Genomic DNA, 57671 nt, shown 5'->3' with positions numbered 1-57671 from the left:
CGCTCGCGCCTGGCGGCCAGCTCGGCCTCGCTGAGCTTCGCGTCGCCGCGGCGCAGACGATTCATCGCGTTGGTGTGCGTGTCGTCGAGCAGCCACTTGCGGATCACGAAGTTCCACACCATCACCACCACCGTGGCGACGAGCTTGCCGATGTTCGTCCACAGGATGTACTGCGTGTGCATCGAATACATGGAGTCGTGAGGCATCCACGACGTGCTGATCCATACGATGACCTCGTTCATGATCCATCCGATGAACGAGGAGACGAAGAAGATGGTGATCTCCATCCACCGCGCCATGTCGGGACGGTGCTTGAACACGAACTTCATGCTCGCCAGATAGTTGAAGATCAACGACACGAAGAACGAGATGGACGTGGCCAGAATATTGTGCATGTGCGTCAGCAGCAGCAGGTTCATCAGACCGTAGTCGATGACGAACGCGATGCCGCCCACCATGCCGAACTTCATCAGCTGCGCAAAGAGTTTTCTCACTCGCCCCATTAAACCCCCGGCGGCGGCAAGCGGCAGCGGCGCATGCAAACCCGCCCATCATCTTTACGAAAAATCGCGGCGACGCAGACGTCGTGCCGCCGCCGCGTCACGTTTCCATGAAAATCGCCGTTTGCCGACTACGCTGGAAATCGGCAAACGAAAAACCGATCGGCGTTCCGCATCGTTCCCCATGCAAGCGGACTGCATGGGCCACGCTTCGGAACGTACAAGCAAGGAGACATCATGCCCGTCATTCACACGCATGCCAGCACGACCATCAGCAAGGCCCAGCGCGAGGAGCTCAAGTCGCTGTACGGCCAGGCCATCACCGCCGTCCCCGGCAAGTCGGAGGGCTGGCTGATGTGCCCGTTCGAGGACAACATGCCCATCTACTTCGGCGGCGACGACGCCAAGCCGGCCGCCTACGTGGAGGTGAACGTGTTCGGCGATTCCGTGCCGCGCGAGAACTGGGAGCAGCTGACCCGCAGCATCTGCGACGCGCTCGACTCGGTGCTGGGCATCCCGTCGAACCGCGTGTACATCCGCGAGACCGCCACGACGAACTGGGGTTGGAGCGGGCGAAACTTCTGAGGGAAATCCTCTCCCTGACCGAAAGCCCTTCGGCCTCGCCGCTCGAGCATCGCGGCTCGCGTCGCCTGCGGGAAGCCTCATCCCGGCTTCCCGCCAAACGGCGCCGGGGGATGGAGCGGGCGCAACTTCTAGGGAGCCCCTCGCAGACGACGAAAAAGCCCCGTGATGGCATGGCCATCGACGGGGCTTTTGGGCTTAAGCTCAGGTTGATACGCGTACCGAATTACTCGGCAGCAACCACCTTGACGGTGAAGTTGGCGGTGATCTCCGGGTGGAGCTGGACCGTGGCGGCGAAGTCGCCGGTGGTCTTGATGGTCTCCACGGAGATGGACTTGGCCTCGACGGCGTTGCCCTTCTCGCCAAGCGCCTTGGCGATGGCGTCGGCGGAGACGGCGCCGAACAGCTTGCCGGACTCGGACACCTTGGCGGCGATCTCGACGACGGTGCCGTCGATGGCGTTCTTGGCGGCCACGGCGTCCTCGCGGGTGGCGAGGGCGGCGGCGCGGCGGGCGCGCTGCATCTGGGCGATCTGCTCAGCGGCGCCACGGTTCCAAGCGAACGCGAGGCCCTGCGGGATCAGGTAGTTGCGGGCGTAGCCGGGGCGAACCTCGACGACGTCACCGGAGTGACCCAGGTTGCCAACGGTGGTGGTGAGAATAACCTTCGTTTCCTTAGCCATTGTCAAGTCCTCCTATCAGCGGCCGGAAGTGGCGTACGGCAGCAGAGCCATCTCGCGGGCGTTCTTGATGGCCTTGGCGAGCTCGCGCTGCTCCTGAACGGTGACGCCGGTGATGCGACGGGAACGGATCTTGCCGCGGTCGGAAATGAACTTGCGCAGCAGGGCGACGTCCTTGTAGTCGATCTCGGTAACCTTGGCAGCCTTCAGCGGGTTCGGCTTCTTCTTGAACGGCTTCACCGGCGGCTGCGGCCTCTTGCGTGACATATGCACTCCTTAAAAATCTAAAAACTGATGATCTCGAATCCCTGTTCCCGATCCGAGCGGGACGGACGAACGATGCGATCGGCGGTAGGCCGGATGCGATCAGAACTCCGGTTCGTCGCTGCCGCCACCGAAATCATCGGTGGAGCCGAACGAACCGAACGAGCTCGAACCGGCGTCGGTCGAACCCCACGGATCCGCGGCGGGCTGCTGGGCCGGCTGGGAAGCGGCGGGGGCGGAAGCGCCACCCGAGTATCCTCCCTGATAGCCGCCCTGGTAACCGCCGTTGCCACCCTGGTATCCACCAGCGGCGGGCGCGGCATTACGCTGGGCTCCGGCGAATCCACCACGGGAGGCGCCGCCACCCTGGTATCCGCCGTTGCCACCGTTGCTGTTGCGCGTCACCTGTGCGGTGTTGCGGCTCAACGCGGGACCGATCTCGTCGACGCGAAGCTCGACCACGGTACGGTTCGTGCCGTCCTGGGCGGTGTACGAGCGCTGCGTCAGACGACCCTGCGCAATCACGCGCATGCCCTTCGACAGCGAGGCCTGAATGTTGGAGGCCATGGGGTTGTACTGCGAATCCCATGCCGAGCAACGCAGGAACAGCGCGTCGCCGTCCTCCCACTGCCCCGACTGCCTGTTGTAGGTACGCGGGGTGGATGCGATGGTGAAGTTGACCACCGTGGCACCGCTGGGAATCTGACGCAGTTCGGGGTCAGCCGTGAGGTTGCCCACCACTGTGATGACGGTATCTCCTGCCATGATTCATGCCTTCCGTACATTCCCGGGAATCATCGGGAATCAATAAAGTTTGGTAAGACAGCGATTCGTGTGTTCGGGCTCAGGCCCGAGGAATCACTTGGCGTCCTTACGAAGAATCTTCGTACGGATGATGGACTCGTTGAGGTTCAGCAGACGATCGAGCTCGTCGCTGGTAGCAGGCTCAGCGGTGTAGTTGACGACGGCGTAGTTGCCCTCGTTCTTGCCGGCGATCTCGTAGGCCAGCTTGCGGCGGCCCCAGATGTCGATGTTCTCGACGGAACCCTTTTCATCGGTGACGACCTTGAGGAACTGGTCGACGAGCTTCTTCAGTGCTCGCTCATCCAGTTCGGGATCGGCAATGAGCATCAGTTCGTACTTGTGCGCAGACATCACCCACCTCCTTCGGACTTAAAGGCCATGGACGTTCCATGACAGGAGTGTGTAAGCGCGTGCCCAAAATGGGCAACTCTCTAAAGCTACGCACAGCCGTGGACTTTATTTGCGGGGGTTCCCGAACCAGGCGTTGTAGAGGATGGAGAAGTTGCGGTTGCCGTAGCTCGCGCACGAGTCGCCCTCGCCCAGCCCGGCCTTGAGCGAGGAGACGTTGGGCTGGTACGGCGTGTAGATGTAGAGCAGCGCGGTCGCGTCGTTCTCTATCCACACGTCGGCGCCGCCGCAGCTTTCGTTCGGATGGTACTGCACGTAGTTGAGCCGCCCGGCGTGGTACCGGTACTGGTCGGCGTGGGCCTGATAGTACCTGAACCGCCTTGCCGCGCCGTACACCTGGTTGAAGAATCCGCCGTGCTTCGGGTCGCAGGGCCCGTCGTCGGGGCATGAGAGGCCGAGCGCCGACTGGTATCGGGCCTCGCTCGGCTCCGTGGTGCTCACCAGTCCCTGCTCCTTTTCGAGCATGACGAGCAGCACCTTCTGCGCGATGCCGCAGCTGCGCGCCGCCCCGTCGATGATCTGCGCGGCGGACTGCTGCTGGCCGCCGGTGTAGCCGTCGCACAGGTCGTCCTTCGGCTCAGCGAGCGTGGTCACCGTGTAGTTCTTCAAGCAGAGGTCGCCGGAGCACTTGGCGCCGTGCCTGTCGAGGAACCGCTGCACCTCGTAGGTGCTCATGGCCTTGGAGTCGAAGAACTGCGCGTCCGAGATGATGTTGCCGGGGTCGAAATCGTAGTCCTGCGCGAATTCGGCCTGCCGGTTCTTGGCGGCCGTGATGCTCATCTGCCGGTAGACGACGAGGCACATGCCCAGCAGCATGGCCAGCGCGGCCACCGACGAGACGGACCGCACGATCACCGTCTTGACGAATCGGACGCGTTTGTCGCCGCGATGCAGCCATCGAGTGAACGCGCCCCGCGACCGGCGTGACGGCGCGGCCGATTTCGGCCGGCCGCCCTTCGGCCGTGTGGATTTCGATTTCACGGACTTCGTTTTCGTGGACTTCGCCGATTGTGACTTCGCTTTCGCGGACGTCGCCTTCGCAGACGTCGACTTGGTCGATTGCCTTGTTGATTTCGTCATCGTCTCACCCCGTCCGTGCCAAGGATACCGCTCGAATCGGCCGGTCTCATACGATGACAGTGAGTCTGGACGAGGAATCCTCGGTGATGCGCGTGACGCTGATGCGTTCGGGTATCTGGTCCTTGAGCAGCCCGACGTGCGATATGACGCCGATATCGCGATGCCTGCTCATGGACCGCAGCACGGCGAGCACGTCGTCGAGATAATCCTCCGAGAGCGAACCGAATCCCTCGTCGATGAACAGCGTGTCCATGGATATGCCGCCGTTCTCGGCCTGGATGATGTCGGCGAGCGCCAGCGACAGCGCAAGGGACACGAAGAACGTCTCGCCGCCAGACAGCGTGGAGGCTTCGGTGGCGAGGTCGCTGCGACGGTCGAACACCTCGATGGGCAGGCCCGTTTTGACGGCGCGGCCTTCGTGGGTGCCGAGGCGCAGTTCGTAGACGCCGCCGCGGATGTCCTTGAGGATGTCGTTGGCGCGGTCGAGCACGTCGCGGAAGCGTTCGGTGACGGCGTAGGTGACGAGGGAGAGCCCGTCGCCGGCGGGTGATTCCGATCGGCCCGAGGCGAGCAATGCCATGTCTCGGATGGGTGCGAACCGCGCGCATGATGCGGCCCAGACCTGCGCGGCTTTGGCAAGCGTTGCGGCGCGGCGTTCGCGGTCGGTGTCGAGGCCGACGGCCTGTTCCTCGGCGCGGATCGCCGCCTCATGCGCCTGTTCGGCGGCGGCGACCCGAGTCTGTGCGGCGGTCAGCGCATCCGGCAACTCCTCGGCGATGGCCCTGATTCCGTCATCGGCTTGTGCGGCGATGGCACGGCAGGTGGGCGTGCGCAGCAGTCCGTCGAGCTCACGACGTATGCGTGCGAGTTCGGCGGCGGCGACTTCCGTGTCGGCGGCGTAACGATCGAGCGCGGCCTGCAGCCGCGCTGCGGCGGATTCGTCGAGCGCGGCCGCGCGGGCTTCGTCCTCGGTGGCGAATCCGCCGGCGGCAAGCAGTTCGTCACGCTGCGCCATGGCTCGTGCATGCTGCTCGCCGAGGGTGGCGACGGCGGATTCGATGCGGTCGGCGCGCTGCTCAAGCTCCGCACGGCGCGCAATGAGCCGGCCGAGCTCCTCTGCCCTGGCGGCCTGGTCGTCGCATGCGGCGATGGCCTGACGGGCCTGTTCCTCCCGCTGGTGCGCGGTTTCGTCGGTGTATGGCTTGCCGGTTTCGGCGTCGAGGCACGCGGTTTCAGCGGATTCGGCCAGTTCCTGCGCACTGTCGGAGGCCACGGCGGCCACTTCGGCCTGCTGTCTGCGCTGTTTCGCGTCTTCGGTCTTGGCGCGTATTTCGGCGAGCCGGGTTTCAAGCCGCTTGCGTTGCACGGTGAGCTGCGCTGCGGCGTCGCATTCCTCCCGCAGCTTCCGCACGGCCGTTTCGGCGGCGGCCTCGCCGAGCCCTTCGGCCTGGCGGTCCTCCGAGTCGATGAGCTGCTCGCACAGGCTCACGGCATTGGCGGCATCGGCGGCCCGCTGCACTGCGGCGTTCATGCGGTCGGCGAGTTCGGCGAGATGGTCCTCGTCGGGCACGTCCTGCGGCCGCACGGCGGGCGAGGGGTGCTCGGTGCCGCCGCAGACGGGGCACGGATGGCCGGTGACGAGCCTATCGGCCAATGCCGCGGCGCTGGCGGAAAGGAACGTCTCCTGCGCCTGCTCATAGGCGTCCTTGGCGGCCGCACGGTCGGCCCCGGCTTCCTTCGCCGCCGCACGAAGCCCATCGAGACGCCACCGGTCGGCGTCGCGTTTGCGGGCGTGGTCCAGTCGCCCGTTCGCCGCGTGCAGACGGTCGTCCAGCTGTGCCTGGAGCGCTTCGCGCCGTACCAGCTCGCGGATGCGGTCTTCCACCGTCGCGGGGTCGTCAAGCCTGGCGACTGCGGAATCGGCGGCATCGGCCTCGTCGCGCAGACGTTCCGCCTGCTCACGCCTCTGTGCCGCCCGCTGCTGTGCGGCGGCGAGCTTGTCGAGCTGCTCGCGCAGCGTCAGTGCCGACTGCAACGCGGCCTCGGCCATCGGCCGGCCGGCCGCCTGCCGCAACGCCTCTTCACGCGACTTGGTCATGGCGTCGGCGGATTCGAGACCGTTCAGGTTCTGCCGCACATCGGCGAGCGCACGCTGCTGTCGCTCGATTTCGGCGGCGACGGCGGCGCAGTCATCGGCCGCCCGTACGACGGGCGCCGCCTTGCGGGAACGCTCCAATGCGGCGCGATGCCCGTCCATGTCCGGACGCCGTTCGGACAGTGCATCCCGCCTCGCCTTGGCCTCCCGTTCGTCGTTCAGAGCCTGCCGCATCTGCGTGAGCACGGTGAGATCCCGCTGTGCCCGCTGCAGCCATTCGTCCGATTCGGCCACGCCATTACGGCATCGACGCAGCACGACCCGGGCCCGGGCCGCGGCTTCGTCCATACGCTTGCCGAGCCGCGCGGCGATGTCCTGCGGCTCCATCGCAGGCTCGGCGACGTCGCCGGCGTCGTCGAGACCCCATGCGGCGGCATCGGACGCGCCGGCACCAGCCGCAGCACCGTCAAGACCGTCAGTCACTTCGCCACCGTCGGCCAGCGCATCGACCCGTTCGGCGACGTCGCGCATCTCGTGGATCGCGGTGCGCAGCTCCCGTCGCTGCCCGTCGACGACGTCGGCATGCTGCTTTCGCATGGTATCCAATGTCTTTTGAATTCGCTCATATACATCGGCGGAGAACAGGCTCTTGATGAGCTGCGTGCGCTCCTCCGGACGGCATTTGAGGAAGCTCGAGAACTGGCCCTGGGCAAGCATCGCGGTCTTCGAGAACTGGTCGCGGGTCAGGTGCAGCAGCTTCCCGACCTCGATGTTGGTGTCGCGCGCCTGCGAGGCCAGTGGCTTGGCGTGGCCGTCCGCCTCGGCGTAGTCGAAATACGCGGCCGCCGAACCGTCGGACGCGGCGTCGCCGGCCGGGGCTTCCGACGCTTCCACCACATCGGCCAGCCCGCCGTCGATCTCCCATAATTTGCCGGTGGCGTTCTCGGCTATGGTTCCTTCGCCGCGCTTCTTGCGACGCATGTAGGCCGGTTCGCGGCGCACGCGGTAGTATCGTCCGTTCACCGTGAAGATGAGGTCCACGAACGACGGCGTCTGCTGCGTATCGAGGAACCGCGAGCGCAGACGGTCCTTGCTGGCGTCGTCCACGGAGACGCCGCCGTACAGCGCAAAGCTGATGCAGTCGAGAATCGTCGACTTGCCGGAGCCGGTCTCGCCTTCGATGAGGAACATGTGGGAACGGTTCAGCGCCACGAAGTCGATGGAGAACTCGCCTTCATACGGGCCGATGCCCATGAATCGCATGCCGATGAGTCGCATCAGCCACGCCCCTTCCCCGCCGGCTTTCCCGCAGCGGTTTTCCTCGTCGAATCCTTCCTCGTCGAATCCTTCGCCGGCCCGTCGCCCGCTTCGTCAAGCGTGCGTTCGACGGCCTGCCGCAGCACCGCCGTCTCGTCGGCGGTCGGGTCGCGGTGCAGCGTGTATCGCACGAAGTCCTTGAGCACGTCGATCTCGCTGTGCGCCTCATGCAGGTTCGCCATCGCACGGCCGCCGGCCGCCTGTGGGCGCCGCCGGATGTCGAACCTCTTCTCCAATGCGTGGTCGTATACGGCGTCGATCTTCTGATACATGCCGTGCGGGTAGGCGTCGCAGACCACGGTGGCCGACACCCAGTCGCGGGCATGCCGTTCGGCGAGCGAGCCCAGCAGCTCGTCCGGCGTGCCGCGCAGCTGCACGAGCGGCGGCTGGCCGGATTCCACGTTCAGCGTACGAATCGAAGGCTCACGGGAATCCTCGGGCATGTCGACGATGACCACGCTCTTGCCGTTGCCCTCGCGCGGCGGCACGCATCCTTCCGAGAACGAATACGCCAGCAGCGAGCCGGAGTAGCGGGCGATCGGCGTGCGGCCCTCGCCGCCGGCGTTCATACCCTCATCGACCCGCAAGCCTTCGTCGGGACCCGAACCATCGACGGAGACGGAGCCATCGACGGCATCGCCATCGTCTCGGCCGTCCTGCGGAACCGTCACCCTCTGCGCGCGATGCAGATGCCCGAGCGCCAGATAGTCCAGCCCGCTGCCGGCGAACATCGCGGCCGGCACACCGTCCACGCCGCCGACGGCGATGTTGCGTTCGGAATCGCTCGGGTTCGCGCCGGATACGAACGCATGGGCCATCATCACGGCCTTCATGCGCGGGTTGCTCGCCCGCCTGCGCGCGATGTCGGCGCGGATCAATGACATCGCGGCGCCCATCACGCCTGCGTGCGAACGCGGAATCGACGCATCATCCTCCAGCATCGCGCGCAACGTCGGCCGCGCGATGTCGGGGTCGAGATACGGCACGGCGTATACGGCGAGCGTCTCGACGGCCGCCGAGCCCCGCTTCTCCCCCGCACCTTTCTTCCCCGACGCATCGTCGGCCGCCGTCGGCGAAGCCGCGCGCGGCCGCGTGACGACCACCGGCGTCGCGATGTCGCCGATGGAGCATCGCAGATGCACGTTGTCGCGCATCATATGGGCGCCGAAGCCGAGCTTGCGCGCCGAATCGTGGTTGCCGGGCGTCACGATGACGTCGACCGCCGGCTTGCCGGCGTCGTCGACGATGGACGACAGCCGCGTCAGCGCGGCGTCGAGAATATCGACCGACGCGGCCGACGGCATGGGCGAGTCGTAGACGTCGCCGGAAACGCATACCACGTCGATGTGTTCGCGCCGCACGACGTCGACGAGCCATTCCAATGCGCGACGCTGGTATTCGGCGAGGTCGACGCCTTTGAAACGCCGGCCGATGTGCCAGTCCGAAGTATGCAGAATCCTCATGCCCCCAGCATAACGAGGGCGGAAGCGGAAACTATTCGATGACGAGCGCCAATCCGACGAGCGCGATGAGGAAGATCACGTTCATGCCGGTGTAGACGCCGAGGTATCGGCCGCGATGCTCCGGGTACCTCGCCACGACGCCCTTGTACGAGATGAGCGACGCCATGGAGGCGATGAGCGTGCCCATGCCGCCGAGGTTCGTGCCGATGATGAGCTCGCGCCATGCGTCGGAGAATCCGGAGAGCAGCAGCGTGGTCGGCACGTTGCTGATGACCTGGCTGAACGCGACGCCCAGCTCGAGCGGATGGCCGCCGACCAGCGACTGCGCCAGCTCGTAGAACGCGGGCACGCGGCGCATGTTGCCGATGAAGATGAAGAACATGCAGAACGTGAGCGGCAGGCCCCAGTCCACGATCCTGAAGGCGCGGCGGTCGCAGAACAGGAACGTCGCGACGACGACGGCCACCATGAGCCACAGCGGCAGCACGCCGCCCACGCCGAGCAGGCAGATGACGAACAGCAGCGAGTAGACGACCGTGCGCCAGCCGCCGTATCCCGCGCCGTAGCCGGTGATGCGGATCTCGTCGGGCTGCGGCTGCGTGGGGTTCGGGGCGAGCACGCCCTGCTCGATGCCCTCGGCGCCGAGGTTCTCGAACTGCGAGACCTTCGCGTCGCCGAACACGAACCAGATGATGGCGATGAGCAGCACCGCGGCGAGCGCGGAATACGGCGCCATGATGAGCAGGAACTCGGGCGTTCCGATGCCCGAGACGGCCTTGAGATAGAGGTTGTGCGCATTGCCGATGGGCGTGAGCATGCTGCCGAGGTTGGCGCCGAGCGTCATGAGCGTGGCGACCAGGCAGATGCGGTCCTCCATGCCGGCCATGATGAGCACGGCGAGCGCGAACGGGATGAACGTGACGAGCGCCACGTCGTTGGTGACGAACATGCCGGAGAAGAACGGCAGCGCCACAAGCGTGATGATAAGCCCGCGCGCGGTGCGTACGCGGCCGAGCAGCTTCGCGCCGATGATGCGGAAGACGCCGATGCGCTGGAACCCGCAGACCACGAGCATGAGGCACACCAGCTGCGAGATGGTGTTGACGTGGATGTAGTCGGCGTACTGGGCGTCCGGCGGAACGATGAAGCAGGAGATGATGGCGAGGATGGCGGCCACGATCAGTACGGTCTCTCGTTTCAGCACATTGATGACCCAGCGTTGCACTCTGGTTTTCCTCCGGCGATTCCACGGTGAATGGGTGTTCTCGCATGACCGGTCGCGGTCCGTCACGGCGCCGACGGCATGGTCACGCATTCAGGGATTGAAGCAACCGTACGACGTCCAGTCGGGGAACCGACAGTGCAGCGACGCCGCACGGCGCATTCCCTATACTACGTCAGGAAACGCCGTACTACGTAGTTTTTGAGAAAAACGGAAAACTACGCCTTTCTGAGTAGAAAGGCCCCACCCCCTTCGGACCCTACGCCGGCGATGGCCCCGCGAAGGGCCTTCGCGGACTTTCATGGACCCGCACACGGGACGCCTCCACGACGCTTCTACAATGAAAACCGTAATTCGCGCAATTGCTTCAAGGAGGAATCATGACGAACGACGTTGCGAGAACGGCGGTGGTGACGGGCGCGTCCAGCGGCATCGGCGCCGCGACCGTGCGGACGCTGGCCGCCGAAGGCTGGACGGTGTTCGCGCTGGCCCGTCGCGAGGAGAAGCTGGTCAGGCTGGCCGAGGAGACCGGCTGCACGCCGGTCGTCGCCGATATCACCGACGAGGAGTCCACGTCCGCCGCGGTCGAGACGATTCTGGCGGCCGGTCCGGTCAAGGCGCTGGTGAACTGCGCCGGCGGGGCGATCGGCAAGGACCCGGTGGCCACGGCGAATCTGGACGACTGGCGCGCGATGTATGAGCTGAACGTGCTGGGCACATTGCGCATCACGCAGAAGCTGCTGCCGGCCCTCAGGGAGTCGGCCGGCACGGTGCTGGTGATCTCCTCGACGGCGGGCATCGAGCCGTATGAGGGCGGCGCCGGCTACTGCGCCTCGAAGTTCGCCGAAAGGGTCATGGCCCGCGTGCTGCGTCTGGAGCTGATCGGGGAGCCGGTGCGCGTGGTCGACATCGCGCCGGGCATGGTGCAGACCGACGAGTTCTCCATCAAGCGCTTCCACGGCGACGCCGCGAAGGCGGCCGCCGTGTACGCCGGCGTTCCCGACCCGCTGAAGGCCGAGGACATCGCCGAATGCGTGCGCTGGGCGCTTGACCAGCCCGACACCGTGGACGTCGACAACATCGTCGTGCGCCCGCGCGCCGAGGGCTCCTACACCAAGGTCCATCGCGAAGGCTGAGCCGGCCGCTACGCCGCCTGCGCCCTCCAGATGGTGTAGGCGGCGAGGGTGATGCCGTCCATGATGCTGCCGGATGCGATCATGTCGTCGATCTCGTCGACGCCCATCCATGCCAGACGCGAATCGCCGCCCTCGCCGAGCCTCGCCTGCGCCCGCTCGACCTCGGCGATCTGCTCGTCGTCCACCAACACCTCGACCACGGCCACCGATCCGCGAATCTTGCAGGTGTCGGCGTGGATGAGCTGCAGCAGGCGGCGGGAGGAGGACGCCAGTCCGGCCTCGGTCTCCAGCTCGCGCTCGGCGGTGCGGCTCGCCACCTCGCCGGGCTCGCCCATGCTGCGCGGGAACTCCCATTCGAATGAGTCCGTGGCGATGCGCCAGTGCCGCGCCAGCAGCAGACGGCCGTCCGGGCGCACGGCCACGCATACGGCACTCGGCTGTCCGCCGCGCACCTGCGCGAAGAGTATCGGATGCGTCCGCACGCCCTCCGCCACGTCGACGACACCGTCGCCGTTCACGTCCTGCGGCCGGCCCTTGACGCTCACGTCCGCCTGAATCACCGTGAACTGCGATTCATCGTCGCCCTGGAACACGACCTTCTCGTCGTGCACGATGAGCTCGGACTCCAACCCCGACCTGATGGCGGCCACGTCGTCCACTGCGCCCGCCGCGCCCTCTGCGTTCATCATGGCGCCGTCGTCATCAGTCCTCATTGCCTTCGTACCTCCGGATGCCCCTACTCGGCGTTCGGCGTTCGGGCCCATGTCGCCGGCCCCTTGCCATCGATTGATATGAGCGCCACTCTACCCCCGTACCCCCATATCGCGCAAAAACCCGCACCGAACCGCAGAGAAACGGCCATCTGCACGCAGGCGGTATGCCATACTGGGAGGGCAACGAAGGCGAGGAGAACCATGCCCAAGATCGTCGACCATACCGCACGCAGACAGGCAATCGTCGAGGCATATCTCGCATTGGTGGCGGAGAAGGGGATCGGGGCGACGTCGTCACGCTCCCTCGCAGCGCAGCTCGGCATCTCGAACAGCCTGCTGTGGCGGTACTTCAGCGACATGAACCAACTGCTCGTGCAGTCGTACCACACGATCATCCAGAACGTGGACGACCGCATCATGTTCGCCATCGCCGGCCGTCGGGGTCTTGACGCCATCCGCCGCATGGTGCACGAACTGCTGCCGCTGGACCATGTCTCGCGGGCGGAGGCGAAGGTCGTCGTCAGCTTCTGGGGACTGGAGGTGACCAAAGGCACCCGGCTCTCCCAGACCACGCACGAGCTCGAGGCATGGTCGTCGGTGCTGGAGACGCTGCTGGACCAGGCAGCGGACGGCGGCGAGATCTCATCGAGCGACCGACTCGCGCTGCATGACGCCGCATTCACCGTCATGGCGCTGACCAACAGCGCGCAGATCGAATACGCCACGCAGGACGACGACGCCAGCGCCGAGCGGACCGAACGAATCATCGACCGCATGCTCTCCACGCTATAGCGCGACAACGGCCATACCGGCCATAACACATAGCCGGCACGCAACGGCGCGGACGGCATCCCGACATCCCGATGTTTTCGGACGGCACGGCCATACATCCATATATCTCCGCCATCTTTGCCGTCGCCGTTTTTATTGAGCACTTGCTCACAATTATTTCCGCCGCGTTTCGCGCGGCCTCCTCGCATATTTCCATATCCGCCGCCGCCGGCCATGCCGAAACATGCGCGAAAACGTTCGGCAATTAAAAAGAGCGACTGCTCTTTTATCGTCGTAGACAACAAACGACATAACCGACATCACCAAGGAAACCGCCGAAACGGCACCGGCCACAAGCCGGCCGCGACGGTTCCCGCACAGCTGCCACAGCCTTCACGCCGAGCAGTTCCGCCCCGATAGAGGCCACGCCATTCACCGATCGGAAGGAACATCGATGACCACCATAATCAACCAATCCATATGCAAGCCGCCCATCGTCGCCGCAGGGCCCGCATCGGCGGCACCCGCGGCGACCGTGACGAGCACGACGAACGCGGCCCTGGCGAACGCGGCCGCAAAGCCCTCCGACTCCAAACTCGCCGGCTCTCTCGGCACGGGGGCCATCGTATTCATGGTGGTCGCCGCGGCCGCGCCGCTCACCGTGCTCGGCGGCGGCACCCCCGTGGGCATCCTGCTGGGCAACGGCGCGGGCTTCCCCTCCACCTTCATCATCGCCGGCCTGGCACTGGCGCTGTTCTCCGTCGGACTTTCGGCCATGGCACGTTACGTGCCCCGCAGCGGCGCGTTCTTCGCCTACATCTCCCAGGGAATCAACCCCACGTGGGGACTGGCCGCCGCAACGCTTGCGATGGTCACCTACACCGCCATCCAACTTTCCGTATACTGCCTCATCGGCCTGCAATTGCGGACCGGAATCTCCGCGATCAGCGGCATCGACCTGCCGTGGTGGGCGTATTCGTTCCTGATGGTCGCCACCGTGGCGTTCCTCGGATACCGCCGAATCGACATGAGCTCCAAGGTGCTTGGACCGCTGCTCGTCGCGGAAATCGGCGTGGTCGTCATCCTTTCCGTCGTGATTCTCGCGCACGGCGGCGCGCACGGCATCGACGTGGCCGCCTCCTTCTCCCCCGACGCCGTGACGTCCGGCGCCCCCGGCGTGGCATTGATGTTCTCCATCGCCGGATTCATCGGATTCGAATCGACCGCGGTCTACCGCGGCGAGGCCCGCGATCCCGACCGGACGATTCCCCGCGCCACCTACATCGCCGTCGCCTTCGTCACCGTGCTGTATACGATCTCGTCGTTCGCACTCGTCAGCGCCTGGGGCTCCGACCGCGTGCGGCAGGCCGCCGCCGACACCCTGGCCAAGGGCAACATGCTGCAGGTCACCGCACAGGCCTATATCGGCCCATGGTATGCGGCGGTCATCAGCTTCCTGCTCATCACCAGCCTGTTCGCCTGCGTGCTGTCGTTCCACAACGTGCTCGCCCGTTACATGTTCTCGCTGAGCACGCATGGGGTGCTGCCGCGCGCACTGGGAACCGTGCACTCCCGCCACGGCTCGCCCTCGCGGGCCTCGCTCGTGCAGTCGGCCACCGCGGCGGCGATCGTGCTCGTCATCGCGCTGCTCGGCGCCGACCCGTACGCTCAGGGATTCACCTGGCTCTCCGGCATGGCCACCGTCGGATTCGTGACCCTCATGGTGCTCACCTGCCTGGCCGTGGTGACGTTCTTCATCCGGCACAACATCGACGTGAGCCTGTGGAGCTCCGGCATCGCCCCCGGCCTCGGAGCCGTGGCACTGGCCACGTTCCTGTACTTCATCATCGCGAACTTCCCCACGCTGGTGGGCGACGTCGACTCCAGCGGAGCCACGGCCGCCGGCGCGCTGACCTACACGCTGCTCGGCATCATGGCGGCCTCGCTGCTCGTCGGCGCCGCGCAGGTGCTTGTTCTGAAAAGGAGGGACATCACCGCATATCGCAATCTGGTGAACGCCGGCGAATAGACGGCGACTGAGGGCGCCGCCCCTGCGGCCGTCCCGGTCCCGACATCATCGATCATCGATCGCCGACCACCCGACAATCGCCAACCCGACCATCGCATCATCAATCATCACCAATCAGAAAGGCACCATCATGACCAACGTCAAGGACGTCTACCCCAACTTCATCACGCTCGGCGAGGCGCTCGACCTCAGCGAGGAGAAGGTCCGCGAGCTCCAGCTCGCCCATATGAACAAGTTCCGCACGCAGATGGGCCTCGCCGCCGGCCTCACCTTCGACATCAAACGCGCCGAAGGCTGCCATATCTGGGATGCCGACGGCAACAAGCGCCTCGACTTCATCGGCGACGTCGGCGTGTACCTGCTGGGCCACAACAACCCGTTCATCGTCAACGGCGTCAAGCGCTTCCTCGACACCCATCCGCTGAGCATGGACCCGATGGCCCTGAAGCCCGTGACCGCGGCGTTCGCGAACAACATGGCGCAGATCACCCCGGAGCTCACCCGCACCATGACCAACGGCGGAGGCGGCGCCGAGGCCGTGGAGGCGGCGCTGAAGATGTGCCGCATCGCCGCGGGCCGCACCAAGAAGGGCAAGACCCGCGTGGTCTCCACGCTCAACGCCTTCCACGGCAAGACCCTCGGCGCGGTGAACGCCGGCGGCAAGGACACCTGGCGCCGCTGGCAGGCCCCGATGCCGGGCCACACCTACGTGCCGTACGGCGACGCCGACGCGCTCGAGGCCGAGCTGAGCAAGGGCGACGTCATCATGTTCATCGCCGAGCCGATCCAGGGCGAGGGCGGCGTGGTGGTGCCGCCGGACGACTACTTCTACAAGGTGCGCGAGCTGTGCGACAAGTACGGCACCTACATGGTGCTCGACGAGGTGCAGGCCGGCTCCTGCCGCACCGGCTACATCTGGGCGCACAAGTACTACAAGGACCTCGTGCCCGACGCCTTCACCTTCGCCAAGGCGATCTCCGACGGCGTGCTGCCCGTCTCCGGCCTGCAGGCCAAGGAGGAGCTGTACATGGCCGCCTACGGCTCCGAGGAAAGCGCCATGATGCACACCGCCACCTACCAGGACAACAACATCTCCGCCTGCGTGGCGCTGCTCTCCCTGCAGTACATGATCGAGAACGACGTGCCCGCCAAGGTGCGCGCCGGCTCCAAGGTGATCTTCGCCGGTCTGAACAAGATCCGCGACCGCTTCCCCGACGTGCTGGAAGAAGTGCGCGGCCGCGGCTACATGATCGGCCTCAAGTTCGGAGCCGACAAGGACGGCGTCGGCTACGCGCCGCGCGTCGGCACGATCCTGGCCCAGAAGCACCTGGTGCACACCATGACCTCCACCAACAACGACACCATCCTGCGCGTGTACCCCAACGTGGCCACCACCAACGAGGACTTCGAGTGGTTCCTCGACGCGCTGGAGCAGACGCTCGAAGAGGTCACCGCCACCACCGGCATCGCGACCACCAAGGCCGCCTGAGCCAGGCCCGCGCATCAGACGGAACCGCAACGCCCCACCCAACGGCCTCCCGCCGACCCCGCCGCCGCGAACCGAGCCGATCGCCCGCCCGGTTCGCGGCGGCATCGACGGGCGGCCGTCCCGCTCTCCCGCCGTCTTTTCGCACGGCGTTTGAATCATCTGAAAGTCGACGTCGCGGAAATCCCCAAAATTATCCCGATTTCGGGCTTTTCCTCGGGAAAATATGGTTATACTATTTAGTTGTTATTCGTAAGCAGTGGCGCCCTCTAACTCCATTGCCTATGAGGAACACGTGGGTCTCGGTTTGAACACCCCACGTTGAAACCGAAGATGCACACCCCTAATACATAAGGAGAGCCGTTTTGGCAACCAAGATTCGTCTGAAGCGCCTGGGCAAGAAGCACTACGCCTTCTACCGTGTCGTCGTTATGGATTCCCGCAAGGCCCGTAACGGCAAGACCATCGAGGAGATCGGTACCTACGATCCCAACAAGCAGCCCTCGCTCATCCAGATCAAGTCTGACCGCGCTCAGTACTGGCTCGGTGTCGGCGCCCAGCCGACCGAGGCCGTCTTCAAGCTGCTGAACATCACCGGTGACTGGCAGAAGTTCAAGGGCCTGCCCGGTGCCGAAGGCACCCTGAAGGTCGCCGCCGAAGGCCCGGATGCGGAAGCCCGCGTGGCCGCCGCCGCCGACGAGGCCCAGAAGCTCAAGGCCGCCAAGGCCGAAGCCGAGGCCAAGGCCAAGGCTGAGAAGGAAGCCGAAGAAGCCGCTGCGGCTGCTGAGGCCGAAGCCCCGGCCGAAGAGGCCGCCGAGGAGAAGGCTGAGTAATCATGCTTGCCGAAGCCGTCGAACACCTGATCAAGAACATCGTTGATTTCCCGGACGACGTTTCCGTGAAGTCCCACGAGAACAACCGCGGCGAACTGCTTCGCGTGCGGGTGAACCCGGAGGACATCGGTCGCGTCATCGGCCGTGGCGGACGCACCGCCAACGCCATTCGCACCGTGGTGCAGGCGCTGGCCGACCACAAGGTCCGCGTCGACATCATGGATGTGCGCTGAATCGTTCTCGGGCAATGCCCGCGAGGCTTCGGCGCGATCGGCACGTCTTGATTACCTACTAAAGTCAAGACAATGACGATGGCAGAAAAGCATAATGCAGACCCTCAGCAGCGCGAGCTGCTGAGGGTCTGTCGTATTGGCAGGGCCCAGGGCCTGAAGGGCGAGGTCAACGTTCGCGCCTTCACCGACGAGCCGGAGGAGCGTTTCGCGCCCGGCTCCGTGCTGTTGACCGAGGACGGCCGCGAATTCGAGGTCGTACGGTCGCGAAAGTTCAAGGAACGTTGGATCGTGCTGTTCAAGGGCGTGACCGACCGCAATGCGTCGGAGGCGTTGAACGGCACGATGCTCTATGTGGAGCCCACGTATTCCGATGACGAGGACGATGATGGGGACGACGGCTTCTATGCCGAGGAGCTCATCGGCCTCGAGGCACGCATCTATGAGGGCGACGGCTCTGCCGCCGCCGACTCCGACGCCGCATATGCGGTCGCCGGCAAGGTCACCGATGTGATGGAATCCCCCGCGCAGTGGCTGCTCACCGTCACCGAGCCGAGCGGCGCGGAGTCACTGGTCCCCTTCGTCGAGGAGATCGTCCCCGAGGTCGATCCCGACGAGGGGTATCTCGTCCTCACTCCCCCGAACGGACTCCTTCAGGACCGGTGATAGTTCACGAATCGGTGGATACGGACAATGCGAGCGTTGATGTACCGCGTATCTGCCGATTCGTGAACCGACTATGCCCGCCCGGTGGATTCGTCCACGAACCTGCGCACGTAATGGAGGGCGGCACCCAGCGTGCTTTGTCCGGCGACGCCGTCCGTCTGCGCCACGCTTCTGCGCAGTCGGACGGTGCTCGTCGGGAACGGGTCAAGCCCCTGCACACGCCGCGTCAGGCCCGCGAGCTCGGCATCGGTGAGGAACCGGGCGATGTCGCCGCCGAGAATCACATCCACGCTTAACACCGACCGCATGTTGGCGATCGCCTGCGCCAATGCGCCCATATAGTCGTCGAACGCCTTCACGCACGATTCGTCGCCGGCGCGCAGCCGGCGGAAGAACTCCTCGACGCTCGGGGCGCGGCCGGCTCCGCCTTCCTCCCCCAGCAGCGCCGCACGGGAGCAGTAGGCGTCCATGCATCCGCGCCGGCCACAGTAGCAGGTACGGCCGCCGGGCATAAGCGTCATATGCTCGCAGTTCCCGGTACGCAGGTCGGCGCCCTGCCGCACCCGGCCGTCCATGATCACCGCGCTGCCGACGTGCTCGTTGAGGTACAGGCAGAACGCGTCCTCGATGCTCGGGTCGAACCACACCTCCGCGGTCGCCGCCGAATAGGAGTCGTGGATGAACTGGCAGGGGAAATCCAGCCGTTCGGCGAACGGCCGGACGGAAAGCCCCGTATTGCCGAGGATTCCCCCGAACGTGATCTGGTCGCCGTCCGGAGAGACGCGTCCCTGCACCGAGAACGCGATGCCGAGGATGCCTCGCGGATCGATGCCCTCACGGTCCACCACATCGGTGACGAACCGCAGAATCGCCGTGCAGGCGTTGTCGTAGAACGTGTCGGTGTTCTCATAGGTCAGGTCGATATGCGAGGAGTCAAGACGGCGCCCATCGAGATCGACCGCGCAGACATCCATGCCGTCGGCGAATATCGAGACGCCGACGCCCATCCGGGCTCGTGGCACGAACGCGTAGTTCTGCGGCTTGCGGCCGCCGGTCGAGGTCAGGAAGCCGGTACGGCGAATCAGTCCCTCGTCCTCCAGAACGGCAAGGTTCTGCGCGATGATCGGCAGGCTGCACGGCACGGCGGCGGCGATGTCCTGCCGCGAGCCCTTCTTGTGGGTGTACATGTAGTCGAGAATCATCCGGCGCTTGGCGAGTTTCGTGGTTGTCTTCCCCGATGCCGTTCTCCCCGGCGTCGATTCGTCCAACGTCGCCGTCGCCGTTGATCGCATATTCATGCCAAACGCTCCTTCGTCGGTACTGCCACTTCATTGTACGGGACCGGAAAACGCCGGTCGCGCGGTATGACAATACGTGATACTCTTTTTAAAGCTACTTTTTAAAGTTATTTTAAAATAAATGCAACGGTCAGGCAAATCGCCGTATACAGCGATTCGCCTTCCGCACCGATCACATTCGAACGGCGGTGATGCGCGATGACGCACATGACAACGGCACACGGCAAGGAAGCCGGCAACATCATTTCAATCAGAACCGACGCCGACGGCGGTAGCGAGCATCAGATCAGCGTCGGCGTCGAAACCGGCACGCCCAAAGCCGACGAGCGCGAGCACGCCGGACACCCGGCCGCCTACATGTCGCCCTGCGACGAGCTCGTGCATCATGCGCTGGCATACATCGACCGGAACATCTGCTCGCCCATCGACGTGGCGTCGGTGGCCCGAGCGGTGAACGTCGATCGCAGCCATCTTTCCCGCACGTTCCACGCCTGCGTCGGCATGACCGCGAAGGCGTACATCGACGCCATGCGCATCGAGAGGGCCACGGCCATGCTGGCCGAATCCAACCTGAGCATCGCGCGGGTGGCCAGGCGATGCGGATACACGAGCGCCGACGTGTTCACCCGGCGCTTCCGCGCCGCACACAACACCACGCCGGCGCAGTGGCGGCGAGGACAACGCCCATGATCGCGCCGGCGGAAAAGCCGGCAAGCCATCCATCGACAACGCCAGCCGCGATTCCTCCCGATCAGCGAAGGAGACGGCGAGGAATCAACAAAAGGGCGGCCTCTCTCGATTCCGAGGGAAGCCGCCCGCACAATGCACCCGGAGGCAGGGCCACCGGGGCGCCGACCCAAGCCAGCGCCCGGCCACACCCGCTACGCCGCTTCGGTGAGCTTGCGCACGATCTCCTCGTGATACTTCACGGTGATCCTGAACTTCAGCTGGTAGATCAGCATGCTGAGCAGCACCAACGCCACCGGCACCCCGCACATCACCGCCTTGAACAGCAGCCGCCCGCCGGCGGTGATGTCGGCGAACGTGGCCGAACCGGTCATGCCGCAGGCGATGGCGACGAGACCTACGATGCCGTTGGACAGCGCGCCGGAGAACTTGTCGAGCATGGGCCGCAGCGCAAGCGTGAGGCTTTCGTGCCGCTTGCCGGTCTTCCACTGCCCGTATTCGATGGTGTCGGTGAGGGCGAGCGTGAGCGACGCCCAGATGATGGGCTGCGGGAACAGGAACAGTATCGATGCCACGATGACGACGCCCATGCTCGCCGGCGCCACGAAGAACACGACGAACGAGAGCAGCATCACGCCCATGGCGGCGAACAGGATCGGCTTGCGTTCGAAGCGTTTGAGCAGCGACGGATAGAACGCGATGGACACGATGGCGGAGAGCGTGGCCGGGCCGAAGATCATCGAATAGCTGGCGGCGTCGCCGTAGATGTACTGGAAGTAGTAGGTCATGAGCGCGGCGGTGAGCGCGAGCGCGAAGTAGTAGCACAGGCTGGAGAGCGAAAGCCAGGCGAGCTGGTCGTTGGAGAACACGATGCGGAACACGTCCTTGAACTTCGTCTTCTCGCCGGTCACGCGCAGCGGGGAGTCGACCTCCTTGATGCCGAACGTGGTGAGCAGCACCGACGAGATGACGAACAGGAACACGAGCACGGAGAAGAACAGCCAGCCGTTGTGCTCGCTGCCGAACATGCCCTCGCCGAGCAGCACGGAGGGGATGACCATGGCGGTGACGATCATCTGGCCGAGGCCGGCGCCGAGTCGGCCGACCGATGTGGCCATGCTGCGCCCTTCGGCGGTGTCGGAGAGGGCGGGGATCATCGACCACATGGAGATGTCGTACAGCGAGTACGAGCAGTCCATGACGAGGAAGAACACGGTGAACAGCACCACGTACAGCATGGGGTTGTCGATGTTCGCGCCGCCGAACGAAGTGAACAGCATGACGAAGCTGCCGGAGCCGACGACGCCGCCGAAGATGATCCACGGCTTGAACTTGCCGATGGGCGTCTTGGTGTTGTCGATGAGGGTGCCGAGGAACGGGTCGAGCACGAGTTCGACGATGCGCACCACGATGATGATGCCGGAGATGAGGGCGACCATGCGGTCGTCGTAGGCCTTGTCTCCGCTGTCGAACAGCGGGCCGGTGATGAATTTGATGAGATAGAGGGAGAAGCCGAAGTAGAAGACGTCGTGGCCGATGAGACCAAGCAGATAGAACACGAAGTTGCGGGTGTTCCGCGGTTTTGCGGACGTCGATGACACGGATTGCGATGCCGTGGGTGTTGCTGAAGTCATGATTCCTCGTTGAGTCGGACGATATTGTCGGGCCGCGCGATTTCGCCGTTGAATGCGGGCCGGGGGCCATGGGCTGCGCCGCCCATGGCCGTAAGTGTACGCCGGCGAAGGCACGGGGTCTCGCCGGAAGTCCGTTATCGGAAGGTCGCCCGTCGGACGGACGCCGTCACCACTGGGCGTCGGGGTAGACGAGGTCCTCGTTGAGATCGAGGTTCCTGCCGACGAGACCGACGTAGGCGCCTTCGGCGGCCTCAGGCGAGTCGGGGTGCGCGAGCAGCCACTTGTTGCGCGCCCACAGGATGCGGTCCTCCTCGTTGCCGGGCTGGATGTCGGGCTTTTCGGTGTTGGTACCGTTGACGAGCACGATGGCCGTGCGGAACGAGCCCTTGGTGGTGGCGGGCGCGTAGTGCATGGTCGTCTCGTAGTAAAGGACGGCGGTGCCGGCGGGCACGAGGAACGCTTCGATGGTGTCGGTGTCGAGACTGTAGTCGCCGTCGTTCATGACGATGTCCTGCTTCCTGCCGAGCATGAGCACGATGTCGTCGGCGGCGACGAGCACTTCGATGCCGCGATGGCATTCGAGGGCGTTGAGCGTGGTGTTGGTGCCGTTGCAGTATCCGGCCTGGATGGTCAGGCCGCCGAAGATGCGGTCGCGCAGGTCGGCGAAGACCGGCAGTTCCTCGAGCTTGTCGAGGCTCGGTACATAGACGACGCCGTCTTCGGGCGCATCGGTGTGGTCGTTCAGCACGTCGACGACCGCGGAGAAGTCGTAGTCGGAGGGCAGCACGCGGCCGTACGGCGCGAACGCCTCGGGCTCGGTCAATACGTTATGGAGAATCATGGTGGTCTTTCTCGATGGCGGATTCGGACTCTCCCTCAACACCGAGGGGAGCCATGATGAAGAGCGGACGGGTCATACAGGAAAAGGAGGCGAAGATCGCTCTCCGCCTCCTCATGGAAGGGACGGCTGGCAACAGCCGACAGTTACTTGAGCTCCTCGTCGAAGCAGACCGCGACCTTGCCGCACTTGCCGCTGGCCATGAGCTCGTAGGCCTTGGACGCGTCGTCGATGGAGAATCGGTCGGTGACGAGGTCCTCGGGGTGGATGCCCCAGGCGACGAGGTTCTCCACGAGGGTCTCCATGCGGGCCACGCTGGTCACCCAGCTGCCGTAGATGGTCTTCTGGCCGTGGAGCATGTCGGGGCTCGGGTTGAAGTGCACGGTGCCGCCTTCGCCGACGAAGGCGATGCGTCCCCATGCGCGGGTGGCACGCACGGCGGTGGCGCGGGCGGCGTCGGCGCCCGAGGTGTCGATGGCACGTTCGACGCCGTGGCCGCCGGTGAGGTCGAGCACTTCCTGCACGTTGTTCTCGCTGGGTTCGAGCACCACGTCGGCGAGGCCGAGCTTCTTGGCGAGCTCGATGCGGTACGGGTTGGATTCCACGCCGATGAGCTGCTTGGCGCCGAGGCTCTTGCACAGCATGAGGGTGGCGAGGCCGACCGGGCCGAGGCCGGTGACGAGCAGGGCGTGGTTGCCGGAGACGCCGATCTTCTCGATGGCCTCGTACGCGGTGCCGAAGCCGCAGGCCACCTGGGCGCCGTCGGTGTAGGTGAGTTCGTCGGGCAGGGCCACGAGGTCGCGCTCGTCGCAGACCACGTATTCCTCCATGCCGCCGTCGCGCTGCCAGCCGTAGGCGGCGCGCTGCTCGGAGGAGCAGGAGATCTGGTAGCCCATGCGGCAGTCGTGGCACAGTCCGCAGCCGTGGATGTGGTAGACGATGACGCGGGAGCCGGTCTTGAACTTCTGCACACCGGGGCCTTCCTCGACGACCTGGCCGCAGGGCTCGTGGCCGGCGACCTTGTTCTGGTAGCCTTCGGGGCCCTTGCCGGTGTGCTCGCGGTAGATGGCGCGGATGTCGCTGCCGCAGATGGTGGAGGCCTTCATCTTGACGAGCACCTGGCCATAGCCGGGCTTCGGAATCGGGATCTCCCGCAGGTCGACCGTGCTGTTGCCGGGGAGGTAGGCTCCCTTCATCATTCCTTCCATTGCAACTCCTTTGTCGGATGGTTTGTGATGGTTCATCGTTGCGCTTTCATCGGTCAGCAACATCGGTTTCGCCCGCCGAACCCCTGTGTTTTCAACGGTTTCAACTTTTGTTATTAACTTTTAAAAGCTGTTTACGGAAGTAACTATATATCGGTTCCGGCCGTTTGCAAACCCAAAAACCCGACGATTTGTGCACTGCTTCCGACGATTTGTGATTCGCCCCATGCCCTTCCTCGTACACGAATCGCACGATAGGAGGCGTTTTAGCGCTCACATCGCCGGTATCCATCGATTCGTGAACATTGGATGCGATACGCTGGAACCTATGCATATCGACATCGTTTCCGTATTCCCCGAGTATTTCGACGTACTGAAGCTCAGTCTTCTGGGCAAGGCGCAGCAGCGCGGCCTGCTCACCGTCACCGCGCGGAATCTGCGCGACTGGACGCACGACGTGCATCATTCCGTGGACGACACCCCGGTCGGCGGCGGCGCGGGCATGGTGATGAAGCCGGAGATCTGGGCCGAATGCCTCGATGACCTGATGGGTCTCAGGCCCGTTGATTTCAGCGCCGAAGGCGAGCCGATCCTATCCCGCGACTTCCATCTGGTGCCCAGGCCCGGCAATGCTCCGACCGAGGCCTCCACCCCCGCCGGCAGGCCCGTCCCCGACGCCACGACCGCCGAGGAGCGTGCCGACGCCGCAGCCTCCGAGAAGCGCGACGCCGCCCAGCATCTGCTCGGCGAGGCGAAAAATCCCGACGAACTTGTCGCCGCACTGGATTCACTGTTCGACGAGGCCCCCGGCTACAACGTGCCCATCGACCACCCGGCCGCCACCGGCTCCTCCGTCGACACGACCGGCGCCGCCGATGCCGGAAACCCCGACGATCCGGATATGCAGGCCAAGCCGATCCTCATCTTCCCGAACCCGTCGGCGCCGCTGTTCACGCAGGCCGACGCCACGGACCTCTCCCACGCCAAGCGGCTGATCTTCGGCTGCGGCCGATATGAGGGCATCGACGCGCGAGTGCCGGAGTATTACGCCAGGCAGGGCGTCGAAGTGCGCGAATACTCCATCGGCGACTACGTGCTCAATGGCGGCGAAGTGGCGGTCTCGGCCATGATCGAGGCCATCGTCCGTCTGATTCCGGGCTTCATGGGCAATCCCGAATCCATCGTGGAGGAATCCTACACGGGCGACCCGCTGCTGGAGCACCGCCAGTTCACGCGCCCGACCGCGTGGCGAGGCCTCGCCGTCTCCGACGTGCTGACGAGCGGCGACCACGGCAAGGTCGACCGTTTCCGCCGCGACGAGGCGCTGGAACGCACGTCGCGCATCCGTCCGGACCTCATCGAGCAGCTGGATTGCAAGGCCCTGAGCAAGGCCGACCGCAAGACGCTGATGCTGCTCGGCTGGGAGGTCTCCGGCCACCATCCGCGCCGTCTGCCGCCGGAGCACCTGCCGGTACGGTATTTCTAGCGTCTACTCCAGGCAGCGTTCGAAGTAGAACACGGCGGTCTCGCCGTATTTGCGCGACTGCGTGATCTCCCATCCTTCGGGGGCGGTCGGTTCGTCGGAGCGCGCCGACCGCTCCAGCATGATCACGCCGCGCGGATCGACGATATCGTCACTCACCAACGTTTGCATCAGCATATTGCAATCATCGGTCTCGAAGGCATACGGCGGGTCGATGAAAATCAAGTCGAATGATTCGCCCCGCACGCCTTCGCCCTGCATGCCGACGTATTTTTCGGCCTTCGTCCTGACGACGCGGGCGCCCATATCAGGCTCCCACGCCTTCGACTTCTTCAGACGGGCGAACGATTTGCCCAGCATCGAGGCGGCCGGCCCGGCGGCCTCCACCGCCACCAGCGACTTCGCCCCGCGGGACAGCGCCTCGATGCCGAGCGCGCCCGTGCCGGCGAACAGGTCGAGCACGCGCGCGTCAGGCAGAATGTCGATGGCCGTCAGATGGGAGAAGATGGCCTCCTTCGTACGGTCGGTCGTCGGCCGCGTGCCGCTTTTCGGCGTCGTGATCTCAAAACCCTTGAATCGTCCCGCAATAATACGCATAGCTTCCATTATGCACGGCCGGTTCCGACCCACGTGACACAACCCAACCGATCACGTGCTGGTGATGAACTGCTCGTTGCCTCGTGTGAAGTCGAGTACGGCGCCGGCCAGTTCGACCTCGCCACGCAGCTCGGGATCGGCGTCGAGCAAGGCCTGCGCCTGGCCTCGCGCCTCGGCGATCATGTCGGCGTCCTTGACCACGCGCAACAGCTTCAGCGACGACTGGCCGCCGGACTGCGCGTCGCCCAATACGTCGCCGGCGCCGCGCAGTTCGATGTCGGCCTGCGCGATGTCCGCACCGTCGGTGGATGTGCGGATGACCTCCAGACGCTGCGCGGCCAGCGAATCCGGTTCGGCGCGAGAGATCAGGAACGCCCAGCTGTTCGTACCACCTCGGCCCACACGTCCGCGCAGCTGATGCAGCTGCGAGAGTCCGAACCGGTCGGCGTCGAAGATCACGATGCAGCTGGCCTGCGGCACATCCACGCCGACCTCGATCACCGTGGTCGCCACCAACACCGGCGTCTTGCCGGAGGAGAAGTCGTCCATCACCTGGCGCTTGGTCTCATCGTCGTCGCGACCGGTCAGCGTGGCCAGTTCGATGCCTCGGAACTGCGGCAACGCGGCCAGCCGGGACACGATCTCCTCCACGGAATGCAACGGCGGCTTAGGGGCCGCGCCGCTTTCCATATCGCCTTCGTCATCGAACGGATCGTCGATAATCGGACCGTATTCCTCGCCGCGCTTCGCCGCCTTCGACGACCGCTTCGACTTCGACGCCGATCCCGACGTCGATTCCGTATCGTCATCGTCATTCTCCGGATGCTCGTCGATGCGCGGGCAGACGACGTACGCCCGCTCCCCCGCATCCACGCGCGCGCGGATATGCGCGAACATGCGCGCCATAGTATGGCCATCCGCCTCGGGAACCACGATCGTGCGAATCGGCTTGCGACCGCCCGGCAACTCCGTCAGCCACGAGATGTCGAGGTCGCCGAACCACGTCATGGCGGCAGTGCGCGGAATCGGCGTGGCCGTCATGACCAGCAGATGCGGCGCATGCTCGGATTTGCGTCGCAGCGTCTCGCGCTGCTCCACGCCGAACCGATGCTGTTCGTCGATCACCGCAAGCGCCAGATTCGGCGCCTGGAACGTCTTGGAGAACGCGGCGTGCGTGGCCACCACGATGCATGGTTCGCCGCTCGCGGCCTTGGCGAGCACGCGACGACGGACCGCCAGTTTCATGCCGCCGGTCAGCAGCAGCACGTCTATGCCCTGCTTGGACGTCATCCGCCCGATGGTTTCGTAATGCTGCTCGGCCAGCACCTGCGTGGGCGCGACGAGCACGGCCTGGTGGCCGGCGTCGATGGCCTGCAACATGGCCGCGAGCGCCACGACGGTCTTGCCGGAACCGACCTCGCCTTGCAGCAGTCGCTGCATCGGCGACGCCTTGGCCATGTCGGCGGCGATGTCATCGATCACCGTCTGCTGGCCGGCCGTCAGCGAGAACGGAAGGGACGCGATGAACCGTTCCTTGAACGAATCGTCGGCGTTCTCGGGCGAGGGGCAGGGGAACGCGTCGAAGGTGGCGGCGTGCCGCCGCGCCTCGAGCAGCGCGGTCTGCGCGATGAACGCCTCCTCGAAGCGCATGGTGCGGATGCCCTCGTGGAACTGCCTGACCGATTCGGGGCGATGGATGGCCAGAAACGCCTCGGCCCTGTGCATCAGACGGTTCTGCCGACGCACGGATTCGGGCAGGATGTCGGGGATCGCGTGGGCGAGTGACGTCGCATCAAGCGGCGTCGACTCGGCCTCGAGGCCAATGGCGCCTGCCGCGCCGGCAGCAGCGGCCGCGGGGCCTGCATCAGCATCACCGGCGGCAGCGGAAACGCCACGGCCTCCGTCCTCGGTCTTATCGCTTCCGGCACTTTCGGCGGTCATCATCCGCAGGAATCCAAGAATCGATTCATGGATGTGGTCGGTCGAGATGCGCGAGCTCGCATGATACACCGGCTGCGGACGCGACACCTTGGCAAGAGCCTCGTCCACGGAATCGATTTCCGGCAGACGTCCGCCGACGTCGCGCACGACGATCACGTCGGGATGCGTGAACTGCAGGTTGTTGTTGAACACCGTCGGCTCGCCGGCGATCACGACGACGTTGCCGGCGCGCAGCCGCATGCCCATCCAGTCCGTATAGCCTTTGTTGCGCGAGAAGAACACCAGCCGCGCCGTGCCGGGCGCCACATTCGGCAGCCCGCCGCCGAAGCCCTCGCCGCCTACGAAATCGGCGTCGTCAAGCGTCGCCTCCACGCGGAATCCACGCCGTGCGTTCATCGGCACGACGCGCATCTGCCGCACGGTGGCCACAAACGCCGCCTTCACGCCGATCGTCACGCTGCGAATCGGCTTGACCGGCACGGGGTCGGTCACGCGGAACGGATAATAGGTCAGCGCCTCGCCGACCGTGGTCATGCCCAGGGATTTCAATGCTCCGATACGTCGTTTGTTCGTCATCAGCGACGATATGGCGGTATCAAGAGCAATGGTCATACGCCCCATTGTGACCGCCCGCGTGGACCGTCGGACTTCCGGAACCAGCAGACCCATGCAATACAAAAAATCCCGCGAGCGAACACTCACGGGATTCTACGTTTACGCGGCTCTACCGCTGCACTTGCGCGAACCAATCAGGCGACGCGCTGGACCTTGCCGGCCTTGATGCAGGAGGTGCACACGCGCAGGCGAACGTTTTCGCCGTCGACGCGGGTGTGAACCGACTGCAGGTTCGGCAGGAAGCGACGCTTGTTACGGATATGCGAGTGAGAAACGGTGTAGCCGACCTGCGGGCCCTTGCCGCAGACTGCACAACGAGCTGCCATGATGACTCCTCTAACTTACTGTTTGTTCAAGTCTTTCCCGTGTCCCCGTCGGGAAGGCCCCGGCCTGAACACACAACTTCACGATATTAGCGTGAAATGCGCAATATTGCAAATAAAGCGGGTATTATATCGAGTTTTTTACGCTACCGTCACGAGAACGCGGCGATAATGGGCGCGCCGAACGTAGCCAGAGTGGTCAACGTCACGAACACGATCATGCCGGGATTGCCAAGCATCACACGCACGCGGTTGCGTGGCGCAAGCTCCAGTTCCGACTGCTTGACGAAGAACTCCTTGCGCTTGCTGATGAGCAGCACCAGACCCGTGATGGCCAGTCCGATCATGGCGAGGAAATACACGCCGATGACCGCGAGCGCCGGCCCCGAACGGGCGAGCGCCTCGACTGCGGCCTGCGAGTCGTTCCAATCCACGTTGTCAAGCGCCGATGTGTCCAGATTCATCATGATGAGCGGTCCGATGACGCCGCCGACGAGATTCGCGGAGGAGTGCAGGGCGATGTCGTATCGCAGCCGGCCGGTCCGCGTGTAGATGTAGGCCCAGATCAGGCCCCATCCGAACGTGTAGAACGTCTGATACGTGTTCGTATGCATGAGGCAGAACAGCAGGGCCGACGTGAATATCGCGATTTTCTCGCCGTATATGCGCAGCCGGTCGATGAGCATCTTGCGGAATACCAGTTCCTCGAAGCAAGGCGCGAAGATGACGACCACGATGGATTGCACGGTGAAATCGACCATGCCCGTCGTGCCGCCGGCGTCGCCGGAAAGGTCGTCGAGCACGTTGGAGTATTTGCCCATCGACAGCAGGTTCGAGACCAGCTGGCCGATGATGCTGCCGCCGTACATGATGGGGAATCCCATGAGGAACAACGTCAGCCATCGCTTGATGCCGGGACGGGCGTCGGGCTCGTCGGGTCTGGGCTGCGGAGGGTATTGCGGTGCGAGGCGGAAGAACAGCAGGCAGAGCGGCACGCCGACGCCGTATTGGGCGAGGGAGGCGAGTATCAGGCTGACGGCCGAGCCGGAGTTGCCGGTGATGCCGGGACTGATCTGCCGGGCGATGATGCCGATGATTCTGGCGGCGACGCCGGTGGCGACGAGGAATACGAACAACGCCCATCCCACGCGGTTGAACGCCTTGCGGGCGTCGCGGAGGTTGACCGCCGGAAAGAATCGCACAGGCCTCGCCGGCGCAACGGCCACCGGGTATGGGCCGGCAGGATATGCGGCGACAACAGGGTATGGGGCCGCTGGATACGAAGCCGGATACGGAACGGCCGGATACGCCGCGACGGGATAGGTCGCGACGGAGTACGGGGATGCCGGATATGCCGCGGCAGAAACCGGGTAGGCGGGAGACGGATGGGCGGAATGCTGATGCGCACCGGTAGGAGAGCCCGCCGCAGGGCCGCCGGCCGGCGCGGTCGCCGGATGGACGGGGTACGCGGGGTGCGGATTCGTCTCGGAGCGCCGCGGATATGCACCTGATTGCGTATATGCCGCCGTCGGTTGGACGTACGGCGTCGGTTGGGCGTACGACGTCGCATGCGATGCCGGCTGCGGAGGCACCGGCTGCGAAACCGCAGGCTGGGACGGGGGAACGGGAACGACCGCGGGGGCCGCATGCCGTCCCACACCGGTCCGACCATCATGGGCTCTGGCGCCAACGGAAAACCCGGTTCCGGCGGAAGACGCGCCACCGATCGCCCCATGACGAGGCCGCTTCTCGGAATACGAGCCCTCCTGTCCCTCGGCAGGCCTTTCATCACCGGTATGCTCGCTCATCGCCGCCCCTTTCCGGGTGAACCGCATCGTCTGCTGCCACTCTAGCAGCCGAGCTCCGTCTGACGCCGCTTTGCCTCGCCACGCCCCGGCCCCCAATACGCAGAAAACCATAAGAGCGCCCGGCAATTCATTCTGTGTTCATATTCAGGGGTGCCATCGCACGGAATCCGCCGTTACCATGAAAGCTGAATTCGATGCGAGGAGTATTATGACCGACCACTTCGGAGCCGATGCCACGAACGACGCCTCTGCCGACGTCACCATCGCCGGCACCGCAGACACCGACACCGCCACTGCCGCCTCCGCCGACACCGCGAACCATGCCGGCGCCATCAAGGGGCAGGACGCTCCGGAAGCCTTGGCACGCGGCGAGTTCCCGACTCCCCCGCGCGGCCGTCTTTCGTCCCGCGAGAAGAAGTGGATCGTCTACGACGTCGGCAACTCCGCGTTCGTGCTGCTCTCCACCGCGGTCATACCCATCTACGCGAAGTCGCTGATGCCGGCCGATGGCAACATCGTCTCCGCATGGGGCTATGCGCAGACCATCGCCTCGCTGGTCATCGCCCTGCTCATGCCGTTGCTCGGCTCCATCGCCGACGTGCAGGGCATGAAGGTGAAGTTCTTCCTCGGCTTCTTCGGCACCGGCGCGGTCATGTGCGCGGCGCTCGCCCTGCCGCTCGCCTGGCTGCCGTTCCTCATCGTCTATGTGCTTGCCACCATCGGCCTCAACGGTTCGCTCACCTTCTACGATTCCATGCTCATCGACACCACGTCGAACGAGCGCATGGACAAGGTCTCCTCGCACGGCTACGGCTGGGGCTACGTCGGCTCCACGATTCCGTTCATCGCCTGCATCGCCCTGATCTTCGGCGGCCCGTCGCTGGCCGGCTGGTCCACGGTGGCGTGCACGCGCGCGAGCTTCGTCATCACGGCCGTCTGGTGGGCGGCGTTCACGATTCCGCTGCTCACGAGCTACCGTCAAGTGCATTACCGCGCCACCCGCGAGCACACGCGCGAGGCGGTGCGCGGCACGTTCACCGAGCTCGCCGGCACCCTGCGCAAGCTGGTGCGCAACAAGCCGCTGTGGATGTTCATGGTCGCGTTCTTCTTCTACATCGACGCCGTGAACACAGTGATCTCGATGAGCACGTCGTACGGCACGCAGCTCGGCATCGACTCCACGCAGCTGGTGGTGGCGCTGCTGGTCACGCAGTTCGTGGCGTTCCCCTGCGCGATTCTTTACGGCCGTCTCGCCGGCCGCTTCGGCTGCAAGCCGATGATCATGGCCGCCGTCGTGGCGTACATGGGCATCGTGTTCTTCGCCACGTTCTTCCTCAAGACCGCCACGGAGTTCTGGATCCTCGCGATCCTCGTCGGCATGTTCCAGGGCGGCATCCAGGCGCTCTCCCGCTCCTACTACGGCAAGATCATCCCCAAGGACCACGCCAACGAGTACTACGGCCTCTACGACATCTTCGGCAAGACCGCATCCATCCTCGGCACGTTCCTCGTCGCCACGACGACCACGCTCACCGGAAACGCCAGCCTCGGCGTCCTGTCGATCGCCATCCTGCTGGTCGTCGCCCTCGTCTTCCTCACCCTCCAGAAGGACCCGACGAGGGCGGCGTAGGCCTTCGTCTAGCGGTCGAAACGGTCCTTGAACAGTTCGATGACGATGCCGGCGACCGCGCACAGCAGTCCGCCGACCGGCCACGGAATCCAGAAGTCGTCAACGCCGAAGAACAGCAGACCCAGGCCGACGATCGTGGCGACGAGCATGATGATGCCGGACACGGCTCCGGAAAGCCTTGCCGAGAACGGCAGGGTGCCGGCGCGTTTGCGACGTTCGGTCTCGACGTCCCGGTTATAGCCGACGATGTTCAGCATGGACCGACGAATTCCGCAGTAGACGAAGCCGAACACGGCTGCGGCGTCGAGCAGTAGCATGACCATGTTCGGCCATCCGGCGTCGACGCCCATCACGTCGCCCGCATACACGGCGACCGCGATGCCGACGAGAATCGCCGCGACGCCGGCCACCACGCCGAAGACCAGCAGACGCGACTCCCGGCCGTAGTCGTCCTCGGTGTAGAAGTCCTCGACGTACGGATGACGCCGTTTGAAGGCGGCGTGCGATGCGACGGCCGGAATCAGCAGCGCCAGCCCGACGACCACGCCCATGCAGATGCATGCGAACGTGAGGAAGTCGTTGAGCGGGGATGCACCGAGCATGGAATGCTCGGAGTCGAACAGGTTCGCGACGCCGACGCCCGCGATGATCGCGGCGACGCCGGAGGCGATCAGCAATGCGAAACGACGGCGATGGTCGTCGTAGCCGGTCAGATCCTTCGGCAGTGCGGCGGCAGTGGGATGCGCACCGGACTCGCCGGGCGCACCGGGCGACGACGGCGCCGTCGAAACCGGCCGCGCCGCGGTTCGCGCACCTCGCGCCGCCACGGCCTCTTCGGCGGCTCCCGTCTCACCGTCCGTCGCCGGTCGGCCGGCCCCGTCCCGGCCTTCCGCCGAGCTCCCGGCCGCGCCATCGGCAATGCCATCGTCGGCACCACCGGCGGAACCAGCGGCACCATCACCAGCACCACCGCCGACGCCGCCATCGAAACCGCCACCGGCCGCAACACCCGGACGACTCACATCCCCGAGCACGAGGTCGTCGAGCGTACAGCCGAACAGGTCGCAGATGGCGAGCAGCTTGTCCATTTCGGGATACGCCTTCTCGGATTCCCATTTCGAGATCGCCTGCCGCGAGACGCCGAGCAGCATGGCCAGCTGCTCCTGCGTCATGTTGCGTCGCGAGCGCAGGTATTGCAGATTGGTGCGGAAAGTCATCGTCGTGCCCCTTCTGTAGCGGTTCCATCATGTCATGTCCGGACGATGACCTCACTATCGCATCACGGTGCCGCAGCCCGCCACCATCTTGCGGTTGCATGGGCGAATCGCAACCGAAAATCCTCCGCAACGCGCGCGCAACCACTGGTTGCATCGTTGCGATTCCAACGTTTTGGCACGTAAACCCCTCCTGCCAATTCATGGTGCGTTTCGGTCGTTTTCGCGGCGAAAGACGACCGAAACGCACCGTAAATTCAGACGTCAAGCGTCTCGCTGGCGATCATGGTGACGTTGTCGTCGGTCAGGATGCCGTCGACGGACCGGTCGTCGAAGATGGCGTCGACCTGCGCGCGGAACGCCGGATATATCGGGTCCGTCGGCAGCGGACTGTGCGAATGTGAGTCCATGTAGGCGCGCCATGCGTCACGCGTGTAATGGATCGGATTGGGGAAGCGACGAATCGTCGGCTGATGGAAGAATTCGTCGGCCGTCTCGCGGAAATGCCGTCCGCTGACGCCGGCGACCTCGTGCATCTCCTCCGGCGTCAGTCCTTGGGAATCATGGGACTCGTTGCCGGGCGAGGCCGCATCGGCCGCCGCGGCCGCGCCTCCGATTCCGGCCGTCACCGCGGCATTCGTCACGGCGTCCCCGACCCCGGCCGCGTCACCGATGGTCATCGCCGAATCGAACGACGTGACGTTGTATATCGAGACCAGCAGAAGCCGCCGACCACGGCTGATGCGCCGGCATTCGGCGAGGAACGTGTCGTGGTCGAACCAATGCAGCGCCTGCGCGCAGACGACGGCGTCGACGCTTGCGTCCGGCAGGGTCGTATGTTCGGCGGAACCGTCCACGACCGTGACGTTCGCGTACGGCCGGGTCGCCTCGATCAGCGCGGTGCGCATGTCGGCGTCCGGCTCGACGGCGCGGATCTCATAACGTCGACGCGCCTTGGCCGGACCGTCGGCACGACCGTCGACCCCATTACCGCCGGCGTCACCGCGCCCGTCCCCAACGCCGCCGCCGTATCGCGCGATCGGCACGGTGAACTTGCCGGTCCCCGCGCCGACCTCGGCCACGACGGAACCTTCCGCGATCATCGAACCGATGTAGTCGACCGCCGCGGCCGGATAGTCGGGCCGCGCGTCGGCGTACGCCCGCGCCTTGCCATGGAACAACGTCTGCTCGCTCATGCCTCCCACAGTAGGACCCATTCCCGGCAAATTACGGTGCGTTACGGTCGTTTTCCCCGCGAAAAACGACCATTTGGCACCATGAATCGCGGATTTCGGGGATTTGGACCGCAATCAGGCGGAAACGACGGCGGCGACCGGCTTGCGGGCGGCGCGACCGAGCAGCCAGCTGGAGACGAACGCGGACGTGGCGACGGCCATGCCGACCGGCACGAAGAACGTGATCGGCGCTTCGGTGAGCTCCATGACGAGGCACATGGCCATGAGCGGGGCCTGCTGCGAGGCGGAGAGCAGCGCGGCGGCGCCGATGAGCGCGCACGCCGTGATCGAGTCGGCGGGGAACGCGAGCGTCCATACGAGGCCGAGCATCGCGCCGAGCGTGGCGCCGAGGGCGATGCCCGGCTGCAGCACGCCGCCGGACGCACCCGAACGGATGGTCAGCAGCGTCACGATGGCCTTCGCAGCGAACGTGACGGCCAGGATGGCGAGCATAAGGCCGAGATAACGCACATCAAGGCTAGGCACGGTGCGCGCGGCACCCGAGCCGACTGAACCTGACGCGCCGCCGAGACCAAGGCCGCGCAGCCAGCCGCCGACCACATCGTCGCCGTTGGCCAGCAGCGTCCACGGCGAGGCGGCCGCCGACGCAGCCGACTGCACGGCCCCCGACGACGATTCCACGCCGGCGGCACCTACGAACGTGCTGAATCCCAATTGCGCGGCGGCACGCCCGTTGCCCATCACCTGCGGCACTGCGATGGCGACCACACCGGTCAGCACGCCGGCCAACGGCATCTGCCACAGCAGCCCAAGCGATCGGCCGCCGGCCGGCTTATGCGATTCCGCCCACGACGAGCCGCGCCGGAACAGCGCACCCGCCACTCCGCACGCCGCCCCGCACAGCAGCGCGAAAAGCATCAGGCTCGGAGTCTCCCCCGGCTGCATGGCCGTGATGTCGTAGAACGCATGATGGCCTTTGATAAGCGAGGCCACGTAGGCCGCCACGGCGGACATGCCAAGTCCGAACGCGATGGTCTCGGTGGAGATACTGGCGAGCAGGATTTCGGCGGCGAAGAACATGCCGGCCAACGGCGCGTCGTAGACGCCGCCGAGTCCGGCACCCGCCGCGACGGCGACGATCATGCGCCGGTCCGCGCGTTCGAGATGGAAGACGTCGCAGAACCGCTGCGCGAGCATGGCGCCGAGTTCGCGCGGCGCGACCTCGCGGCCGATGGACGCGCCCGATCCGACGATGAAGATCTGCAACACCACGTGCACGATGGTCTGCCACCATGGCATCCGTTCGCCGGAGACGGCCTTCTTCACCGACGGCACCTTCGTGGTCCTGGTGCGTAGGAAATACCAGATCACGGCGGCGATGAACAGGCCGGCCGTCACCGACATGGCCCGCCGAACCCACGGCACGGCGAACGGTCCGGGGACCGACGGCCCCTCGATATAGCCGAGCATCACATGCTCCACGCCGTAAAGCAGCAGCGTCAGCAGGCCCGCGCCGACGCCGATGATCGCGCCGAGAATGAGCGTCGCCGCCACAAGCCATCCGATGCGCCGCCAGTCGGTCGTCACACTCCCGGATGCCGTGGTCTTGTTCGGCGTTGCCTTGTCAGACGGTTCTCCTTCCGCCGACCCCTTTTCCGCGTTCGCCTCCGTCATGCCGCTCTCCTATCGTCACGCTCCTTTTCGCCGTGGACATCCTAGTCCGCGCCATTGCCAACGCCACGGCCATGACTACATCACGCGCTAATCACGGCAATCGCAAAACAATACGGGCGCGAACCCCGTTATCGGCGATGTATGGTGCCGAATGGTCGTTTTCCATCGGGAAAACGACCATAACGCACCGCACATCGTCGATTTCGGCGGTTTGCGCCCGTATATCGGAATGCCGGTCTGACGTCACTCGTTCTTGGTCGAGATCAGCAGCAGGATGCCGCCGATCAGGCTGCAGAACAGCAGCGTGCAGATGCCGAACGCCATCGTGTTCGGCTTCGTGCCCTTGTAGATGCCCCAGCTGCGAACGGTCATCGGGATCATCCACGCCAACGGGATGATGAGCCAGAACGTCGCCGCGATGCTGATGATGTTCAGGATGAACGCGACCATACGCAGCGTACGGTCGGAATCGGTCATCGGATAGATCGCGCCGTCCGCAGCGGCACCGCCGTACGGCTGCTGCTGGTAGGTCTGCTGCGGGTAGCCCGACTGATACGGCTGCTGATAGGCGTTCTGCTGAGTCTGCGGATATCCCTGCTGCGGATATCCGGGCTGCTGGTAGCCGCCCTGCTGATAGCCCGCGGCACCGCCATACGTCGGCTGCTGACCGGATGCCTGCTCCGCCTGCTGATAGCCCTGATAACCGGACTGGTAATCGGGCGACTGGTAGCCGCCATTCGCAACCTGGCCGTTCGTACCCGGAACATTCGCGGCCTGGTATTCAGGCGTCTGGTAGCCCTGGTATCCGGACTGGTAATCGGCGGGCTGGCCGGCCGCTCCCATGGCCGCGGCGGCCTCCGGCGCCGAGGAAGATTCCGGCTGCGAGGTCGACACGGCGTCATACGTCGGCAGCGGCACCGCAGGCGTCTCCGACTGGCCGGCCGCGTCGGTCTGCGACAACGGCTCGACGACCGGCTGCTCGGCGACCGACTGCTCGGCAACCTCGGACGAAACGACCGTCGCCGACTCGGATGCCGACTGCGCGGCCGGAGCGGCCGCCTGCTGCGCCGGCATCACGTTCTGCGTCCACTGCGTGCCGTCCCACCAACGAATCTGCGTCGGATCACCCGACGGATCGGGATACCATCCTGCCTGCGGAGAAGTCATCATATGCTCCATTTCTCGCGTTTCTCTAAACTCTGCTTCTCGATAATCGATGCGAATACCGAACCGATTCCACTCTAGCCGCATACATGCGTTAAGTCAGCACTGCCACGCATGCTCGTAGGCTTGGAAACGTATACTGTTCGGGGCTGTCTTACCGGCAGCCGAACGAATGGAAAACGGAACTTTACAGCATTGAAGAGAGCATCATGAGCCAGCCCGATACCGAAACGGCAGCGCGTACCGGCTCCCTGACCGACGAGAACGGCGGGGAGCAGACGGGCACGCACCAAAAGCACGCATTGCATACGAACCTCAAACGCGGCATGGAGGCGCGGCATCTGCAGATGATCTCGCTTGGCGGCGTCATCGGCACCGGCCTGTTTCTGAGCTCCGGCTATACGATTCAGCAGGCCGGCCCGATCGGCACGATCCTCGCCTACGCGATCGGCGCGGTCATCGTGTATCTGGTCATGCTCACGCTGGGCGAGCTTTCCGTGGCCATGCCGGTGACGGGCTCGTTCCATGTGTATGCGGAGAAGTTCATCGGACCGGGCACCGGATTCGTCATCGCCATCCAATACTGGCTTACGTGGACGGTGGCGCTCGGATCAGAGTTCACGGCCGCGGGACTGCTGATGCAGCGATGGTTCCCGCATACGCCCACCTGGGTGTGGTCGGCGGCGTGCATCGTGCTGATCTTCACATTGAACGCCCTTTCCGTGCGGTTCTTCGCCGAGGCGGAGTTCTGGTTCGCCTCCATCAAGGTGTTCGCGATCTGCGCGTTCATCCTGATCGGCGCGCTCACCATCTTCGGCGTCATCCCGATGAAGGAGTACACGCACGCGCCGATGTTCGACAACCTGTTCAAGGACGGCATCTTCCCCAACGGCTTCATGCCCGTGTTCGCCACGATCCTGACCGTGAACTTCGCGTTCTCCGGCACCGAGCTCATCGGCGTGACGGCGGGCGAAACGCGCAATCCGGAGGTGGCGGTGCCGAAGGCCATCCACACCACGCTGTGGCGTCTGGTCCTGTTCTTCATCAGCTCGATCGTGGTGATGAGCGCGCTGATCCCGTGGCGTCAGGCCGGCGTCGGCGAAAGCCCGTTCGTGCTCGTGCTCAATTCGGTGGGCATCCCCTACGCGGCCGACATCATGAACTTCGTGGTGCTCACGGCCGTGCTCTCCGCCTCGAACTCCGGCCTGTACGCATCCACGCGCATGGTGTGGTCGATGGGCAACGAAGGCATGATCCCCCGTTGGTTCGCCAAGACGAACCGCCGTGGCGTGCCGATGCTGGCCCTGTGCGCGGCCATGGCCGGCGGTCTGCTGGCGCTGCTGTCGTCGGTGGTGGCGGCCTCGACCGTGTATCTGGTGCTCGTGGCGCTTTCCGGCCTTTCCGCCGTGGTGGTGTGGATCGCCATCGCGTACTGCCAGATCGTGTTCCGCAAGCGCTGGATCGCCTCAGGGCACACGGTCGGCGAGCTCAAGTATGCGACTCCCGGTCATCCGTGGACCTCGTGGGGTGCGTTCATTCTGTGCACCGCCTCGTTCCTGCTGGTCTTCTTCGACAAGGAGCAGCGGTTCGCGCTCGGGGCCGAGCTGGTGTTCATCGTGTTCTGCTACGGCGCCTATTTCGTGCAGCAGTGGTGGCGCAAGGCCCATCCCAAGCAGCCGGTGCAGCTGCCGTAGCGGCAGCGCGGCGGGCATGGCGGTTCGGACGGTCGCCGTGTTGTGCCACGCGACCATGAGGCTCGTCTCGTGGCACAACACGAAACGGCTCCACGCCTTTCTGGGCTACAGGACACCCGAGGACGGGGGACGAGTATTATCAACACTAGATGGCACAAACCGTCTCACAGTTCTCACAGTAGGGGTGGAACAAAAAAACCAGGCCACATCAGGGAGGATGGGCTCATGTATCGCTTATATAAGAAGAGCGAATTGAATTTTGCTCTGGTGTGGATTATCGCCTATGTTGTTGCAATGAGTTTGGCGGACCATTTTTCGGCCTCCCTCGGCACGCCGAAAATAATAACCGCCCCCGCAGGCATTGTCGTTGTTTTGCTTATCCTAGGTTTCATAAAACGGCATGACCTGTGGCAACAATACGGGTTATGTTCATTCAAAGGGGATTTGAAAACATACCTGTACTTCATTCCGCTGGTCCTGATTGCAAGCGTATCGCTGTGGAACGGCGTTACCATGAATGCCTCGATTGAGGAAACCGTTCTATACATCGTAAGTATGATCTGCGTCGGGTTTATTGAGGAAATCATCTTTCGCGGGTTTCTTTTCACAGCCATGTACAGGGATAACATAAAACTCGCGGTTTTCATTTCCAGCATCACATTCGGCATAGGGCATATCGTGAACCTGCTGAACGGCCAAGACCCGATACCCACGCTCCTGCAGATTTGCTATGCGACAGCGATAGGCTTCCTGTTCACGATTATTTTCTACAAAGGCAAAAGCCTGCTGCCCTGCATCGTCACCCATGAGGTGATCAATTCCCTAAGCATTTTTTCCGTCAACGGTTCGTTGATGACTGCTGTGATAACCTCCATCATATTGTGCGTCGTCTGCATCGCCTATGCGTTATGGATATTGAGAAAAACCAATAGGCTTGATACAGCCGAAAATATATAACGGTTTGTGGGTCTATTGCATACACAAGGAGACCGAAAACCATATCCTCACGAACGATTAGACCCACTTTTCGTTTTTACCGAACGTTTAGGCCCACAAACCTAGAAACATGCATAACAAAAATCCTCCGAAGCCGAAGCTTCGGAGGATTGTATCCGTGGAGCTAGGGGGATTCGAACCCCCGACCCCCTCCATGCCATGGAGATGCGCTACCAGCTGCGCCATAGCCCCGTATTCTGTTATCTGCGGCAGATGCAAGACCTGCACACATCGTGGGTGATGCAGGAATCGAACCTGCGACCCCTTCCGTGTGAAGGAAGTGCGCTAGCCGCTGCGCCAATCACCCGACGCTCCCGATATCGCTATCGGTTTCACCGAACGAATCGGCTCAGTGGGCGATACAAGATTCGAACTTGTGACCCCTTCCGTGTCAGGGAAGTGCGCTACCTCTGCGCCAACCGCCCGGGTCTGCGAGCGGACAACGGGACTCGAACCCGCGGTCTCGACCTTGGCAAGGTCGCGCTTTACCAACTAAGCTATGTCCGCATGTCGCTTGAAGCAACGAGTAATTACTATACTCAGATATTTTGATTTGTCCAACCGAAATATCATAAAACCTCGAAAAGCCTTGAAATCATTAGGGTTTGTCATAAAAATCCGGGCGTGTCGCAAATACGCCACGAACACACTGCGGACGCATCATGAACGCCCCGAGGCGCCTCCCAAACGGACAACCATGGTTCCGACCCAAACAAGCGGTCAATGCACGCAAACACGTCACGGACATCTCGTGGAAACCGCAACGCACCGGCAATACACTGGAACCGGTCATCCACCAATCTATGGAAGGGAACGAATCCATGTCCACCGGAATCCTGCTGTTTCATCCGAACTACGCCGCCTCGAAGGTCAATCGCCGTCTGATCGACGAGCTGGAAAGCCGCCATCTCGGCAACGTCACCGTGCGCGACGAATACGCCCTCTACCCCGATTTCAAGGTGGACAGGGCCGCCGAGCAGGCGTTCGTGGAGTCGGTCGACCATCTGGTGCTTGAGTTCCCGTTCTACTGGTACAGCGCACCGGGCCTGCTGCAGCAGTGGAAGGACACCGTGCTGACGCCGGGCTGGGCATACGCCGGCGGCACCGCGCTCGATGGCAAGACCCTGCAGCTCGTGGTGACGACCGGCTCGCCGGCGTCGCGCTACCAGACCGACGGCGAATACAAGCACACGATGAAGGAACTGCTCAGCCCGTTCGAGCTGACCGCATTCCGCGTGGACCTTACGTGGCGCGAGCCGATTCTCGTGCAGAACACGTCGGCCATCACCGAAGATGAGCTGGACGCCGCCGCCAAGTCCTACGCCGAGGCGTTTACCGACTGAATACCAGCCGCGAGCCTGTGGGATGATTCCGCGAGCTGAAAGCCATATTGGCGGGCATTGGCGGGCATTGGCAGGGAATGCTCTTATCCGCCGACAGTGCGTTCTCTGCCACGTTTTTGTGGCAGAGAACGCAAGTTTTCCGCAATGGATATTCCCCTGCCAGATCTATCGTCATTCATACGGCAGGGCGCGATTACATACGTTGAAATTTCAACGATTATGGGGAGCGACGTCCCGCCATCCGCCGAAGATGCCGTCACGGAATGGCATAAAGACGGATTTTCGCGTTCCGTGGCACGGATTCGTGGCACGGAACACACAGCATGACCTTTCTGGCGCTCCATGACATAGTCGTGTGGCACGGAACGCCAGAAATGATATCCATCGCGTTCCATGCCACAAAGACCGTCGTCCAATCGACCGCATTTTTCATCGACGTCCGCCGATTCGACGAACACGCCGCCGGTCAGTCCAGAACCGCGTCATCGATCAGGCGGCAATCGAACCGCCGTCGGCCGCATTATCGGAGAGATCGTAGGACGAGCTGCCGCTGGTCGAGCCGGAATCGCCGTTCGAAGAGCTGGATCCATTCGTACCGCCGGAGTTACCCGACGAACCGGAGCCGCTGCCATTGGAACCGTTCGAGTCGGAGCCGGAGGAACCGCTGCCGTTCGAGGAATCGCCCTGTCCGCCGGGACCGCCCTGGCCGCCGCTCGGCGGCTGGCCCATACCGCCGCCGTTCTGGCTGCTGCCATTCTGACCGCCCGGCCCCTGCTGCACCTGTTGATTGCCGGATACACCGACAATCTTCGTCATCGCGAACGCGCCACCGGCACCGCCCGCAAGACCGCACACCAATGCCACGGCTACGACCAGTGCCCACGTCCTGCCGCCAAGACCCTTACGAGCGCCGACTGTGCCCCTGCCGCCGGCGGGACTGTTCACGCCATTGCCGCTGCCACCATTGGAGCCGCCGCCGAAGCCGCCGTTCCCGCCAGTCGAGCCGAAACCACCGGAACCCGAACCGCCGGCACCGTAGCCGCCGCCAGAGCCGGAACCGCCGCCACCGGAGAAACCGTAACCCTCCTGCAGCATGATTCCCGCGGACCGTCCGCCTCCGACGCCGCCGGAATCCGACGAACTACTGATACTTCGCACAGACCGGACGTTGGCCGACCGAGCGCCCGACGTCCGAGCACTCGACGTCGCGGCACCGGTTTCGGCCGCGTGTCGATCGCCGCCAATCGTCCCGAATCCGTGCGATACCGACGCCATGATGTGCTTCAGAGAAAGCGTCTTGCCCTTGGTCGCCACGGTGCCGTAGTTGGTGGGCACGAACTTGGTGCGCCCGGTCGCCGCAGTGCCGAAGAGGCTGGAGTTGAGTGTCTGCGTAGTCATGATGATTGTCCTTTCAAAAATGTCAATGATTGTCAGAATGTCGCCGCATCAAACAATTCGTGAACGTGACCACGGCGACGTCCCAGCCGCATGCACGGCCGGTGTATCGCGGGATTCGTGAACGCGACCACGGCGACGGCCATGGGCAGGTACGCGGCCGGCGTATCGCGGGATTCATGCACCGGCCCGTATCGCCGATTCGCGGCGAATCGAATCGCCGCCGCCGAACCGCCCGCCGCCGAACCGCAGCGCCAGCGGACTGCGCCACCGCCGAGCCACGCCACCCACCGCCGAGGCCAGCACCTCATGTCACCCCATGCTCCATGTGGTCGAGGTGCCGAACTGTTTGTCGAATGCGCTGCGGTCGATGATGCCGTCATCGCCCGCGAGTTTGGTGTCGGAGCCGGCTTTCACGGTGGTGGAGTAGCTGCCGGTCACCGTCACGGTCACGTTGCCGCTGCCCTGCACCACGGTCTTGCCGCCGGCCACGATGGTCGCGGTGTTGCCGTCGGAGTCGACCACGCGGCCGCCGGAGGCCACGTGGAGCGCGGATATCGTGGTGTTCCTGGTCACCGTCCAGGTGGAGGTGCCGTCCACGTTCACCGTTATCGGTGCATCACCGGTGCTGGAATCGGAGGCGGCCGAGTTCTTCGCTATCGTCGCCGACCCGCTCCATGAGGAGCCTTCCAGCAGGTACAGGTTCACGGTGGAGATGGTGTCGGCCTTGATGTCGCCGGCAAGCTGCTGCCCGCGCCCGGTGAAGTTCACCGTGGCCCCGTTGGAGCCGGACTGCCCCCAGTTGTTCGAGTCGTTGCCGGCGGCGGTGATGAGCGCCGCCTTGGATGAGTCGAAGTCGAGCGTGGTGTTGCTGAGCACCACGTCGGCCGTGGTGTTGGTGAAGTAGAACATCGAGCCGGATTCGATGGCCGATTTCAGCGTGGAGTCCTTGGCTTGGAACGTGGCGTGTTCGCCGGTGCTGGCTTCGGCGTCGCCCGATGTGCTCTGGTAGATGATCACGCCGTTCGCCACGGGGTCGGAGGCGGTTTTCGACGTGATGGTGCTTTCGAGCGTGGAATCGTTGATGAGGATGGTGTTGAGACCTTCCATGCCGGCGATCTGGCTGCCGGTCGCCACGCCTTTCACGCCGTTCGCCTGTACGTCGCCGGTGGAGTAGAGCAGTGGCGAGCCGGAGCCGGAGGTTTTCAGGGTCGAGTCGGTGATGGACACGGATCCGCCGCCGCGGTCGGTGGCCACGGTCGCGCTGTGGTCGCCCGAGGTGGTCGCCGTGACGGCATTCGCCATGATCGTGCCGCCGTAGGTGGCGTCGAGGCCGCGGGAGTTGTCGGCCGATGTGGTGATGGTGGTGTCGTTGACGAGTGCCGTTCCCGAGTCCGTGGCGAAGACGCCGTTCGAGCCGGAGCCTGTGGCGGTCAGGTTGCTGCCGCTGATGATGGACTTGGATTTCTCGCCGACGGTGAGCACGATGGAGTTCGTGCCGTAGAAGTTGTCGTTGTCGTCGCTCGTGCCGTCGCCGGATTTGTTCAGCGTGGCATCGGCAAGGGTGAGCGTGCCGCCGTTCTGCGCCAATGCCACGTTCCGGTCGGTTGCGGTGGCGGTCAGGGTCTTGCCGTTCGCTGTGGCGGCCTTGCCGTCGGCGGTGAGCGTGGCGGAGTATGACCCGGTGTAGTCGTAGCTCATGGTGTTCGCGCCGCCCGCGCCCGGCGGCGTGCCCATGGCGGAGGAGCCGGCGCCGTATCCGAAGTGTCGCGCCGCGAGTACGCCGCCGGTTCCGGCCGCGAATCCTCCGGCGAGCGATACGGCGGCGACGATGGCCACGAGTTTGTTGGTCGCGACGATGCGCCGCGGGTGCGTCCCGGAGCCCATGGTCTCCGGCGCACGGAGATGTGCCGGTCTTTGCGATTTCATGATCATCCTTTCGTTCGGATGATTCCATGAAACCGCCCCCGCCATAAGGGGGCCTTCAGCATAGCGAAAGACCGGCTTTCAACCTCGGTGGAGATTCTTGGAAGCTTGCTGAATGCAAGCTGGATGTCATGCGGCCAGCGCGCCGCGGTTCACATTCGTCGCCGGCAAGGCCGCGAACGGATTGTCTCCCAATACGGCGGCGTCGTCATGATTGGACGACAAACCCGTGGTTTTCGCTAGTATTGAATGCGTAATAGGGGGGGGGGGTAGCGGTTTTGTGAAGGTCGGAGGAGACCGGCTCCCCATCCGCTGCGACGGCCGCTTTCGCCACGCCGTTTTCCGCCATGCCGTCGTTCGAGACGGACGAGGCGTCCGACACGGACGCACCGCCGTCATGACCGGCACCGCCATCGTCAGCGGCCTCGCCGGCGCCCTGCGGGGCGGCGCCACCATCGGAAGCATCATCGCCGTTCTTCCCAAAACCCGTCCTGGTCCGGCCCTCGTCAAGCAACGCGGCCTTCAAGGAGACCACTTCGTGCTCAAGCTCGTCGATGCGACGCACCTGCTGCGCGATCAGCAGGTCACGCAGATCGCGGCGACCGGAACGCACATGCAGCTTGGGCTCGAACTCGTACGGAGCGTCATCGTCCGCCGTTCCTTCATGTCGAACGCCAGCGTCACCTCGGTGCGCAGAGGAATCACCTGCCGCAAAACCATACGAGCCCGCCGCAGTCGCGGTATCAGGCGCCTCGGCACCGGCGCCCGCGGCGGAGCCGTCCACGTTCCGCCCCGCCGCCTGCGCATCAGCCCCCGAGGCCTGCGTCATCAGGGACTTGTCGGTCAGCAGGCCGCGCCAGCGTGCGATGCAGCGTTCGATGCGCTTGTATCCGATGAGCGAGGAGTCGAGTCCGGCGTCGCGGAAGATCTTCGCAGGGGATTCTCCGGCGGCGTAGCGCCGCATACAGTCGCGTTTGAATGCCTCGGTGTATCGAATCCGACCGTTCGCCACGCGCGCCACGGCACGCAGCGAGCGCAGGTATGTAATCTCGTCGTTCGTGAATTCACTCACCGACATATTTGCCCCCTTCGCGACTATTAGGGTTGCCGCATGAAGCCTCAGCCGCAGCCTCAGCGTTATGGTTCGCAATGCACGTGGTCGACAATTGGGGTCGATTCGACGCCGCAGCCATGAAACCGGTATTTGCAATCGATTGCGTTACCGTTAACACCATGTCTGCGGTCATTTGTCGATATTTTGCCCTCGTCGTTGACCATCACACATTGCGATTGTTGGCTGGCATACCAGCGAATACGGGACGTGGCATGATTGCACGCGCAATCTGTCGCCCCCATGGTCTACCGGATGCACAAAGAATATTTATTTATAGGCACCGCTCAAATATGGAAAACAATGTAGCACAACGTTTTGGGCGATGACACATGTTTGTTGTCTTTTGTTCCGTTATGGCGGGAATCGAATGGCATATGACGCGCATTCGTTTGAAAACACTGGGATTCCGCGATGTCCACATAGCACAATGTTGTCCACCGGCGATATGCCGGCAGACAACATCATGATTGCAAGCAAAGCGACGGTTTCTCCGCCGCATGCGTATCGGACGACCGGGAGACAGGGTGCACGGCCGGTCATTCGATACGCGGGAAAGCCAACCGGGCGTGAGGCCCGGCTGACTTTATATGATTGCGGTTTCAGACGTCCGAACGATCAGACGCTCGGACGTCTGCCCCCACGCAATCAGGCGCGCAGGGCGGAGCCCATGCGACGGGACTTGCCGTACACCGCGGCGGCGGCACCGGCGAGCACGACGCCGAGGGCCACGAACATCGCGATGCCGGCGGCACCGGTCTTCGGCAGCTCGGCGACGGACTTCACGTTGACGACAGTCTTCTTGGCCGGATCGACGAGGCCGAACGGATCGAGGGCGGCGGAGTCGGAGAGCTTGCCGTCGGCGTTGGCGATGGTCACGGTGAACTTGCCGGTGAAGTTCTGGTAGCCTTCGGCCACGGCGGTCTCCTCGACGGTGTAGGTGCCGTTGCCCAGACCACCGAACACGAGCTGGCCGTTGGCCGGGGTCGTGAGGGTGCCGAAGACGGTCTTGTTGTCGGCGGCGACCGTCTGGTCGGCGGCGAGGTAGTAGACGCCGTCCTTGGCGAAGAACTTGAGCACGGTGTCGCCGTTCTTCACCTGGAACTTGGCTCCTGGGACGGCCTGGCCGGCGGCGTTCTTCTTGGTGAAGTCGAAGCCGTAGGACTTGGTGGTGATCTTCTGGTAGGTCTTACCGTCGTTCTTGAGCAGCTCGTTGGTCACGCCGTCCTTGAGGCCGGCGGCCTGCTCGTTCACCTGGGCGGCGTACTTCACGACGATGGTCTTGCCGGCGTAGTCGGCGGGGTCGTTCAGCGTGACGGTGAAGGTCTTAACGCCATCACCCTGCAGGTCTGCATCGAGACCGGCGACGGTGTAATCGCTGTCGGGAACGTTCTTGCCATCGGCGGTCACGGTGAACTCGGTGCCGGCCTTGACGGTCAGGCCCGTGCCCGGGCGATCGGTGAAGACGAAGGACTCGGGGGCCGGGTTGGCGACCTTGCCGGTCAGCGTGTAGGTGAGGGTGTCGCCGATGGCGGCGGTGGCCGTGCTGACCTCCTTGGTCTTCTCTTCGTTCTTCGTGTTCTTGAAGTCGACGGTGGCGTCGGCGGTCGGGTCGGTGAGCTGCTTCTGGTCATTCACGGTACCGGAGGCGACGATCATCGGCACGGCCTTGGTCACGTCGGCGTTGCCCTCGGTCGTATCGAGGAACAGGTACACGCCGGCGGGCAGGGACACGGTGGCGGAGGTGCCGTTCACGGTCAGCTGCGGAGCCGGGGCAACGGCCTGCAGACCCTGGGCGGCGGCAAGGGCGTTGGCGAAGGCACGGGTCGTGCTGGCGGCGCCAGCAGCGGTGGCCGTCCACGGACGGGCGGCGGAAACGTCGAGCTGGCCGGCGGCGAGCGCATCGGCGAGGTCGACGTCGGTCTGGGAGTTCAGCGCGGTCTTCAGCGCGCCGTTGACGACGACGGCGTTGGCGGCGTTGGTCTTCATACCGTAGACGGCGTTGTCGCCGGAGCCGTACTGCACGTAGTCGGCCAGCTTGTAGGCCGCGATGGTGCGGCCGGTCAGCTGGCCCGCGTTGTCGGCGTTGAACGTGAACGTGGCGTTGGCGGTGACGACGTCACCATCGGCCGCGCTCGCGGTGGCGGCGCCGAAGGCCATGCCGCCGAGCAGGGTCGCCGCTGCCGCGACGCCCGCGAAAAGCTTCTTCAACTTCATAAGAAACTCCTCTTCCTTTCATCAATGGTTGTTCTGCAACTACGGAAGCGGTAGCCATACCGGCTTCCGCAGTCCGCAAATCTTGAAATCTTGAATTATGCGGGGATGCGTCGGGCGAGCAGGCGCCCGCCCGACGGTACGGCGATCACGCCATGCGCTTGCGCCACACGAGGTACGAGCAGCCGGCGAGAGCCAGCAGCACACCGGAGGCGATGAGCCACGCGCGTCCCGTGGTGCCACCGGTCAACGGCAGCGCGGCGACGGCGGTTCGACTGTTCGACACGGTGATTCGCGGAGCATTGACGATGACACCGTCCTTGACACTCAGAGTCGTGAACGTCTCGCCAGATGCATACTTGTACGAAACCGCGTAGCCGGACTGGCTCGCAGGGTTGTCGTTGACCTTGGTCTCAACGACTCGATATGTTCCCGGCAGCAAATCGGAGAACGATCCGGCGAAGCTGCTGGACGAATCATCCGAATACTTCAGGGTCAAGGTCTTGCCGGTATCGGTCGAGGACGTGCACTTGGAATCCAAGCACTGCTGAAGCGCCACGGTCACGGTGTCGTTCTTGTGGTCGGCGGCGGAGGAGTTCGCCCATTCCTTGCTTACCGGAATGGAGCCGAGCTTCACCTGAAGAACAGGCTTGGCGTAGGAAGTGGGGTCTCCATTTTCGCAGTTGCTCGCGGAAGCGCCGCCGTTCACCGACGTGGTCACGCACTGCTGGTAGGTGAGGGTCGCGTCCTTGTTGGAGTAGAAGCCGGGCTTGTTCGAGGAGGTCTGCTTGTCGGCGGCCGTTCCCGGAACATCCGTTCCGGCGTCACCCTTGTTGCCCGCGTATCCGTCCGTGTTCTTTCCGGCATTCGAGGCGTAATCCGTATACGCCTGCTGGGTCGGGCGGACGTTGAAGCTCAACGTGTAGGTGTAACCGGACTTCAGCTCATAATTATTCAGGAACTGCAGCGTCACCGTACCGGTGGACGCTCCGTTCGCGCCTTCAGCCGTGCCGGCCTTGTACGTGGCCTTATAGTCCTTGCCGGCCACCGGCTGGGGATTCAGCGCCTCGCCGTCGGCGTTCCTGGCGGTTACCGTGGCCTTGGAAACGTCTTGGGCCGTCAGGTCCTTGACCTGCGCATACTGCGAAAGATCGTCGGTGATCGTCACGTTCCGGTACGACGTATCGGTATGCGTGATCTTGGCCACGATGCTCTTGAATGCGGTCTGCAGGTCACCGCCCTTGGCGTTCAGGTACTGAGCGATACCGGGCTTGGCATCGTTGATGCGGTCGGTGAAGACATTGAGCGAAAGCTTCCACTTGGCCGGACGGTTGTCGGAATCGTAGTTGCCGTAGGCCCAGTTGCCCTTATTCCAATCGGACGTCGTCTTGTTGCCGCTGAACGTATCGCATTTCTTCGTCGAGCAGACCTGCGTGGACGCGCTCTGCGTGCTCGGATCCATGTAGACGCTCTTGCTGGAGTCGGAATCCGCCGAGGTCACGTCGACGTTGATGAACTCATATCCCGCGTTCGCCAAGGTCTTGGCCGAGGTCAACGAACTGTTCCACAGGCTGGGCGTGAACTCCTCGACGTTTTTGTCGGTGTTCTTATCGACCTTGGGAGCGCCGTCGGTGACGAAGACGATGATCTTCTTGGCATCGGCGCGGGCGCCGAGGTCATTCGCATGCTGGTTCACATAGTCGAGTGCGGCCTTCCAGTTGGTGCCGCCGACACCGGAGGTGTCCATGGTCCAGCCGTCTTCAACGGACGAGCAGGTGCTGTCATTGCCGCAGATGGTCTTGGTCAGATCGCTGGCAGTACTGGTGAAGTTGACTTCCTTCAGGCCGTCGGCCGGCGCATCCGTCGCAAACGGAATCGCTGCGATCTTCACGCCCTTGTCGCCGAGCTTGGCGTTATCGGAAGTCAGAACACTATCGGCAAGCTGCTTGCTCGCCTGCTTGAGGTTCACGAAACGGTTATCGGTCTTCATGGAACCGGTGGTGTCGGCAAGCAGGAACACATCGACTCCGTTGCCCTCGTCGCTCGCGGTGGACTTACCGGTGACATCCAACGACAGCGTGTACGTGCCGTCGCCATTGTCCTTGATGTACTTGCGATGCTGCGGGGCGACGATTTCAACGCCCTTCACCGTGTTGATGGTGACGGAATCGTCGTCCGAGACCTGCTTTGCGCCGGAGGTGCCGGTCGCCGTGGCGGTGTTGGTGAACGAGCCGGGACGGGCCATTTCCTTTGTCAGCGTCAGCGTGCCGCGGCAGGTCATGGAGTGGCCGACGGCCAGCGTGGTCGCCGGGCATTCGATATTAGCGATGTGCTTATCAGTCACCCGAACGTTGGTGAGGTCGGTGTTTCCACCGTTGGAAACGGTGAAGACATACGGCACAGAGTCGCCTTCCTTGAACACATGCGTGTCAGCGTCCGGATACGTGTCTTTGTTCACCGCCTTGACCAGATTGATGTCAGGCAGGCTTTCCAGTGAATGCGCGGTAAGGCCGCGAATAAGCTGAGCCTGGCTTGCGGCGCCGGTGCCGGCGGAGAAACCGAACTTGATGGTCGACGGCAGTTTGTAGTCCAGCTTCTGATTCTCGACCACGGCGGTTCCATTGATGTAGACGGAAACAGTCTGGTAGCCATCGGCATCGGGAGTGGAGATGATGACGCGGACCGTCTTGCCGGCATCACCGGGAGCGCCACCCCGCTGACTTTCACCGGTGCGGAATCCGCCAGATACCGTGGTTTCGGAGACGACACAGTAACCGCCGTTCCATTTGCCGTTGACGAGCGAGCCCTGGCCGCGCAGGGTGAGATGCTCGGAACCGCCCGGCCATTCCGTCTGGCAGTCGTTGCCACCGGTAATACGATCGGTCGTGCCACGATGATAGACATGCTGCACACTGAAATTGCCGAACTGGTCGAGTCCGACGCCAAGCACGCCTTGGGCGATGCCTTCGGCACGCGGCGTGTCACCCCTCCAAGTGCCATCGCCGTCCTCATCCACCGAGGCATAGCCCATGCCGGCACCGCCGGCACCGGTTTGGCTCAACGTGGCGGCGCCATCGGTCAGGAAGAAGCTGATGCCATCGCCGTTTTGCTCGCCTAAAGCCGTGCCGCCATACATGAAGTAGTTGAAGCTGATATCAAGACCATTGCGGGCGGGAATGCCCTGGTTGTACAGCACGGCACCGCGTTTGCCTGTGCTGCCGTCGGTCAGCTGCAGGTAGCCGTTCCCCTGGTTCCCCTGAATGTTGCTGGTATCCTCTGTGTTCTTGCAATTGCCGTAGCCAGCCGTCAGGCACGCGTCATTGGTCGTGGACCACTTGTCGGGTTCACTGAACGTCGAGTTCTTGAAGGTCTCATTCACCAGCAACGAGCCGGAGACCGGCGGCTCCGCAGCGGCCCTTGCCTGGGGAGCCGGAACCGACCGCACGGCCTTGTCTGCGGAAACCGGCACACCGGTCGTGGTGGAAACATCAGGAGTCGCTTCACCCCCCGCGGTCGCGGCGACGGCCGTTCCGGTTGCGGCCATGGTTCCGAGCATCGCGAGCGCGGACACCACGGCGGCGAAACGCCTGCCGAGACCCCCTCCACGCTTCGGATCTTCGTTGTGCTTCATGTTCTCGCTCTTTTCTCACACCGTCGCGCATTCGTCGTGCACTTCGGCGACGTCTCGACCGACACTGCTCCTCACGCAGGCCGATACACCCCTATACGCAAAACCTCACGCGCATAGATAGTTCCTACAAAATCGGCATAATATCAACGAAAACCCTCCCACCCCATACCCCTTAAGGCCCCTCGGAAGTACGGCAATCACCCCCGATTTTCATCGCATGCACTGTCGTCTTTGACAGTCACACATCAGCCCCCGAATTCGGGGAATTTTCTCTCAGTTCACATTTCGGCTCCGCAACACGCCGTAGGGGTGGTGGGTACGCAGATTGCGATGCAAATCATACAAAAAAAGCCGTGGTCCATGGAAAAATCATTGTTTTCCATGGACCACGGCGAAAAATCACGATTATCGGCGAGCGCGGCCTCCGCGGGAGTTCCCGCGTTCGCGTCCGCTACGGTCGACGCGTTCGCGGCACGTCTGCCCGAGCCTGCGCGAGAGCGTGATCGGGTCGAGCAGCTCGTCGAGCGTCTTCGCGGGCAGGCTGGTCTTCTCCCCCGCCACCTCACGCACGGTCCGCCCGCTGGCTTCGGCCTCCTTCGCGATCTCCACGGCGTCGTCGTAGCCGATGGCCTCGTTGAGCGAGGCCGCGATCGACGGCGTCGTCTCGGCGTAACGGCGGCCGACCTCCACGTTCACGGTGATGCCGTTCACGCATTCCTCGCGGAACACGTCCATTACACGGGTGATGAGTTCCATGCCGCTGAGCAGCGAGTGGATGATCACCGGATCGAACGCGTTGAGCTGCAGCTGTCCTTCGGAGGCCGCCCACTGCACGGTGGTGTCCATGCCGAAGACGGAGAACACGCACTGGTTCACGCATTCGGGAATCACCGGGTTCACCTTGCCGGGCATGATGCTCGAGCCGGCCTGGCGTGCGGGGACGTTGATGTCGTTGAATCCGCTGTTCGGGCCCGAGTTGAGCAGGCGCAGGTCGTCGGCCGCCTTCTTCAGGTGAATCGCCAGGTTCTTCACCGCCGAGGAGACCGCCACATACACGCTCATGTCGGTGACGGCGGCCACCGGATCGGGTGCGGCGGTGATCGGCAGGCCGGTCATCTTCGCGAGGTGCCTGGTCGCGGACGCACGGAAGTCGACGTTCGCGCAGATGCCGGTGCCGATGGCCGTGGCGCCGAGGTTCAGCACGGCCAGACGCGGCACCAGACGTTCGAACTGCGCGATGTCGGACTTCAGGAAGCTGGCGAACGCATGGAACTGCTGGCCGTACGTCATCGGCACGGCGTCCTGCAGCTGTGTGCGGCCCACGGTAACGTCATTGGCGTGCCGGTCGGCGAGACGATGGAACGCACGGGCGAGCCTGTCGGTCGACTGGGCGAGCGGGCCGAGCGCGTCGATGAGCGCGAGCTTGCATGCGGCCGGATAGGTGTCGTTCGTCGACTGCGACTTGTTCACGTCGTCGTTGGGGTGGATGAACTCGTAGTCGCCCTTCTTATGGCCGGCCAGCTCCAGCGCGCGGTTGGCGATCACCTCGTTCATGTTCATGTTCGTGGAGGTGCCGGCGCCGCCCTGGAACACGTCGACGGGGAACTGGTTCATCCAGCGTCCTCCCTCGATCTCCATGCATGCCTGGCGGATCGCGCCGGCCTGCACGCCGGGGATGAGGCCGAGTTCCTCGTTGGCCGTGACGCACGCGCGCTTGATGGTCGCATACGCCTTGATGAGCTGCGGATGCGTGGAGTCGGGGATGTTGGAGACCTGGAAGTTCTCAAGGGCGCGTGCGGTGTGGATGCCCCAATACGCCTTCGCGGGCACCTCGAGCGAGCCGATGCAGTCATGCTCCAGTCGCGTGGCGGTATCGCGATGCGTCTTGCGGGTGACTTGTGTAGCATGCCTGGCCATGAATCCTCCATTGAAAAGTGTTTCCACACCATAATGGCGGTTCCCCGAGCGAATCGTCAAACATTAGCCAAGAGCTGACAACACGTTCACAGTAGGGACATGTCGCGAACGTATAGGAACGTTTGACCTGCATCGGACGGCGAATATCCGAATATCCCCTATTCGATGAATCGGGTGACGAAGTTCGACGTCGTCGGCTCGCGTTCCTCCGTAAGCAGCGATGTGTCGGCCGCATGGCCGAGCGTCATCGCCGAGACGGGCACGTAGCCGTCGTCCACGCCGAGTTCGGCGAACAGTTCGGGATGCGACTGCAGCGCCTTGATGACACCGAGGATGTAGCCGCTGCCAAGGCCGAGGTCAGTGGCGGCGAGCGCCATGTTCTCGATGATGCCGGCGGCGTTGCAGTAGGCGGTGCCGCGTTCGATGCCGGATTCCTCGCCGGAGAGGAGGATGAGCACGGGGGCCTTGTAGGTCGGTCCGGTGCCCATGCGACCGGCGTTCGCGCCGGCGAGCGCGTCGATCCTGTCGATCTTCGTGCGGTCGGCGATGACGGAGATCTCGATGGCCTCGTAGTCGTGCATGCCGATGGGCGCGGCGTTGGCCGCTTCGAGGATGGTCTGGATCTGCTCCTTGGTCACCGGTTCGTCCGTGAATTCACGGCATGTCTTGCGTGTTCTGATCACCTGCATCATGTTCATGGCAACCTCCTAGCTGCTTGATACCAGCTGTTGTGACGTCGGCGCCGATGCCGACCTACCGCCCATTGTAGGCGGGCAGGCCGTGACTTTGCCGAATGCGAAACCGCAATGTTGCACTGCGAAACCGCAATGTTGCACCGGCGGTCTACAGCGCGAAGTGGGTCCAGCGGCCGGCGCACATGGTGGCGGCGACGGGCATGGACCGCAGCTCGACGGCGGAGTAGGCGGCATACGGGTCCTTGTCGAGCAGGACGAGGTCGCCGGGGTCGCCGACCGCGATCTGCGAGCCATTGCCGAAGGTAGAGGATTCCAGTGCGGTGCGGATGCCGAGCCGCTGCTCCGGCTGGTACGAGTCGCGTTCGTTGTCGGTGCGGTAGACGGCCGCGGCGATCGCCACCCATGGGTCGAGCACGGCGACGGGGGCGTCGGAGCCGAATCGCAGTGGCACGCCCGCGTCGTACAGCGTACGGTACGGGAACGGGATGGCCGACGTGTTGCCCCAGTATCGGGTGACGACGTCGCGGTCGTCCACGGCATGCTGCGGCTGCACGCTGGCCACGAGGCCGAGCTGCTTGAAACGCTTGACGTCGCCGGGCTTGAGCAGCTGCGCGTGCTCGACGGAGCCGGCGGCGCCCGTGTGCTCGAACGCGTCCAGCACCACGCTGTTCGCCTCGTCGCCGATCGCGTGACAGGCCACGTCGAATCCGTTGGCGCGGGCAAGGGTCATATAGTGCTCGATCTGCTCGGGGCTGTAGCTCAATACGCCGCGTGTTTCGGGCGTTATGGACGAGTACGGTTCGGAGCAGTAGGCGGAACGGGTATTGAGCGAGCCATCGGAGATGAGCTTCATCGTGGTCACATGGCCCAAGCCGTTGCTACCTTCGATCTCCTTGCCGCCGTGCCAGCCGTCGGCGATGGCGTTCTCCATGCGTTCGGGGTAGACGCCCACGCGCACGCGCAGCTTGTCGATGCCCTTGTCGAATCGCTTCTGCCATTGGGCGATGGTGTCGGCCATCTCGTAGTCGCAGATGCCGACGACGCCCTTGCTCGCCGCATCCTGTTCGGCGGCCTTGACGAGCTTCAGCTGCTCCTTGCCGGTGGCGTCGTCGAGCTTGCTGTAGGCGTCGAACCATTCGAGTTCGCCGACCAGACCGGAGTCGTCGACGTGTACGCCGAGCCGTTTGGCGGCTGCCGTGTTCACCCAGCCGCAGTGCATGTCGGCGCTGGAGAGCGCTACGGGCTGGTCGCCGGCGACGGCGTCGATGGCGGCCAGCGACGGCTGCTGGTCGTCGGCCCACAACGAATGGCGGAATCGCATGCCCACGACGAACGTGTCGGGGTCGAGTCCGGCGAGGGATTCGCGACGGTCGTCAAGATAATCGCGCAGCATCTCCATGGCCTGATGCGCGCTCGTGGCCTCGAGCAGGTCGAGACGGCCGAACGTGGCCGACCATTGGGTGAAATGCGTGTGGCCATCCCATAGGCCGGGGATGACCCAGCGGCCGCCGGCGTTCACGGTCTCGGTGTATTTGGCGGTGTAGGCCGGTTTGGCGAACGCTTCGCCGTTGTCTCGTTCGTGGGCGTCCCCCGCCGCCGCGATCCGTGTGACGGCGCCGTCGAGCACGGTGATATCCACGATGTTATCGGTTCCCGGAATACGCGCATTGGTGATGCGCACCTCAGTGTTTCCCATGCCGCCCATCATGCCACAGTTCGTTGGCCGCCGTCGCGCGGTTCCCACCTTTGCCGCCCGCTGCCCGGCAACGTACGGATCAGTGGATGACTCCGTTCAAGATTGGGGGCTGCCGCCGTAAGCCGACTGAAGGAAGCCGACCCGACATGAAGGAGCTGCCCCGCCCAGCGTTCCTTTACGTGGCGTACAGCATCGACCCCCTACGATGGAGGAATGGATATTTCTCAATCATCGATACGCGAATTCTTCGAGAACCCGTTGCTGTGGCTGGAATCGAACGCCTCGCGCATCATATTCCTTATTATTGTGCTGGTCGTCACCGCCGTCGTCGTCAAGGTGGTGACGAAGGGCATGCGCCTCGCCCTGGATAAGACGGATATCCCCAGCGCTTCCATATTTATCAATATCGTTCGTGTACTGCTGTGGGTATTGGCCGCGAGCATCGTGCTGCAGCCGGTGTTCGGCATCAATCCGACCACGCTGATGACGGCGCTTGGAGTCGGTGGTATCGCCGTCTCCTTCGGCCTGAAGGATACGATCGCGAACATCATCGGCGGTTTCGGACTCATGCTCGGCAAGGTGGTGCAGCCCGGCGACCTGGTTTCCATCAACGGCGCGACCGGCATCGTCAAGGATGTGACGTGGCGTCATACGATCGTGGTCGAGCGTGCCGGCAATGAGATGTGGATTCCGAATTCGGTGCTCAACACCGCCGCATTGGAGAAGATGCCGGAGCCCATCGAATCAATGACGACGATTCCGTTCACCGTCCGCGGCGGCAAGGATGTGGACACGGATGCGATCGCCGCGACGATCATCGAATCGGTGAAGGCGGCCACGCAGGACATCATGCTGCCGGATAATCCGCCGCTGGTGAAGTTCAGCGGATTCTCCCCGTACGGCATCGAGGGCAAGGTGCTGCTGTTCACCAAGCCGGGCGTGCTGCTGTCGACCATGCAGGACCGGGCTGCACGTGCCATCGCCGGCAAGGGCTTCCTCGTGCAGAACGCCGCCCCCGAGGACGAAGATGAGACCACGCCCGTGATTTCGGCGTAGTCATCGACGCATAAGCAAAAGGCCCCGATGGAAATCCCATCGGGGCCTTGAAGTCCGCGGAATAAGAATGCATCGTGGGGCGCGGAGGGTTTTGACGCCCCTCGGCGGGGTTCCTCCCCGGCCCGTGCGTCTGCGTCTTCGGGTCCTCGGCTCGGATCCCGTGGGACGGTCCGGCCGCAGGGCGCGCGGGACGGCGAAGGGAACAAGGAGGAAAAAGAAGAAGGGATGAAAGCAGAAGGATGAAAAAGGAAGGATGAGATGATGATGAAGGGGAAGCGCATACGGGAAAACGGAAAGGCCTCTTGGATGTTTCCAAAAGGCCTTCCAACGTGTGGTTGCGGCGGCGTGCTACTCTCCCACACCCTGTCGGGTGCAGTACCATCGCCGTGCCGGGCCTTAGCTTCCAGGTTCG

Annotated in this window: 45 protein-coding genes and 4 tRNA genes (1 of these 49 running past the window's edge); 15 read left to right on the top strand and 34 right to left on the bottom strand. The window is 64.0% G+C overall.

The window, feature by feature from the left end; all coding sequences use genetic code 11:
• A protein-coding gene (locus GFD18_RS09230; protein WP_318644535.1) for a GtrA family protein crosses the window boundary here: on the bottom strand, nt 1-494 show its 5' portion. It extends 61 nt beyond the left edge of the window; only the first 494 of its 555 coding nucleotides appear in the window; it begins with the start codon at nt 492-494; the stop codon falls past the left edge of the window.
• Nucleotides 495-737: 243 nt separating this feature from the next.
• Between GFD18_RS09230 and GFD18_RS09225 the strand changes: the two genes are divergently transcribed.
• Entirely contained in the window at nt 738-1085 is a 348-nt protein-coding gene (locus GFD18_RS09225; RefSeq protein WP_100510537.1) for a tautomerase family protein, read from the top strand.
• A 223-nt stretch (nt 1086-1308) separates the two neighbouring features.
• On the opposite strand, the gene rplI is transcribed toward GFD18_RS09225, so the two are convergent.
• From rplI to GFD18_RS09185, 8 genes are all read right to left on the bottom strand, one after another.
• Nucleotides 1309-1764 (bottom strand): 50S ribosomal protein L9, encoded by a 456-nt coding sequence (gene rplI, locus GFD18_RS09220; RefSeq protein ID WP_100510536.1) that lies wholly within the window; start codon nt 1762-1764, stop codon nt 1309-1311.
• Between the two features lie 15 nt (nt 1765-1779).
• On the bottom strand, nt 1780-2028 hold the full coding sequence (rpsR, locus tag GFD18_RS09215) for a 30S ribosomal protein S18 (RefSeq protein ID WP_093961239.1): 249 nt from the start codon (nt 2026-2028) through the stop codon (nt 1780-1782).
• A 99-nt stretch (nt 2029-2127) separates the two neighbouring features.
• Nucleotides 2128-2790, bottom strand: coding sequence for a single-stranded DNA-binding protein (locus tag GFD18_RS09210; RefSeq protein WP_163199868.1), 663 nt, complete (start codon nt 2788-2790; stop codon nt 2128-2130).
• Between the two features lie 93 nt (nt 2791-2883).
• Nucleotides 2884-3180 carry a 30S ribosomal protein S6 gene (gene rpsF / locus GFD18_RS09205; protein WP_100510534.1) on the bottom strand — a complete coding sequence of 99 codons (297 nt, stop codon included), beginning with the start codon at nt 3178-3180 and terminating at the stop codon, nt 2884-2886.
• A 105-nt stretch (nt 3181-3285) separates the two neighbouring features.
• Complete coding sequence (locus GFD18_RS09200; RefSeq protein WP_318644534.1) at nt 3286-4218, bottom strand: hemagglutinin; 933 nt, start codon at nt 4216-4218, stop codon at nt 3286-3288.
• Nucleotides 4219-4363: 145 nt separating this feature from the next.
• Nucleotides 4364-7690: an AAA family ATPase gene (locus GFD18_RS09195; RefSeq protein ID WP_163199867.1), complete on the bottom strand. Its 3327-nt coding sequence runs from the start codon at nt 7688-7690 to the stop codon at nt 4364-4366.
• Complete coding sequence (locus tag GFD18_RS09190) at nt 7690-9192, bottom strand: exonuclease SbcCD subunit D (protein ID WP_163199866.1); 1503 nt, start codon at nt 9190-9192, stop codon at nt 7690-7692. The genes GFD18_RS09195 and GFD18_RS09190 overlap by 1 nt, the downstream gene beginning before the upstream one ends.
• Nucleotides 9193-9223: 31 nt before the next feature.
• Nucleotides 9224-10417, bottom strand: coding sequence for an SLC13 family permease (locus GFD18_RS09185; protein WP_163199865.1), 1194 nt, complete (start codon nt 10415-10417; stop codon nt 9224-9226).
• A gap of 377 nt (nt 10418-10794) precedes the next feature.
• Between GFD18_RS09185 and GFD18_RS09180 the strand changes: the two genes are divergently transcribed.
• Nucleotides 10795-11550, top strand: a complete 756-nt coding sequence (locus GFD18_RS09180) for an SDR family oxidoreductase (RefSeq protein ID WP_163199864.1) — start codon at nt 10795-10797, stop codon at nt 11548-11550.
• Between the two features lie 8 nt (nt 11551-11558).
• Here the strand turns inward: GFD18_RS09180 and GFD18_RS09175 are convergent, their stop codons facing one another.
• Nucleotides 11559-12263 carry an NUDIX hydrolase gene (locus tag GFD18_RS09175; protein WP_163199863.1) on the bottom strand — a complete coding sequence of 235 codons (705 nt, stop codon included), beginning with the start codon at nt 12261-12263 and terminating at the stop codon, nt 11559-11561.
• Between the two features lie 201 nt (nt 12264-12464).
• On the opposite strand from GFD18_RS09175, the gene GFD18_RS09170 reads away from it, so the two are divergent.
• The 6 genes from GFD18_RS09170 to rimM all read left to right on the top strand — a co-directional run bounded on the left by GFD18_RS09170 (nt 12465) and on the right by rimM (nt 18278).
• Nucleotides 12465-13055: a TetR/AcrR family transcriptional regulator gene (locus tag GFD18_RS09170; protein ID WP_163199862.1), complete on the top strand. Its 591-nt coding sequence runs from the start codon at nt 12465-12467 to the stop codon at nt 13053-13055.
• Between the two features lie 433 nt (nt 13056-13488).
• On the top strand, nt 13489-15063 hold the full coding sequence (locus tag GFD18_RS09165) for an APC family permease (protein WP_163199861.1): 1575 nt from the start codon (nt 13489-13491) through the stop codon (nt 15061-15063).
• A gap of 130 nt (nt 15064-15193) precedes the next feature.
• Nucleotides 15194-16552, top strand: coding sequence for a class-III pyridoxal-phosphate-dependent aminotransferase (locus GFD18_RS09160; RefSeq protein WP_163199860.1), 1359 nt, complete (start codon nt 15194-15196; stop codon nt 16550-16552).
• Nucleotides 16553-16914: 362 nt separating this feature from the next.
• Nucleotides 16915-17382, top strand: coding sequence for a 30S ribosomal protein S16 (gene rpsP, locus GFD18_RS09155; RefSeq protein WP_163199859.1), 468 nt, complete (start codon nt 16915-16917; stop codon nt 17380-17382).
• Between the two features lie 2 nt (nt 17383-17384).
• The gene (locus GFD18_RS09150; RefSeq protein WP_100510527.1) at nt 17385-17615 is read left to right on the top strand and encodes an RNA-binding protein; all 231 of its coding nucleotides are present in this window, start codon (nt 17385-17387) and stop codon (nt 17613-17615) included.
• Nucleotides 17616-17687: 72 nt separating this feature from the next.
• Nucleotides 17688-18278, top strand: coding sequence for a ribosome maturation factor RimM (gene rimM / locus GFD18_RS09145; protein ID WP_163199858.1), 591 nt, complete (start codon nt 17688-17690; stop codon nt 18276-18278).
• Nucleotides 18279-18349: 71 nt separating this feature from the next.
• Here the strand turns inward: rimM and GFD18_RS09140 are convergent, their stop codons facing one another.
• The gene (locus GFD18_RS09140; RefSeq protein ID WP_163199857.1) at nt 18350-19576 is read right to left on the bottom strand and encodes an ROK family protein; all 1227 of its coding nucleotides are present in this window, start codon (nt 19574-19576) and stop codon (nt 18350-18352) included.
• Between the two features lie 207 nt (nt 19577-19783).
• Here GFD18_RS09140 and GFD18_RS09135 point away from each other — a divergent pair, with 207 nt between their 5' ends.
• Nucleotides 19784-20266 (top strand): helix-turn-helix domain-containing protein, encoded by a 483-nt coding sequence (locus GFD18_RS09135; RefSeq protein WP_163199856.1) that lies wholly within the window; start codon nt 19784-19786, stop codon nt 20264-20266.
• A 191-nt stretch (nt 20267-20457) separates the two neighbouring features.
• Here the strand turns inward: GFD18_RS09135 and GFD18_RS09130 are convergent, their stop codons facing one another.
• The 3 genes from GFD18_RS09130 to GFD18_RS09120 form a co-directional block, all read right to left on the bottom strand.
• On the bottom strand, nt 20458-21897 hold the full coding sequence (locus GFD18_RS09130; RefSeq protein WP_163199855.1) for a glycoside-pentoside-hexuronide (GPH):cation symporter: 1440 nt from the start codon (nt 21895-21897) through the stop codon (nt 20458-20460).
• A 166-nt stretch (nt 21898-22063) separates the two neighbouring features.
• A complete protein-coding gene (locus tag GFD18_RS09125; RefSeq protein WP_163199854.1) occupies nt 22064-22738 on the bottom strand; it encodes a DUF4867 family protein in 675 nt (224 codons plus the stop codon).
• Nucleotides 22739-22881: 143 nt separating this feature from the next.
• Complete coding sequence (locus GFD18_RS09120) at nt 22882-23943, bottom strand: zinc-dependent alcohol dehydrogenase family protein (RefSeq protein ID WP_163199853.1); 1062 nt, start codon at nt 23941-23943, stop codon at nt 22882-22884.
• A gap of 325 nt (nt 23944-24268) precedes the next feature.
• Between GFD18_RS09120 and GFD18_RS09115 the strand changes: the two genes are divergently transcribed.
• Entirely contained in the window at nt 24269-25426 is a 1158-nt protein-coding gene (locus tag GFD18_RS09115) for a tRNA (guanine(37)-N(1))-methyltransferase (RefSeq protein ID WP_163199852.1), read from the top strand.
• Nucleotides 25427-25429: 3 nt separating this feature from the next.
• Here GFD18_RS09115 and rsmD read toward each other — a convergent pair whose 3' ends face one another.
• The 4 genes from rsmD to GFD18_RS11355 form a co-directional block, all read right to left on the bottom strand.
• Nucleotides 25430-26020 carry a 16S rRNA (guanine(966)-N(2))-methyltransferase RsmD gene (rsmD, locus tag GFD18_RS09110; RefSeq protein ID WP_163199851.1) on the bottom strand — a complete coding sequence of 197 codons (591 nt, stop codon included), beginning with the start codon at nt 26018-26020 and terminating at the stop codon, nt 25430-25432.
• 51 nt (nt 26021-26071) lie between these two features.
• Nucleotides 26072-28573: an ATP-dependent DNA helicase RecG gene (locus GFD18_RS09105; protein WP_163199850.1), complete on the bottom strand. Its 2502-nt coding sequence runs from the start codon at nt 28571-28573 to the stop codon at nt 26072-26074.
• A 137-nt stretch (nt 28574-28710) separates the two neighbouring features.
• Complete coding sequence (rpmB, locus tag GFD18_RS09100; protein ID WP_100510517.1) at nt 28711-28902, bottom strand: 50S ribosomal protein L28; 192 nt, start codon at nt 28900-28902, stop codon at nt 28711-28713.
• Nucleotides 28903-29051: 149 nt separating this feature from the next.
• A complete protein-coding gene (locus GFD18_RS11355) occupies nt 29052-30101 on the bottom strand; it encodes a CPBP family intramembrane glutamic endopeptidase (RefSeq protein ID WP_163199849.1) in 1050 nt (349 codons plus the stop codon).
• An 814-nt stretch (nt 30102-30915) separates the two neighbouring features.
• Here GFD18_RS11355 and GFD18_RS09090 point away from each other — a divergent pair.
• Nucleotides 30916-32337: an MFS transporter gene (locus GFD18_RS09090; protein ID WP_225433031.1), complete on the top strand. Its 1422-nt coding sequence runs from the start codon at nt 30916-30918 to the stop codon at nt 32335-32337.
• Between the two features lie 8 nt (nt 32338-32345).
• On the opposite strand, the gene GFD18_RS09085 is transcribed toward GFD18_RS09090, so the two are convergent.
• The 4 genes from GFD18_RS09085 to GFD18_RS11130 all read right to left on the bottom strand — a co-directional run bounded on the left by GFD18_RS09085 (nt 32346) and on the right by GFD18_RS11130 (nt 37588).
• On the bottom strand, nt 32346-33554 hold the full coding sequence (locus GFD18_RS09085) for a helix-turn-helix domain-containing protein (protein ID WP_163199848.1): 1209 nt from the start codon (nt 33552-33554) through the stop codon (nt 32346-32348).
• 254 nt (nt 33555-33808) lie between these two features.
• Nucleotides 33809-34747 (bottom strand): class I SAM-dependent methyltransferase, encoded by a 939-nt coding sequence (locus tag GFD18_RS09080; RefSeq protein ID WP_163199847.1) that lies wholly within the window; start codon nt 34745-34747, stop codon nt 33809-33811.
• Nucleotides 34748-34861: 114 nt separating this feature from the next.
• Entirely contained in the window at nt 34862-36421 is a 1560-nt protein-coding gene (locus GFD18_RS09075) for a chloride channel protein (protein WP_163199846.1), read from the bottom strand.
• Nucleotides 36422-36664: 243 nt separating this feature from the next.
• Nucleotides 36665-37588: a DUF2510 domain-containing protein gene (locus GFD18_RS11130; protein ID WP_225433029.1), complete on the bottom strand. Its 924-nt coding sequence runs from the start codon at nt 37586-37588 to the stop codon at nt 36665-36667.
• Nucleotides 37589-37794: 206 nt separating this feature from the next.
• On the opposite strand from GFD18_RS11130, the gene GFD18_RS09055 reads away from it, so the two are divergent.
• Together GFD18_RS09055 and GFD18_RS09050 are read left to right on the top strand one after the other, a co-directional pair.
• Entirely contained in the window at nt 37795-39279 is a 1485-nt protein-coding gene (locus GFD18_RS09055) for an amino acid permease (protein ID WP_163199845.1), read from the top strand.
• 225 nt (nt 39280-39504) lie between these two features.
• Nucleotides 39505-40236: a CPBP family intramembrane glutamic endopeptidase gene (locus GFD18_RS09050; protein WP_163199844.1), complete on the top strand. Its 732-nt coding sequence runs from the start codon at nt 39505-39507 to the stop codon at nt 40234-40236.
• Between the two features lie 158 nt (nt 40237-40394).
• Here the strand turns inward: GFD18_RS09050 and GFD18_RS09045 are convergent.
• From GFD18_RS09045 to GFD18_RS09030, 4 genes are all read right to left on the bottom strand, one after another.
• A tRNA-Ala gene (locus tag GFD18_RS09045) sits at nt 40395-40467 on the bottom strand.
• A 42-nt stretch (nt 40468-40509) separates the two neighbouring features.
• A tRNA-Val gene (locus tag GFD18_RS09040) sits at nt 40510-40582 on the bottom strand.
• Between the two features lie 46 nt (nt 40583-40628).
• A tRNA-Val gene (locus GFD18_RS09035) sits at nt 40629-40700 on the bottom strand.
• Nucleotides 40701-40709: 9 nt separating this feature from the next.
• Nucleotides 40710-40782: transfer RNA gene (locus GFD18_RS09030), tRNA-Gly, on the bottom strand.
• 314 nt (nt 40783-41096) lie between these two features.
• Between GFD18_RS09030 and GFD18_RS09025 the strand changes: the two genes are divergently transcribed.
• The gene (locus tag GFD18_RS09025; RefSeq protein WP_163199843.1) at nt 41097-41618 is read left to right on the top strand and encodes an NAD(P)H-dependent oxidoreductase; all 522 of its coding nucleotides are present in this window, start codon (nt 41097-41099) and stop codon (nt 41616-41618) included.
• Nucleotides 41619-42107: 489 nt separating this feature from the next.
• Here GFD18_RS09025 and GFD18_RS09020 read toward each other — a convergent pair whose 3' ends face one another.
• From GFD18_RS09020 to GFD18_RS08985, 8 genes are all read right to left on the bottom strand, one after another.
• A complete protein-coding gene (locus GFD18_RS09020; RefSeq protein WP_163199842.1) occupies nt 42108-43016 on the bottom strand; it encodes a hypothetical protein in 909 nt (302 codons plus the stop codon).
• Nucleotides 43017-43325: 309 nt separating this feature from the next.
• Nucleotides 43326-44942, bottom strand: coding sequence for a beta strand repeat-containing protein (locus GFD18_RS09015; protein WP_225433028.1), 1617 nt, complete (start codon nt 44940-44942; stop codon nt 43326-43328).
• Between the two features lie 205 nt (nt 44943-45147).
• On the bottom strand, nt 45148-46017 hold the full coding sequence (locus tag GFD18_RS10960) for a hypothetical protein (RefSeq protein WP_225433027.1): 870 nt from the start codon (nt 46015-46017) through the stop codon (nt 45148-45150).
• A gap of 681 nt (nt 46018-46698) precedes the next feature.
• Nucleotides 46699-48267, bottom strand: coding sequence for an isopeptide-forming domain-containing fimbrial protein (locus GFD18_RS09005; protein ID WP_163199841.1), 1569 nt, complete (start codon nt 48265-48267; stop codon nt 46699-46701).
• Nucleotides 48268-48412: 145 nt separating this feature from the next.
• Nucleotides 48413-51895: a DUF7604 domain-containing protein gene (locus tag GFD18_RS09000; RefSeq protein ID WP_163199840.1), complete on the bottom strand. Its 3483-nt coding sequence runs from the start codon at nt 51893-51895 to the stop codon at nt 48413-48415.
• A gap of 405 nt (nt 51896-52300) precedes the next feature.
• Nucleotides 52301-53812, bottom strand: a complete 1512-nt coding sequence (locus GFD18_RS08995; protein WP_163199839.1) for an aspartate ammonia-lyase — start codon at nt 53810-53812, stop codon at nt 52301-52303.
• Nucleotides 53813-53970: 158 nt separating this feature from the next.
• Entirely contained in the window at nt 53971-54510 is a 540-nt protein-coding gene (locus GFD18_RS08990; RefSeq protein ID WP_163199838.1) for a nitroreductase family protein, read from the bottom strand.
• 145 nt (nt 54511-54655) lie between these two features.
• Nucleotides 54656-56212 carry an amidohydrolase gene (locus tag GFD18_RS08985; protein ID WP_163200026.1) on the bottom strand — a complete coding sequence of 519 codons (1557 nt, stop codon included), beginning with the start codon at nt 56210-56212 and terminating at the stop codon, nt 54656-54658.
• 204 nt (nt 56213-56416) lie between these two features.
• Between GFD18_RS08985 and GFD18_RS08980 the strand changes: the two genes are divergently transcribed.
• On the top strand, nt 56417-57259 hold the full coding sequence (locus GFD18_RS08980) for a mechanosensitive ion channel family protein (RefSeq protein ID WP_163199837.1): 843 nt from the start codon (nt 56417-56419) through the stop codon (nt 57257-57259).
• Nucleotides 57260-57671 lie beyond the last annotated feature (412 nt).

Source organism: Bifidobacterium saimiriisciurei, from assembly GCF_010667655.1.
GTDB lineage: Bacteria > Actinomycetota > Actinomycetes > Actinomycetales > Bifidobacteriaceae > Galliscardovia > Galliscardovia saimiriisciurei.
The sequence above is the reverse complement of the archived record's forward strand: the minus strand, read 5'-3'. Positions and strand labels throughout refer to the sequence as shown.

Coding starts and splice junctions, on each gene's coding strand:
- GFD18_RS09075 (WP_163199846.1), bottom strand. CDS start 36,421: ATGACGGAGGCGAACGCGGAAAAGGGGTCGGCGGAAGGAGAACCGTCT.
- GFD18_RS08990 (WP_163199838.1), bottom strand. CDS start 54,510: ATGAACATGATGCAGGTGATCAGAACACGCAAGACATGCCGTGAATTC.
- rpsF (WP_100510534.1), bottom strand. CDS start 3,180: ATGTCTGCGCACAAGTACGAACTGATGCTCATTGCCGATCCCGAACTG.
- GFD18_RS09005 (WP_163199841.1), bottom strand. CDS start 48,267: ATGAAGTTGAAGAAGCTTTTCGCGGGCGTCGCGGCAGCGGCGACCCTG.
- rpsR (WP_093961239.1), bottom strand. CDS start 2,028: ATGTCACGCAAGAGGCCGCAGCCGCCGGTGAAGCCGTTCAAGAAGAAG.
- GFD18_RS09190 (WP_163199866.1), bottom strand. CDS start 9,192: ATGAGGATTCTGCATACTTCGGACTGGCACATCGGCCGGCGTTTCAAA.
- GFD18_RS09000 (WP_163199840.1), bottom strand. CDS start 51,895: ATGAAGCACAACGAAGATCCGAAGCGTGGAGGGGGTCTCGGCAGGCGT.
- GFD18_RS09080 (WP_163199847.1), bottom strand. CDS start 34,747: ATGAGCGAGCAGACGTTGTTCCATGGCAAGGCGCGGGCGTACGCCGAC.
- rsmD (WP_163199851.1), bottom strand. CDS start 26,020: ATGCGTATTATTGCGGGACGATTCAAGGGTTTTGAGATCACGACGCCG.
- GFD18_RS09015 (WP_225433028.1), bottom strand. CDS start 44,942: ATGAAATCGCAAAGACCGGCACATCTCCGTGCGCCGGAGACCATGGGC.
- GFD18_RS09025 (WP_163199843.1), top strand. CDS start 41,097: ATGTCCACCGGAATCCTGCTGTTTCATCCGAACTACGCCGCCTCGAAG.
- GFD18_RS09150 (WP_100510527.1), top strand. CDS start 17,385: ATGCTTGCCGAAGCCGTCGAACACCTGATCAAGAACATCGTTGATTTC.
- GFD18_RS09140 (WP_163199857.1), bottom strand. CDS start 19,576: ATGAATATGCGATCAACGGCGACGGCGACGTTGGACGAATCGACGCCG.
- rplI (WP_100510536.1), bottom strand. CDS start 1,764: ATGGCTAAGGAAACGAAGGTTATTCTCACCACCACCGTTGGCAACCTG.
- GFD18_RS09090 (WP_225433031.1), top strand. CDS start 30,916: ATGACCGACCACTTCGGAGCCGATGCCACGAACGACGCCTCTGCCGAC.
- rimM (WP_163199858.1), top strand. CDS start 17,688: ATGACGATGGCAGAAAAGCATAATGCAGACCCTCAGCAGCGCGAGCTG.
- GFD18_RS09105 (WP_163199850.1), bottom strand. CDS start 28,573: ATGACCATTGCTCTTGATACCGCCATATCGTCGCTGATGACGAACAAA.
- GFD18_RS09160 (WP_163199860.1), top strand. CDS start 15,194: ATGACCAACGTCAAGGACGTCTACCCCAACTTCATCACGCTCGGCGAG.
- GFD18_RS09115 (WP_163199852.1), top strand. CDS start 24,269: ATGCATATCGACATCGTTTCCGTATTCCCCGAGTATTTCGACGTACTG.
- GFD18_RS09135 (WP_163199856.1), top strand. CDS start 19,784: ATGACAACGGCACACGGCAAGGAAGCCGGCAACATCATTTCAATCAGA.
- GFD18_RS08980 (WP_163199837.1), top strand. CDS start 56,417: ATGGATATTTCTCAATCATCGATACGCGAATTCTTCGAGAACCCGTTG.
- GFD18_RS09210 (WP_163199868.1), bottom strand. CDS start 2,790: ATGGCAGGAGATACCGTCATCACAGTGGTGGGCAACCTCACGGCTGAC.
- GFD18_RS09130 (WP_163199855.1), bottom strand. CDS start 21,897: ATGACTTCAGCAACACCCACGGCATCGCAATCCGTGTCATCGACGTCC.
- GFD18_RS09085 (WP_163199848.1), bottom strand. CDS start 33,554: ATGACTTTCCGCACCAATCTGCAATACCTGCGCTCGCGACGCAACATG.
- rpmB (WP_100510517.1), bottom strand. CDS start 28,902: ATGGCAGCTCGTTGTGCAGTCTGCGGCAAGGGCCCGCAGGTCGGCTAC.
- GFD18_RS10960 (WP_225433027.1), bottom strand. CDS start 46,017: ATGTCGGTGAGTGAATTCACGAACGACGAGATTACATACCTGCGCTCG.
- GFD18_RS08995 (WP_163199839.1), bottom strand. CDS start 53,812: ATGGCCAGGCATGCTACACAAGTCACCCGCAAGACGCATCGCGATACC.
- GFD18_RS09195 (WP_163199867.1), bottom strand. CDS start 7,690: ATGCGACTCATCGGCATGCGATTCATGGGCATCGGCCCGTATGAAGGC.
- GFD18_RS09125 (WP_163199854.1), bottom strand. CDS start 22,738: ATGATTCTCCATAACGTATTGACCGAGCCCGAGGCGTTCGCGCCGTAC.
- GFD18_RS09120 (WP_163199853.1), bottom strand. CDS start 23,943: ATGGAAGGAATGATGAAGGGAGCCTACCTCCCCGGCAACAGCACGGTC.
- GFD18_RS09165 (WP_163199861.1), top strand. CDS start 13,489: ATGACCACCATAATCAACCAATCCATATGCAAGCCGCCCATCGTCGCC.
- GFD18_RS09020 (WP_163199842.1), bottom strand. CDS start 43,016: ATGACTACGCAGACACTCAACTCCAGCCTCTTCGGCACTGCGGCGACC.
- GFD18_RS09180 (WP_163199864.1), top strand. CDS start 10,795: ATGACGAACGACGTTGCGAGAACGGCGGTGGTGACGGGCGCGTCCAGC.
- GFD18_RS09055 (WP_163199845.1), top strand. CDS start 37,795: ATGAGCCAGCCCGATACCGAAACGGCAGCGCGTACCGGCTCCCTGACC.
- GFD18_RS08985 (WP_163200026.1), bottom strand. CDS start 56,212: ATGGGCGGCATGGGAAACACTGAGGTGCGCATCACCAATGCGCGTATT.
- GFD18_RS09050 (WP_163199844.1), top strand. CDS start 39,505: ATGTATCGCTTATATAAGAAGAGCGAATTGAATTTTGCTCTGGTGTGG.
- GFD18_RS11130 (WP_225433029.1), bottom strand. CDS start 37,588: ATGACTTCTCCGCAGGCAGGATGGTATCCCGATCCGTCGGGTGATCCG.
- GFD18_RS09225 (WP_100510537.1), top strand. CDS start 738: ATGCCCGTCATTCACACGCATGCCAGCACGACCATCAGCAAGGCCCAG.
- GFD18_RS09175 (WP_163199863.1), bottom strand. CDS start 12,263: ATGAGGACTGATGACGACGGCGCCATGATGAACGCAGAGGGCGCGGCG.
- GFD18_RS09170 (WP_163199862.1), top strand. CDS start 12,465: ATGCCCAAGATCGTCGACCATACCGCACGCAGACAGGCAATCGTCGAG.